This window comes from Micromonospora sp. CNZ296, from assembly GCF_007827635.1.
The window spans coordinates 113,660-170,116 of record NZ_VISW01000011.1 but is presented as its reverse complement, the minus strand read 5'-3'; the positions used below and the strand labels follow the sequence as shown (position 1 = coordinate 170,116).

Annotated in this window: 56 protein-coding genes, 1 tRNA gene and 1 pseudogene (2 of these 58 only partly in view); 34 read left to right on the top strand and 24 right to left on the bottom strand. The window is 72.1% G+C overall.

Annotated features, from left to right (window positions below; all coding sequences use genetic code 11):
- From FB455_RS19610 to FB455_RS19590, 5 genes are all read right to left on the bottom strand, one after another.
- Positions 1-480 carry the 5' portion of a proteasome protein gene (locus FB455_RS19610; protein WP_047890747.1) on the bottom strand. The gene continues 216 nt to the left of window position 1, outside the view, so 480 of the gene's 696 nt are visible here — the first part of the coding sequence; the start codon lies at positions 478-480; its stop codon lies beyond the left edge, outside the window.
- A 152-nt stretch (positions 481-632) separates the two neighbouring features.
- Complete coding sequence (locus tag FB455_RS19605; RefSeq protein ID WP_013283921.1) at positions 633-851, bottom strand: tautomerase family protein; 219 nt, start codon at positions 849-851, stop codon at positions 633-635.
- Positions 852-929: 78 nt separating this feature from the next.
- Positions 930-1,409: an SRPBCC family protein gene (locus tag FB455_RS19600; RefSeq protein ID WP_030274045.1), complete on the bottom strand. Its 480-nt coding sequence runs from the start codon at positions 1,407-1,409 to the stop codon at positions 930-932.
- Positions 1,406-1,753, bottom strand: a complete 348-nt coding sequence (locus FB455_RS19595; RefSeq protein WP_013473924.1) for an ArsR/SmtB family transcription factor — start codon at positions 1,751-1,753, stop codon at positions 1,406-1,408. Before FB455_RS19595 ends, FB455_RS19600 begins: the two co-directional genes overlap by 4 nt.
- Positions 1,754-1,780: 27 nt before the next feature.
- Positions 1,781-2,407, bottom strand: coding sequence for a DUF1963 domain-containing protein (locus FB455_RS19590; protein ID WP_145754481.1), 627 nt, complete (start codon positions 2,405-2,407; stop codon positions 1,781-1,783).
- 146 nt (positions 2,408-2,553) lie between these two features.
- Here FB455_RS19590 and FB455_RS19585 point away from each other — a divergent pair, with 146 nt between their 5' ends.
- Positions 2,554-3,312 carry a hypothetical protein gene (locus FB455_RS19585; protein ID WP_145754479.1) on the top strand — a complete coding sequence of 253 codons (759 nt, stop codon included), beginning with the start codon at positions 2,554-2,556 and terminating at the stop codon, positions 3,310-3,312.
- Between the two features lie 25 nt (positions 3,313-3,337).
- On the opposite strand, the gene rox is transcribed toward FB455_RS19585, so the two are convergent.
- The 3 genes from rox to FB455_RS19570 are packed head-to-tail and all read right to left on the bottom strand — an operon-like array spanning position 3,338 to position 5,956.
- Entirely contained in the window at positions 3,338-4,765 is a 1,428-nt protein-coding gene (gene rox / locus FB455_RS19580; protein WP_145754476.1) for a rifampin monooxygenase, read from the bottom strand.
- A gap of 20 nt (positions 4,766-4,785) precedes the next feature.
- On the bottom strand, positions 4,786-4,965 hold the full coding sequence (locus tag FB455_RS19575; protein WP_114919417.1) for a hypothetical protein: 180 nt from the start codon (positions 4,963-4,965) through the stop codon (positions 4,786-4,788).
- Between the two features lie 52 nt (positions 4,966-5,017).
- Complete coding sequence (locus tag FB455_RS19570; RefSeq protein ID WP_030274057.1) at positions 5,018-5,956, bottom strand: helix-turn-helix domain-containing protein; 939 nt, start codon at positions 5,954-5,956, stop codon at positions 5,018-5,020.
- 94 nt (positions 5,957-6,050) lie between these two features.
- On the opposite strand from FB455_RS19570, the gene FB455_RS19565 reads away from it, so the two are divergent.
- The 3 genes from FB455_RS19565 to FB455_RS19555 all read left to right on the top strand — a co-directional run bounded on the left by FB455_RS19565 (position 6,051) and on the right by FB455_RS19555 (position 10,272).
- The gene (locus FB455_RS19565; RefSeq protein WP_145754474.1) at positions 6,051-7,061 is read left to right on the top strand and encodes a saccharopine dehydrogenase NADP-binding domain-containing protein; all 1,011 of its coding nucleotides are present in this window, start codon (positions 6,051-6,053) and stop codon (positions 7,059-7,061) included.
- A gap of 131 nt (positions 7,062-7,192) precedes the next feature.
- On the top strand, positions 7,193-9,298 hold the full coding sequence (locus FB455_RS19560) for a cellulase family glycosylhydrolase (protein ID WP_145754470.1): 2,106 nt from the start codon (positions 7,193-7,195) through the stop codon (positions 9,296-9,298).
- Positions 9,299-9,408: 110 nt separating this feature from the next.
- The gene (locus tag FB455_RS19555; protein WP_030274063.1) at positions 9,409-10,272 is read left to right on the top strand and encodes an alpha/beta fold hydrolase; all 864 of its coding nucleotides are present in this window, start codon (positions 9,409-9,411) and stop codon (positions 10,270-10,272) included.
- A 35-nt stretch (positions 10,273-10,307) separates the two neighbouring features.
- On the opposite strand, the gene FB455_RS19550 is transcribed toward FB455_RS19555, so the two are convergent.
- The 5 genes from FB455_RS19550 to FB455_RS19530 form a co-directional block, all read right to left on the bottom strand.
- A complete protein-coding gene (locus FB455_RS19550) occupies positions 10,308-10,769 on the bottom strand; it encodes a hypothetical protein (protein WP_145754467.1) in 462 nt (153 codons plus the stop codon).
- 85 nt (positions 10,770-10,854) lie between these two features.
- Positions 10,855-11,046 (bottom strand): hypothetical protein, encoded by a 192-nt coding sequence (locus FB455_RS19545; RefSeq protein ID WP_047890737.1) that lies wholly within the window; start codon positions 11,044-11,046, stop codon positions 10,855-10,857.
- Positions 11,047-11,157: 111 nt separating this feature from the next.
- Positions 11,158-11,874: a VOC family protein gene (locus FB455_RS19540; protein ID WP_145754465.1), complete on the bottom strand. Its 717-nt coding sequence runs from the start codon at positions 11,872-11,874 to the stop codon at positions 11,158-11,160.
- 127 nt (positions 11,875-12,001) lie between these two features.
- On the bottom strand, positions 12,002-13,042 hold the full coding sequence (locus tag FB455_RS19535) for a hypothetical protein (protein ID WP_145754462.1): 1,041 nt from the start codon (positions 13,040-13,042) through the stop codon (positions 12,002-12,004).
- Positions 13,043-13,117: 75 nt separating this feature from the next.
- Positions 13,118-13,774 carry a 4'-phosphopantetheinyl transferase family protein gene (locus FB455_RS19530; protein WP_041798787.1) on the bottom strand — a complete coding sequence of 219 codons (657 nt, stop codon included), beginning with the start codon at positions 13,772-13,774 and terminating at the stop codon, positions 13,118-13,120.
- A 126-nt stretch (positions 13,775-13,900) separates the two neighbouring features.
- Here FB455_RS19530 and FB455_RS19525 point away from each other — a divergent pair, with 126 nt between their 5' ends.
- Positions 13,901-14,176, top strand: coding sequence for a hypothetical protein (locus FB455_RS19525; RefSeq protein ID WP_013283937.1), 276 nt, complete (start codon positions 13,901-13,903; stop codon positions 14,174-14,176).
- A 52-nt stretch (positions 14,177-14,228) separates the two neighbouring features.
- Here FB455_RS19525 and FB455_RS19520 read toward each other — a convergent pair whose 3' ends face one another.
- The 3 genes from FB455_RS19520 to FB455_RS19510 all read right to left on the bottom strand — a co-directional run bounded on the left by FB455_RS19520 (position 14,229) and on the right by FB455_RS19510 (position 18,278).
- Positions 14,229-15,002, bottom strand: coding sequence for a hypothetical protein (locus FB455_RS19520; protein ID WP_013283938.1), 774 nt, complete (start codon positions 15,000-15,002; stop codon positions 14,229-14,231).
- 2 nt (positions 15,003-15,004) lie between these two features.
- Positions 15,005-16,300 carry a VWA domain-containing protein gene (locus tag FB455_RS19515; RefSeq protein WP_145754459.1) on the bottom strand — a complete coding sequence of 432 codons (1,296 nt, stop codon included), beginning with the start codon at positions 16,298-16,300 and terminating at the stop codon, positions 15,005-15,007.
- 307 nt (positions 16,301-16,607) lie between these two features.
- Positions 16,608-18,278 (bottom strand): dolichyl-phosphate-mannose--protein mannosyltransferase, encoded by a 1,671-nt coding sequence (locus FB455_RS19510; RefSeq protein WP_091330240.1) that lies wholly within the window; start codon positions 18,276-18,278, stop codon positions 16,608-16,610.
- Positions 18,279-18,370: 92 nt separating this feature from the next.
- On the opposite strand from FB455_RS19510, the gene rsmI reads away from it, so the two are divergent.
- Positions 18,371-19,210 carry a 16S rRNA (cytidine(1402)-2'-O)-methyltransferase gene (rsmI, locus tag FB455_RS19505; protein WP_047890730.1) on the top strand — a complete coding sequence of 280 codons (840 nt, stop codon included), beginning with the start codon at positions 18,371-18,373 and terminating at the stop codon, positions 19,208-19,210.
- A 60-nt stretch (positions 19,211-19,270) separates the two neighbouring features.
- On the opposite strand, the gene FB455_RS19500 is transcribed toward rsmI, so the two are convergent.
- Positions 19,271-20,101, bottom strand: coding sequence for a hypothetical protein (locus tag FB455_RS19500; RefSeq protein WP_486481554.1), 831 nt, complete (start codon positions 20,099-20,101; stop codon positions 19,271-19,273).
- Between the two features lie 127 nt (positions 20,102-20,228).
- On the opposite strand from FB455_RS19500, the gene metG reads away from it, so the two are divergent.
- On the top strand, positions 20,229-22,031 hold the full coding sequence (metG, locus tag FB455_RS19495) for a methionine--tRNA ligase (RefSeq protein ID WP_071098894.1): 1,803 nt from the start codon (positions 20,229-20,231) through the stop codon (positions 22,029-22,031).
- A gap of 58 nt (positions 22,032-22,089) precedes the next feature.
- Here metG and FB455_RS19490 read toward each other — a convergent pair whose 3' ends face one another.
- Positions 22,090-22,941 carry an alpha/beta fold hydrolase gene (locus FB455_RS19490; protein WP_145754453.1) on the bottom strand — a complete coding sequence of 284 codons (852 nt, stop codon included), beginning with the start codon at positions 22,939-22,941 and terminating at the stop codon, positions 22,090-22,092.
- 61 nt (positions 22,942-23,002) lie between these two features.
- Positions 23,003-24,247 carry a hypothetical protein gene (locus FB455_RS19485; RefSeq protein WP_013473945.1) on the bottom strand — a complete coding sequence of 415 codons (1,245 nt, stop codon included), beginning with the start codon at positions 24,245-24,247 and terminating at the stop codon, positions 23,003-23,005.
- A gap of 81 nt (positions 24,248-24,328) precedes the next feature.
- On the opposite strand from FB455_RS19485, the gene FB455_RS19480 reads away from it, so the two are divergent.
- The 6 genes from FB455_RS19480 to FB455_RS19455 all read left to right on the top strand — a co-directional run bounded on the left by FB455_RS19480 (position 24,329) and on the right by FB455_RS19455 (position 30,247).
- Positions 24,329-25,234, top strand: coding sequence for a TatD family hydrolase (locus FB455_RS19480; RefSeq protein WP_091330237.1), 906 nt, complete (start codon positions 24,329-24,331; stop codon positions 25,232-25,234).
- Between the two features lie 102 nt (positions 25,235-25,336).
- On the top strand, positions 25,337-26,206 hold the full coding sequence (gene rsmA / locus FB455_RS19475; RefSeq protein WP_013283947.1) for a 16S rRNA (adenine(1518)-N(6)/adenine(1519)-N(6))-dimethyltransferase RsmA: 870 nt from the start codon (positions 25,337-25,339) through the stop codon (positions 26,204-26,206).
- Between the two features lie 86 nt (positions 26,207-26,292).
- Positions 26,293-27,246, top strand: a complete 954-nt coding sequence (locus FB455_RS19470; protein ID WP_013283948.1) for a 4-(cytidine 5'-diphospho)-2-C-methyl-D-erythritol kinase — start codon at positions 26,293-26,295, stop codon at positions 27,244-27,246.
- A gap of 65 nt (positions 27,247-27,311) precedes the next feature.
- Positions 27,312-29,111 (top strand): ABC-F family ATP-binding cassette domain-containing protein, encoded by a 1,800-nt coding sequence (locus tag FB455_RS19465; protein ID WP_145754451.1) that lies wholly within the window; start codon positions 27,312-27,314, stop codon positions 29,109-29,111.
- A gap of 97 nt (positions 29,112-29,208) precedes the next feature.
- Entirely contained in the window at positions 29,209-29,664 is a 456-nt protein-coding gene (locus FB455_RS19460) for a DUF4383 domain-containing protein (protein WP_013283950.1), read from the top strand.
- A 115-nt stretch (positions 29,665-29,779) separates the two neighbouring features.
- Complete coding sequence (locus tag FB455_RS19455) at positions 29,780-30,247, top strand: DUF4383 domain-containing protein (protein WP_013283951.1); 468 nt, start codon at positions 29,780-29,782, stop codon at positions 30,245-30,247.
- 24 nt (positions 30,248-30,271) lie between these two features.
- Here the strand turns inward: FB455_RS19455 and FB455_RS19450 are convergent, their stop codons facing one another.
- The gene (locus FB455_RS19450) at positions 30,272-30,940 is read right to left on the bottom strand and encodes a TetR family transcriptional regulator (protein WP_013283952.1); all 669 of its coding nucleotides are present in this window, start codon (positions 30,938-30,940) and stop codon (positions 30,272-30,274) included.
- Between the two features lie 192 nt (positions 30,941-31,132).
- Between FB455_RS19450 and FB455_RS19445 the strand changes: the two genes are divergently transcribed.
- The 9 genes and pseudogenes from FB455_RS19445 to FB455_RS19405 all read left to right on the top strand — a co-directional run bounded on the left by FB455_RS19445 (position 31,133) and on the right by FB455_RS19405 (position 39,367).
- A complete protein-coding gene (locus FB455_RS19445; RefSeq protein ID WP_145754449.1) occupies positions 31,133-31,753 on the top strand; it encodes a resolvase in 621 nt (206 codons plus the stop codon).
- A gap of 47 nt (positions 31,754-31,800) precedes the next feature.
- Positions 31,801-31,871: transfer RNA gene (locus FB455_RS19440), tRNA-Gln, on the top strand.
- Positions 31,872-31,944: 73 nt separating this feature from the next.
- Positions 31,945-33,468, top strand: a pseudogene (glmU, locus tag FB455_RS19435) (bifunctional UDP-N-acetylglucosamine diphosphorylase/glucosamine-1-phosphate N-acetyltransferase GlmU); the annotation flags it as partial.
- 56 nt (positions 33,469-33,524) lie between these two features.
- Positions 33,525-34,505: a ribose-phosphate diphosphokinase gene (locus FB455_RS19430; protein WP_013283956.1), complete on the top strand. Its 981-nt coding sequence runs from the start codon at positions 33,525-33,527 to the stop codon at positions 34,503-34,505.
- 284 nt (positions 34,506-34,789) lie between these two features.
- Positions 34,790-35,485 (top strand): 50S ribosomal protein L25/general stress protein Ctc, encoded by a 696-nt coding sequence (locus tag FB455_RS19425; protein WP_013283957.1) that lies wholly within the window; start codon positions 34,790-34,792, stop codon positions 35,483-35,485.
- A 100-nt stretch (positions 35,486-35,585) separates the two neighbouring features.
- Positions 35,586-36,176, top strand: a complete 591-nt coding sequence (gene pth, locus FB455_RS19420) for an aminoacyl-tRNA hydrolase (protein ID WP_145754446.1) — start codon at positions 35,586-35,588, stop codon at positions 36,174-36,176.
- 65 nt (positions 36,177-36,241) lie between these two features.
- Positions 36,242-37,075 carry an inositol monophosphatase family protein gene (locus FB455_RS19415; protein WP_030274093.1) on the top strand — a complete coding sequence of 278 codons (834 nt, stop codon included), beginning with the start codon at positions 36,242-36,244 and terminating at the stop codon, positions 37,073-37,075.
- A gap of 79 nt (positions 37,076-37,154) precedes the next feature.
- Complete coding sequence (gene cysD / locus FB455_RS19410) at positions 37,155-38,066, top strand: sulfate adenylyltransferase subunit CysD (RefSeq protein ID WP_013283960.1); 912 nt, start codon at positions 37,155-37,157, stop codon at positions 38,064-38,066.
- Positions 38,066-39,367 (top strand): sulfate adenylyltransferase subunit 1, encoded by a 1,302-nt coding sequence (locus FB455_RS19405; protein WP_013283961.1) that lies wholly within the window; start codon positions 38,066-38,068, stop codon positions 39,365-39,367. Before cysD ends, FB455_RS19405 begins: the two co-directional genes overlap by 1 nt.
- A 90-nt stretch (positions 39,368-39,457) precedes the next feature.
- On the opposite strand, the gene galK is transcribed toward FB455_RS19405, so the two are convergent.
- Positions 39,458-40,615 carry a galactokinase gene (gene galK, locus FB455_RS19400; RefSeq protein ID WP_145754444.1) on the bottom strand — a complete coding sequence of 386 codons (1,158 nt, stop codon included), beginning with the start codon at positions 40,613-40,615 and terminating at the stop codon, positions 39,458-39,460.
- Complete coding sequence (gene galE / locus FB455_RS19395) at positions 40,612-41,598, bottom strand: UDP-glucose 4-epimerase GalE (protein WP_013283963.1); 987 nt, start codon at positions 41,596-41,598, stop codon at positions 40,612-40,614. The genes galK and galE overlap by 4 nt, the downstream gene beginning before the upstream one ends.
- Positions 41,599-41,775: 177 nt before the next feature.
- On the opposite strand from galE, the gene FB455_RS19390 reads away from it, so the two are divergent.
- The 6 genes from FB455_RS19390 (at position 41,776) to FB455_RS19365 (ending at position 46,347) form a co-directional block, all read left to right on the top strand.
- Complete coding sequence (locus FB455_RS19390) at positions 41,776-42,792, top strand: hemolysin family protein (protein ID WP_176739734.1); 1,017 nt, start codon at positions 41,776-41,778, stop codon at positions 42,790-42,792.
- A gap of 33 nt (positions 42,793-42,825) precedes the next feature.
- On the top strand, positions 42,826-43,851 hold the full coding sequence (gene trpS / locus FB455_RS19385) for a tryptophan--tRNA ligase (RefSeq protein WP_145754441.1): 1,026 nt from the start codon (positions 42,826-42,828) through the stop codon (positions 43,849-43,851).
- A 22-nt stretch (positions 43,852-43,873) separates the two neighbouring features.
- Positions 43,874-44,461: a 2'-5' RNA ligase family protein gene (locus FB455_RS19380; RefSeq protein WP_013283966.1), complete on the top strand. Its 588-nt coding sequence runs from the start codon at positions 43,874-43,876 to the stop codon at positions 44,459-44,461.
- Positions 44,462-44,517: 56 nt separating this feature from the next.
- Positions 44,518-45,459 (top strand): YhjD/YihY/BrkB family envelope integrity protein, encoded by a 942-nt coding sequence (locus FB455_RS19375; RefSeq protein WP_013283967.1) that lies wholly within the window; start codon positions 44,518-44,520, stop codon positions 45,457-45,459.
- Positions 45,456-45,830: a GntR family transcriptional regulator gene (locus tag FB455_RS19370; RefSeq protein ID WP_030274100.1), complete on the top strand. Its 375-nt coding sequence runs from the start codon at positions 45,456-45,458 to the stop codon at positions 45,828-45,830. The genes FB455_RS19375 and FB455_RS19370 overlap by 4 nt, the downstream gene beginning before the upstream one ends.
- Positions 45,831-45,903: 73 nt before the next feature.
- On the top strand, positions 45,904-46,347 hold the full coding sequence (locus tag FB455_RS19365; RefSeq protein WP_030274101.1) for a hypothetical protein: 444 nt from the start codon (positions 45,904-45,906) through the stop codon (positions 46,345-46,347).
- 153 nt (positions 46,348-46,500) lie between these two features.
- On the opposite strand, the gene FB455_RS19360 is transcribed toward FB455_RS19365, so the two are convergent.
- Both FB455_RS19360 and FB455_RS19355 read right to left on the bottom strand, forming a co-directional pair.
- Positions 46,501-48,135: a glycoside hydrolase family 13 protein gene (locus FB455_RS19360; protein WP_013473958.1), complete on the bottom strand. Its 1,635-nt coding sequence runs from the start codon at positions 48,133-48,135 to the stop codon at positions 46,501-46,503.
- Between the two features lie 266 nt (positions 48,136-48,401).
- On the bottom strand, positions 48,402-49,478 hold the full coding sequence (locus tag FB455_RS19355) for a LacI family DNA-binding transcriptional regulator (RefSeq protein ID WP_013473959.1): 1,077 nt from the start codon (positions 49,476-49,478) through the stop codon (positions 48,402-48,404).
- Between the two features lie 199 nt (positions 49,479-49,677).
- Between FB455_RS19355 and FB455_RS19350 the strand changes: the two genes are divergently transcribed.
- From FB455_RS19350 to FB455_RS19325, 6 genes are all read left to right on the top strand, one after another.
- A complete protein-coding gene (locus FB455_RS19350) occupies positions 49,678-50,931 on the top strand; it encodes a sugar ABC transporter substrate-binding protein (protein WP_013283972.1) in 1,254 nt (417 codons plus the stop codon).
- On the top strand, positions 50,931-52,574 hold the full coding sequence (locus FB455_RS19345; protein ID WP_145754438.1) for an ABC transporter permease subunit: 1,644 nt from the start codon (positions 50,931-50,933) through the stop codon (positions 52,572-52,574). The genes FB455_RS19350 and FB455_RS19345 overlap by 1 nt, the downstream gene beginning before the upstream one ends.
- Complete coding sequence (locus FB455_RS19340; RefSeq protein WP_013283974.1) at positions 52,571-53,470, top strand: sugar ABC transporter permease; 900 nt, start codon at positions 52,571-52,573, stop codon at positions 53,468-53,470. The genes FB455_RS19345 and FB455_RS19340 overlap by 4 nt, the downstream gene beginning before the upstream one ends.
- A 142-nt stretch (positions 53,471-53,612) precedes the next feature.
- A complete protein-coding gene (locus FB455_RS19335; protein WP_145754435.1) occupies positions 53,613-55,424 on the top strand; it encodes a glycoside hydrolase family 13 protein in 1,812 nt (603 codons plus the stop codon).
- A gap of 197 nt (positions 55,425-55,621) precedes the next feature.
- Complete coding sequence (locus FB455_RS19330) at positions 55,622-55,963, top strand: hypothetical protein (RefSeq protein ID WP_013283976.1); 342 nt, start codon at positions 55,622-55,624, stop codon at positions 55,961-55,963.
- Between the two features lie 276 nt (positions 55,964-56,239).
- A protein-coding gene (locus FB455_RS19325) for a BMP family lipoprotein (protein ID WP_030270517.1) crosses the window boundary here: on the top strand, positions 56,240-56,457 show its 5' end (the start). The gene runs 853 nt beyond the window's last position; 218 of the gene's 1,071 nt are visible here — the first part of the coding sequence; its start codon is at positions 56,240-56,242; its stop codon lies beyond the right edge, outside the window.

The window sequence follows — 56,457 nt, the reverse complement described above, 5'->3', positions numbered from 1 at the left end:
CATCCGGAAGTGGGACAGCAGCGCGCCGGCCTGCTGGGCCATGGGCGCGCCGGAGCCGATGGCGTGGAAGCCCACGTCCTCGTAGCGGCCGATGAGTCCGTTGGGGTTGATCTCCACGATCCACGGGCCGCCCTGGCTGAAGCCGGCCGCGAGCAGGTACGCCGACACCCCGCCGCCGGCGCCCTCGCCCGGTACGTCCGGGATGTAGTTCTCGTAGTGCTTCTTGAAGACGGGCAGGACGCGCTCCTGCAACTCGTCGCCGATGTCGGGTGCTTCGAGGATGGCGGTGGCCGAGTCCTGGAGGAGGGGGCGCAGGTCGTTGAGTACCCCCCGCGCACCGCTGCCGCCCCAGGCGGCGCAGTCGCCCAGCGGGTGCAGCTTCTGGGCGGGGAAGCTCAGACCGCGGTCGCTCTCGGTGATCTGGGAGTCGGCGCCGATCACCACCCCGTCTTTGCAGACAACGGCGAGTACGACGGTCATAGCGTCCTCCTGAGCAGGGGTAAGGGGTAGGGCGCGACGTACCCGCCATCCCGCCTGCCTACACCCCGACGAGGGTTGGCCCACTCGTGGCCGGACTACGGGAAGGCTGCCGCCCGTCGGCGGCGACGCGGTCGAGCGGCCGGCCGGATGCGTTACGGCGACGGCTCGTGGAAGTAGACGGTGGCCGACCACCAGTCACCGTCGGCAGTGATCTCGCTTTGAATGACGACGTCCTGGACCTCGATACCAGGCCGTTGCTCGATGCTGTCGGCGATGCGGCGTAGCAAGGCCGGGACGCTGTCCTGACCCGGTCCCGCCGGGTTGGCCTGCGAGAAGTGCTTGATTGTCCACGACGGCGGTTCGGACGGCACGACGGCAGTCTGCCAGTGCCTCTCTCCGAGCCTTTCGAGGCTCGTGAATGATCGTGCCGGCGGTTGCCAGGGCACGTGCTATCCGGCCTCGGTGAACAGTCCGGCGTAGCGGTCCAGGTACAGCGGCCAGCCCTCGTCGTGGCCGACGCCGTCACGAACCGACTCCCAACCCGGACCGTGCCGGTCCAGGTTGCGGTGCTCCAACTCGACCCGGGTGCGCTGCGGTGTCTCGGCGACGAACCGGACCTCGACCTCGCTGGCGTTGTCCAGATCCTGTTCGAGCTGCCATGCCGGGCTGATGTCCCAGCTGAAGACGAGCCGGTCCGGCGGCTCGAAGACGAGGATTCGCGCCCAGGCGCACTCACTGCCGTCCTCGGCGCGGTCGAAGATGTGCCCACCGACCTTCGGCTCGAACACCGTCTCCGCGATCGGCGACGACAGCAGGTTGTGCTCCTTCGGCTTGAAGTCGCCGAACCGCTCCGTGAATACCGCGAAGGCGCGCTCCACCGGCGCGTCGACCACGATCTGCCGCTGTACCACCGCATCCGTGCCACTCATGATTCCTCCTCGTCAGGGCGCTCGGCGACGTCCTTGAAGCCGTCCAACGCGCGGCTCCAGTAGGTGTCGAGCTGATCTCGTAAGGCGGCCACGCCGGCGGGATTGAGCCGGTAGACACGCTTTGTGCCCGCCGTGCGGTCCGTCACGAGGCCGGCGTCCTTCAGCACCCGCAGATGCTGCGACACCGCCGGCCGGCTGACCGGCAGCACCGCGGCCAGCTCGCCGACCGCCCGCGGCTGCTCCGCGAGACACGCGATGATCGCCCGCCGAGTCGGGTCGCCCAGGGCGTCCCACCCGTCCTCGGTTCGGTAAGTTCCCACGAACGGTAAGCTACGGCTTACCATTGGCGTTCGTCAAGCCTGAAAAGCAGGTCACTGTTGCCACAGGAACGCCGCCGTCGAGCATGGCCGGCAGCGGAATCCGTACCCGCAGCCACCGCCACCGAAGTTGAAGCCGGTGCGGTGATCGTGGCCTTCCTCGAGCTGGACGACGAACGACATGGGCAGGGCGCAGGCGGGACAGGTGGGCGTCTGGTCGAACTGGAGCCACGCCGGCAGTCCGCCGAGTTGCCCGAGGACGTCTCGCAGCGGTCGGCCGGACTCACCGCGCCAGCGTTCGCGCGCCTCGTCGTAGCCGTCGGAGTCGTGCATCGGCACGTACGTGACGGCGGACGTCTCGGCCGCCAGGACGGTGTCGCCCGAGGGCACGGCAGACGGAGCCAGCGCCCCGGAAGGGAAGACGAACGCGCGGTTGCCGCCGGCTGTCGCATCCCACTCGTCGCACAGGCCCGGATCGTTCTGGCACATGAAGATCGACAAGAGCGCGGCGTCGTCCGCGTCGACGTCGTCGAGCCGGACCTGGGCCAGGAACTGCATCGGTCCGTCGCACTCGTCGCACACCGGCCAGTCGAAGCCCGCAGGCACGAGCGGAACACCGCCGGTACGCGTGCCGGGCGCATCTGGTGCCGTGTCACCGTTGTAGATCATCAGAATCGTCACGCGGCGCAGCGTAGGGGAGTTGACGATCTCTCGCAGCGCTCAGATGTGCCCGGGTCCGTCCGGCACCCGGCCCGCAGCCGGGCGGCCGATCGGAGTCACGTCCGTTGGTAGCCTGACGCGTCCGTACGACAGATGGAGTCTGCCCGGTGCTCAGGACGGTGCTGCGGAGGCTGGGCGCGGCGGGCGCGGTCTGCGTGGTGGCCGCGTGCGGACCCTCGACTGCTGATCCAGCGGATCGTTCGGCGGGCGAAGCTGTCCCCTCCACGGCCCAGGCGACCGGCACGCCCACCACCCGGAAGCCGTCCGCGATTCCGGCGACCGGCGGCACCGGCTACTCCGCGGCACTGTCGGCGCGGCTGGTGACCACGGACGGGCTGCCACCAGGCTTCAGTGTGGATATCGCAACGGTCATGGCTCCGGATGCGGGCCGGCAGCGCCCCGGCCCCGAGGTGCCCTGTACGGACATGATTCCGCTGTTGTCGGCCAACCGGCTGACCGGTGCTCCGTCGGCGATGACCGCCGCGACCGTCAGCTCTGGCGAGGGCTCCGACTACCCGTGGGTGGCGAGCGAAGTGCTCAGGACGTACGCCGACGACGGCGCCCGAGGGGCGATGGCGGACCTGCGGACGTTCATCGGACGGTGCCCTGCCGTCGCGTCACCGGGCCAGGACGGAGGCAGCTACCGTTTCGCGGTGGTACCGGGGCCGCGACTGGGCGACGAGAGCATGCGCGTCGACTCCAGCACGACTTCCGGATCGATCACGCTGGAATGGGACAGCATCCTCGTCCGGATCGGCGCCACCCTGGTGGTCGTTCATGAGCAGGGCAACGAGCCCGGCGGCGACGATCACCTCCCCCGGCTCGCCGAAGCCGCGCTCCGCAGCTACCAGACGACCGGACCCTGAACGCCCTCGGGCGGTCGGCGGCGGCTCACCTCGTCGCGCCACCGAACCATCTGGTCAGCGCATCCTCCAGCGTCTGCTGATCGTCACCCACCCAGGCCACGTGCCCGTCCGGCCGCAACAACACCGCCGGCACGTCCAGCTCGTCGCCGGTGCCGGCGACATGCCCGACCCGGTCGGCCCAGGCGTCCACCGACAGCTTTCCGGTCCCGTCGAGCAACAACCCGCCGCCGGTACGCATCAGCTCGTACAGGCGTCCCTCCCGCAGCGGTACGTCGCGCAGCCGCCGCCCGAGCAGCGCATGCCCCTCGCCGACGTCGTACCGCACGCTGATCGCTGTGACCTTCTCGATCAGGAAGCGGTTGACCTCGTCGAAGTCCATGAGCTGCGCCAGCATCTGACGCACGGCCTGCGGCCCGGGCTCGTTGGTGGTCAGCAGCATCTGCGCGCGGGTGTTCGTCAGCACGTCGGCGGCGACCGGGCGCCGCTCGGTCTCGTAGGTGTCCAGCAGGTCGTCCGGCGCCCAGCCGTTCACCGTCGCCGCCAGCTTCCAGCCCAGGTTGAACGCGTCCTGGATGCCCAGGTTGAGTCCCTGCCCGCCGAGCGGCGGGTGGACGTGCGCGGCGTCGCCGGCCAGGAAGACCCGCCCGACCCGGTAGTGCTCGGCCAGGCGGGTCGCGTCGCCGAACCTCGACAGCCAGCGGGGGGAGTGCACGCCGAAGTCGGTGCCCGCGTACGCGTGAAGTTGCCGCTTGACGTCGTCGAGCGTCGGCGGCGCCGAGGCCACGTCGGCCGCCGGTACGACCACCCGGAACACGCCGGGCCTGCCGGACGGCCCGAGTCCGAACCGCTTCTCGGTGCGGCGTACCTCGGTCATGATCGCGGTGATCTCGTCCGCGGGCGCGGTCAACTCCATCTCGCCGAGCAGCGTGTCGATCGTCGACGGCTCGCCGGGAAAGCCGACGCCGAGCAGCTTGCGGACGGTGCTGCGCCCGCCGTCGCAGCCGACGGCGAACCGCGCCCGCAGCGGTGACGCGCTCTCGTCGTCGAGGTGGACTGTCACGCCGTCGTCGTCCTGCTCCAGCCCGGTCACCGCACTGCCGCGCCGGATCTCGGCGCCGACCTCGGCGGCGTGGTCGGCGAGCAGCCGGTCGGTGAGCGTCTGCGGGATGCCGAGGACGTACGGGTGTGCGGTGTCCAGGTCGGCGGGCGCGGGTTTGTCGATGCCGGCGAAGAACCCCCGGATCGGATGCGTGCCGCCGTGTTCGAGGAACCGGTCCAGCAGCCCGCGCTGGTCCATCACCTCGATGCTGCGGACGTGCAGGCCGAGCGAGCGCACGTACGGCGGCGGCTCGGCGTCGCGTTCCAGGACGAGCACGCCGACGCCCTGAAGGCGCAACTCGCTCGCCAGCATCATGCCGGTCGGCCCACCGCCGACCACGATCACGTCGAACACATCTTCCCCCGTGCCGAGTGTCAGGCGACCGTCCCCTTCGGCGGCACGAAGCCGCCGGAGAGGGCGCGGATGCGTGCCACGAGCGCAGCGACGATCGGCTGGTGGTCGAATCGACCATAGCCGCCGTGCCGGAACGCGCGGGCCTCGAAGAACTCGCTGCCGCCGGCGCCGTCGTCGGGCACCCGTACCTGCTCAGCCATGGTTTGCTCCCGGTGGTCGGGTGGCCGACGCTACAACCGCCGGGCAACCCGGTCAGCCGCGGCGGAACGTCCGGCGGTAGGTGTCCGGGGGTACGCCGACGGTGCGCTGGAAGTGGCGGCGCAGCGTCGTCGCCGTACCCATGCCGGATGCCTCGGCGACGGCGTCGATGCCGTCGTCGGTGTTCTCCAGCAGCTCCTGCGCCCGCCGGATGCGCTGCGTGGCCAGCCACTGCGACGGCGTGGCGCCGGTCGCGGCGGTGAAGTGCCGGACCAGGTTGCGGGTGCTCATGGTGGCCTGGCGGGCGAGGTCGGCGACCGTCAGCGGGCGGTCCAGCCGCGCCATCGCCCAGGGGAGCAGCGCGGCGAGCGGGTGGTCCTCGCGGGCCGGGACCGGTGTGGTGACGTACTGGGCCTGGCCGCCCGCGCGGTGCGGCGGCACCACCAGGCGGCGGGCGACGGCGTTGGCGACTGTGGAGCCGTGGTCGCGGCGGATCAGGTGCAGGCACAGGTCGATCGCGGCGGCCTTGCCGGCGGAGGCGAGCACGTCACCGTTGTCCACGTAGAGCACGTCCGGGTCGACCTGGACGCGCGGGTAGCGGGCGGCGAGCGCGTCGGTGTGCGCCCAGTGGGTGGTGGCGCGCAGCCCGTCGAGGATGCCGGCGGCGGCGAGGACGAACGCGCCGGTGCAGAACGAGACCATCCGGGCGCCCGCCTCGTGCGCGGCGCGGACCGCGTCGACCAGGTCGGACGGCGGCTCGGCGTCGGTGTCCTCGATCGCCGGGACGATCACCGTGTGGGCGCGGGCCAGGTGGTCCAGCCCGTGGTCGGGCGTGACCGCGAACCGGCCGACGCCGACCGGGCCGGGACCGCAGACCACCAGGTCGTACCAGGGGTCGGCCAGGCCGGTCGGGTCGCGCACGAAGATCTCGCAGGCCGCCGCCAGCTCGAAGTGCAGCATCCCGTCGGTGGCGGCGAGCGCTATCAGGGTCATGTCCGAAACTGTACGGGCATTGGCGTTTGCGCCACTGTCCCGGCTCTCGAATTCCGGCGAGGATCATTCCAGTCGATCTTCGAGGGGGAATGTCATGCAGGTAGCGGTGTTCGGGGCGTACGGGCACACCGGACGGTTCGTGGTGGCGGAGCTGCGGGAGCGGGGATACGAGCCGCTGCCGGTGGGACGCGACGGCGGGAGGCTGTCAGCCGCGTTCCCGGGGGTGGAGCAGCGGGTGGCGTCGGTCGACGACCCGGCCTCGCTGGACCGGGCGCTGGCCGGGGCGGCGGCGGTGGTCAACTGCGCCGGGCCGTTCGCCTCGACCGCCGGCCCGCTGATCGAGGCCGCGTTGCGGGCCGGGATCCCCTACGTCGACGTGGCGGCCGAGATCGAGGCGAACCGGGACACGTTCGCGCACTACGCCGAGCGTGCCGAGGCCGCCGGAGTCGCGGTGGTGCCCGCCATGGCGTTCTTCGGCGGGCTCGGCGACCTGCTGGTCACCACCGCGATGGGGGACTGGACGACGGCCGACGAGGCGCACGTCGCGTACGGGCTGAGCAGCTGGCACCCGACGGCCGGGACGGTCGCCTCCGGCGTCGTCTCGCGCGAGCGCCGCGACGGCCGGCGGGTCCGCTTCACCGACGGGCGCCTGGTGTACGCCGACGGCGACCTGCCCCGGCGGGACTGGGAGTTCCCGGCGCCGCTCGGTGTCCGGCCGGTGCTCGGCGAGTTCACCATGGCCGACGTGGTGACGGTGCCGAGCCACCTGGACATCCCGGAGGTGTGCACGTACATGACCGCGAACGCGGCAGGGGATCTGGCCGCCGGGGAGGCGCCGGCCGCTGTGGACGAGCGTGGCCGGTCCGCGCAGACGTTCACCGTCGACGTGGTGGTGCGTTCGGGCGACGTCCGCCGGCGGGTGGTGGCCCACGGGCAGGACATCTACGCGATCAGCGCGCCGCTGGCGGTCGAGGCGGTCCACCGGATCCTGACCGGGCGGACCCGGGCGACCGGTGTCGCGTCGGCCGGCCGGATCTTCGACGCGCCGGACTTCCTGGGCGCGCTGTCGGCGCATCTCACCGTCGAGACGCCGTCGGCCGCCTGATGCCCCGTCGGCCTCCCGCATCCACGGCTACCGATTGACAATGTTTGGAATCCAAACTTACTCTCGCGCTGGGCGGGTGCGCGCCCCGCCTTCCCCGTCCACGCGCCCCACCCCACCACGAAGGAACCACCATGTTCCGCTCTCCCCGTACCGCCCGATTGCGGGTCGGCCTGGTCGCCGCGACCGCCGCGGCACTCGTGACAGGCACCGCCGTGATGGCGACGAACGCCCAGGCGGCGGCCGGCTGCCGCGTCACCTACACGACCGCCAGCCAGTGGCCCGGCGGCTTCACCGCGAACGTCGACGTGACCAACCTCGGTGACCCGATCAACGGCTGGAACCTGCGCTGGACGTTCCCGTCCGGCCAGCGGGTCACCCAGGCCTGGAGCGCCACAGTCACCTCCTCCGGCGCCGACGTCACCGCCACGAACGTCGGCTACAACGGCTCCATCGCCACCAACGGCAGCGTCTCGTTCGGCTTCAACGGCTCCTGGTCCGGCGCGAACACCGCGCCCACCGCGTTCTCGCTCAACGGTGTGGCCTGCACGGGCGGCGTCGGCGGGACCACCCCGCCGCCGCCGACCACTCCGCCCCCGACCACCCCGCCGCCCACCACGCCACCGCCCACGACCCCGCCGCCCGCAGGCAACGCCATGGCCGCCGTCGCCGCCATGCAGCCCGGCTGGAACCTCGGCAACTCCTTCGACGCGGTCGGCGCGGACGAGACCGCGTGGGGCAACCCGCGGGTCACCGAGGCGCTGCTCGACAACGTCCGGGCGCAGGGCTTCAACAGCATCCGCATCCCTGTGACCTGGAGCAACCACCACGGCGCCGCGCCGAACTACACGATCGACGCGGCCTGGCTGAACCGGGTACGCGAGGTGGTCGGCTGGGCGCTCGCCGACGGCTTCTACGTGGTGCTCAACATCCACCACGACTCGTGGCAGTGGATCAACACGATGCCCACCGACCGCGCAGGCGTGCTGAACCGCTACAACGCGCTCTGGACCCAGATCGCCGCCGCGTTCAAGGACTCCTCGCCGAAGCTGACCTTCGAGAGCGTCAACGAGCCGCAGTTCACCGGAAGCTCCGGCGACGCGCAGAACGCCACGCTCCTCAACGAGCTGAACACCTCGTTCCACCGCATCGTCCGTCAGTCCGGCGGGGGCAACGCCACCCGGCTGCTGGTCCTGCCGACCCTGCACACCTCCGCCGAGCAGGCCCGGGTGAACGAGCTGGTCAGCACGTTCAACACGCTCAACGACCCGAACCTGATCGCCACCGTGCACTTCTACGGGTACTGGCCGTTCAGCGTGAACGTCGCCGGCGGCACCCGGTTCGACGCGACGGTCCAGCAGGACCTGACCGACCAGTTCGACCGGGTCTACAACGCCTTCGTCACCCGCAACATCCCGGTGATCATCGGCGAGTACGGGCTGCTCGGCTTCGACCGCCACACCGGCACCATCGAGCAGGGCGAGAAGCTCAAGTTCTTCGAGTTCCTCGGCCACTACGCGCGTAGCCGCAAGCTGACCACCCAGCTCTGGGACAACGGCCAGCACTTCGACCGCACGTCGTTCGTGTGGAAGGACCCCGAGCTGTTCGCGCAGATCAAGTCGAGCTGGACGACCCGCTCCGGCACCGCGTCCAGCGACCAGGTGTACGTGCCGCGTACCGGCACGATCACCGCCAAGAGCCTGACGCTCAACCTGAACGGCACCACGTTCCAGGGGCTGCGCCAGGGCACCACCGACCTGGTGAACGGCACCGACTACACGGTCTCCGGCAGCACTCTGACGCTCACCGCGTCGGCGCTGACCCGGCTGGTCGGCTCCCGCGCGTACGGGGTGAACGCCAACCTCCAGGCCCGCTTCTCCGCGGGCGTGCCGTGGCGGATCAGCATCATCACGTACGACCCGCCGGTGCTGTCGAACGCCACGGGCACCACGGCGGCGTTCACGCTCCCGGCGCAGTTCCGCGGTGACCAGCTGGCCACGATGGAGGCGAAGTACGCCGACGGCAGCAACGCCGGGCCGCACAACTGGACCTCGTACAAGGAGTTCGACGTGACGTTCGCGCCGAACTACACCGGCAACACGATCGCGTTGAAGCCGGAGTTCTTCGCCGAGGTCAACGACGGCCAGCGGGTCACGCTGACGTTCCACTTCTGGAGCGGCACGAAGCTGACCTACTACGTGACCAAGTCCGGCAGCACCGTCACCGGCACGGTGAGCTGACCGCGACGGCACGGCTCGCGGCGGTGGGCGTCGACACCGCCGCGAGCCGTGCCCGGCACGAGTTTCCGCCGGACCGATGATTTCCGAGGTCGGCGCCGGTCGACAGAGGCATGAAGACGCTCACTCTCCAGACGCCCGAGGTCGACCTGGTCTACGACGTCCACGCCCCCGAGGCGGCCGAGGCCGGGCACCGCCCCTTGTTCATGATCGGCCAGCCGATGTGCGCCGACGGCTTCACCACGCTCGCGTCGTACTTCCCGGACCGCACAGTCATCACGTACGACCCGCGCGGGCTCGGCCGGAGCGTCCGCAAGGACGGCCGGAACGACTCACTGCCCGAGGTGCAGGCCCGGGACGTCCGCGACATCGTCGACGCCCTCGGCGTGGGCCCGGTCGACATGTTCGCCAGCAGCGGCGGCGCGGTGACCGCGCTCGCCCTGGTGGCCGCCTACCCGGACGTGGTGACCACGCTCGTGGCGCACGAGCCGCCGCTGGTCACGCTGCTCCCCGACGCCGAGGCGGCCGGACGGGCCATGGCCGCCTGCCAGGAGGCGTACCGGAAGAACGGCTGGGGTGCCGGCATGGCGGCGTTCATCGTCATGACGTCGTGGCGCGGCGAGTTCACCGACGACTACTTCGCCCAGCCCGCGCCCGATCCCGCCGCGTTCGGAATGCCGGCCGAGGACGACGGCAGCCGCGACGACCCGCTGCTCTCCGACCGGTCCGCGGCGGTCACCGTCTTCCGGCCGGACGCCGACGCGCTGCGCGCCGCGCCTACCCGGGTCGTGGTGGCGGTGGGCGAGGAGTCGGCGGACACCCTCACCGCGCGGACGTCGGTGGCCACCGCCGAGCTGCTCGGCGGACAGGCCGCGGTCTTCCCGAGCCACCACGGCGGGTTCCTCGGCGAGGGGATGGGCCACGCCGGGCAGCCGGAGGCGTTCGCGCGCCGGCTGCGGGAGATCCTCGACGCCTGACCGCGGCGTCGCCGCGTCGCGGATGCCCGCGACGGTCAGGCCCGGCGCACGTCGGTGACCATCGCCGGGTAGGGCCCGGCCGGTGTGCCGGGCCCGGCCTGGTCCGCGGGGACGACGTTCTCCATCCGCAGCCGCAGCGTGACCGGGTCGGCGGTGTCGAGGACGATCCGCCACCCCCAGCCGCCGCCGTACTCGGCGGTCAGCTCGACCGCCGCCCCGCCCGCCGCGCCGGTCAGCGTCATCGGGGTCGGCTGCTGGTGCCACGAGTCGCCCCACCAGGCGACGAGCGAGCCCGGCCGGTCGCCGGCGCCGACCACCAGCAGGCCGTCCTGCGGGCCGTCGTCGGGATGTTCCCACGAGTACGACGCGGTGGTCAGGTGCCCGCCGGCCGCGGTGGCGACTGTGAGCGCGGCCGGCGACTCGGCGAGCGGATCGGCGGGCATCAGCCGGAAGCCGTTGGTGCCTGCCCAGGACCCGGTGACGTCGGTGAGAACCATCGTCCCAGGATAGGAGCCAACCCCGACAGCGCACGCCCGCCGCGCGTGCGGCGCGGCCCGACCTCGGATCTCCGGCAGGACGGGGTCAGGCGGAGAAGTCGTCGTCGGCGTCGCGGGCGTCCGCCTGGATGTGCTCGCCGGGGCGCTTGCCCCGGATCTCATCCCGTTCGCGTACCCGGTCCGCTTCGGCGTGTTCGTCCTGGTTCAGGTCACCGAGCCGCGCCCGGGCCGGACCGGCCAGGTCCTCCAGGTCGTTCTTCGCGCGCTCGACGCTCATTGCCGCCTCCCCGGATCGTCGCGTGGCGGCCCTCGCCGCCTGCCGAGGCGCGTCCCCGCTGACCCGGCCGGCAAACCGCCGCCACCGGCCGGGCGCCCGCTCGCCGTGCGGTCATGCGGGCGGCAGGGCGGTGATCAGGTCCTCGGCGTGCCGCAGCGTGTCGGCCAGCGCGTCGCGCGATCCGTCGTCCAGCGGGATCGAGCGGGCCCGCCGCACCAGCTCCCGCGCGGACTCCGGCTCGTCGAGTTGCAGCGCCAGTTCCGCCCGGTAGACCAGCGCCTCCACCTGGACGGCCGGGTCGTCGGCGGCATCCGGGCGGGCAAGCGCGCCGTCGAGGATCCGCGCGGCCTGCTGGGGATTGCCGCGAGAGTCCGCCTGCACCACCGCGTTCTGCAGCGTACGGGCCAGCCCGCCCCTGTCGTCGGTCTCCGCGGTATCGCTCCGGCCGACGAACCGGATCCAGTTGCCGCCGGGGTCGACGATGCTGAACCCGAAGTGGCCCTCCTGGTTGCGGCGGGGCCGGGGCCGGGTCATCCGGGGCACGCCGGAGACGAGCACCTTGCCGTACGTGGCACGCAGGCCGTCGGTGAAGGCCCGGTGGATGTCGACCAGGTCGTCCACCACCACCAGGCAGGAGCCGTACGAGTCGGCGGGATCGAACTGCGGCATCCCGAAGAAGTGCAGATGGAGATCCTCCCGCCGCAGCGTCAGGTACGGGTTCGGGCGCTCCTGCCGGTACGTGATCTCGAAGCCGAGGGCCTGGTAGAAGGGCGCCACATCGTCCAGGGAGCGGCACGGCAGCAGCGGGATCGTCGTCTCGTTAGCCATGCTCCGAGCCTGGCGACCGAGGGCCGGCTCGTGCACATGGAAATGTCCGTTCGGCTTCTGGCGCCGTCCGAACGGACACGGGGGCCGGTCCGTAGTGGACCGGCCCCCGTGCGGGGTTTCGTTCGGGTCAGGGCTTCCAGGACCCGGCGGAACGGAAGCGGTGCTTGTATTCCACGACGCCGTTCTGGTCCTTGACGTCGAAGATGAGCTGGCCGCTGCGCTTGGAACCCTCGGGCAGGTTGTTGCCCGAGGTCATCAGCTTGCCGCAACCCGAGAAGGCGCCGCCGATGCCGCTCTCCTCGGTGCCGTCCGCAGCGACCCAGGTGAAGTAGAACGGGTTGATCGAGCCGGTGCCCTTGGTGATCTCGGCGGTCACGTCGGCGATCAGGAACATGCCGTTCTTCGGGCCGGGCATGACCTCGCTGCAGGCGGCGTTCCTGGTCCGGAAGTTGCCGACGGTGATCTCGATGGTGCCCCGGTCGTCGTTGACGACCAGCTTGTCGCCGGCCGGCATGTTGAACGTCTTGTCGTCGGTGTTGCCCGGCTGCGGCGTGCCGGTGGGAGCGCCCGTCGGGGTGTCACCTGTGGGCTGGCCGTAGGTGACGCCCGGGGTGGGCAGCGAGTCGATCGCCTCCTGGGTCTTCTTCGCGCCGCTGTAGATGGCGAAGATGCCGCCACCGCAGCACAGCAGCAGCAGGATCACCGCGATGATGCCGACAGTGATCCAGACGTTCTTGTTCGACTTCTTCGCCGGCGGTCCGAAGGGCGCTCCGGGCGGCGGCGGGTACGCGCCACCACCCGGCGGCGGGTAACCACCCGGGGGCGGGTAGCCACCCGGTTGCTGGTACTCGCCGCCCGGGGGCTGGTACGCCGCACCCGGCGGCTGGTACTCGGACCCCGGCGGCGGGTACGCACCGCCCGGCGGCTGGTACGCGGCACCCGGCGGCTGGTACTCGCTGCCCGGCGGCGGGTACGGCGCGCCCGAGACGGGCGGCTGCGGCGCGTCCGAGGGCGGCGGGTAGGGCGAGCCCGACGTCGGAGCGGGCGGTGGCGCGTACGGGTTGCCCGGCACCGGCGGCATCGGGGCGGTGGGGAACGCCTGCGTCGGCGGTTCCTGCGGCTGCTGGTTCGGGTCCGGTGACCCGGACGGAGGCTGAGGGTGGCTCACCGTACTCCTTGGGCGCCTTCGGGATTTTCAGTCGGAACGACGGTACAAGCCGGGCACAACCCGCCCGGCAGTGCCTCATCGACGAAGCAGGACGGCCGCGGTGCGGACCAGGTCGTCGTCCACGGCGAACCGTCCGGTCACCGCTGACGGTGGATCGGGCACCGGTGCGGCGGCGAGCCGGGCCGGGGCGATGGCGGCGTGGAAGGTGCCCGCCTCCGGGTCGAGCACGACGCGCGCGTCGGCGAAGCCCAGCCACGTGCCGACGAGCGGGTGCCAGACCTTGTAGACGGTCTCCTTCGCGCTGAACAACACGGTCGGCCAGGGCGTGCCGGGCGGCAGCCGGGCCAGGTCCGCCTCCTCGTCGGGGCGGCACACCTTCCGGCGTACCCCCGGGGAGAGCGGCCGGTAGCGCTCGGCGTCGATACCGACGGCGCGCACGTCGGCGGCGCGGGCGGCGGCCGCGGCGCAGTAGTCGCGGGTGTGGGTGATGGCGCCGACCACGCCGGGCGGCCAGATCGGGGCCCGGTCGGCGCCGGCCGGTACCGGCGTGGCGGGCAGGCCGAGCGCGCCGAGTGCCCGCCGGGCGCAGACCCGCCCGGCGGTGAAGTCTCGGCGCCGGCCGGGTACCGCGCGCTCACCCAGGGCGGCCAGCTCGGCCGGGAGCAGCTCACCGGCCCAGTCGGCCGCGTCGGCCACCGCCACGGCGACCTCGGCCGGGAGCAGATCACGCACGAGAGGTGGATGACGGGGACACGCGGTGAACGTACCGTAACGCTTGGGCGTGCCGCTGCGCTGAAGGAATGTTGCGGGGAGGCAACCGGTCCATCACCACCATTCCTGACTCGGAAGGAGCGGCCGATGACGCCTGGCGCGGAGGTTTCGGGAAGTACCGGCGGCGAGCACGTGCCGGTGACCCCCGACTGGACCTGCGGCTCGTGCGGTGACGACTGGCCCTGCGCCACGAAACGTCATCACCTGCTGCGCGAGTACCAGGTGGACCGGGCGTCGTTGAGCGTCTATCTCGGGTCCTGCCTCGCCGCGGCGACGCAGGATCTGCGCTCCGTGCCGGTCACCGCGCTCCAGGACCGGTTCATCGGCTGGGTGCCGCGCGGCCCGCGTATCGCCGAGGCGTGAGCGCGTCCGGTGGCCGCCGCGTCGGGTTCGCGGCGGCCACCGGCTGCGGTCCTCAGGGGCGGCGCGGCCGCCGGGTGAGCCCGAAGCCGACCACGCCGGCCACGGCGGCGAGCACGCCGCCCACAGTGGTCCACACCCAGCGCGATCCGGCCTCGGGGAGCCACCCGGTCAGGTCGGTCTCCTCGTCGGCCACCGGCTCGGGCGTCGGCTCGGCGCTGAGCACGGTGCCGGCCCTGGTGTTCGGCACCAGCGGCGCGGCCAGTTCGCCGTCGTCGCCGGACGCGCCGCCCTCGTCGGTCGCGCCGACGAGCATCTCCACGTCGATCGGCAGGCCGAGGTCGGGTTCCGGCAGATCGGTGACGGAGAGCCGGATGTAGTAGGTGCCGGGCAGCGGGTCGCCCGACCAGGGTTCGGCCCACGGCCGTACCCGGCGCAGCGTGCAGCCCAGCGCGACGCTCGTCGCCGACGCGCCGGCGGTCGGGGTCTGCGCGCCGGCGGTGCACGCCTGCCGGCGGCGCAGCCCGTCGAAGACGTCGACGGTCCAGGTGGACGCGCCGCTGCGTGGCTTCGGGAACGTGACGGTGGCGGTGACCTCGTGCACCTGCCCGGCGTCGGCGCGGAACGACCAGTACAGGTGGTCGCCGGTCGACGCGCCCACCTGCACCGGCTGGCCGGCGGTGACTGTGGTGGCGGTGAGGAACGAGGTGCCGGCCTTGGTCACCGTGGTCGCGCCCGGTGACGGGCTGGGCGCGGCCAGGGCCGCCGCCGGGGTGAGGGCGAGTCCGGCGGCGGTGATCGCCGCCGCGGAGCGGATCAGCGTACGCATGCTCAGTTCACCCTCCACGTGTGCACCCACCAGCGGGTGAGCAGTCCGGCGACCAGCCCGGTGAGCAGTCCGGCGAGCGCGAGCAGGAGCAGCAGCACCCAGCCGCGGCCCAGATCCGGCCCGTCCGGCGCGGGGGAGGCGGCCACCACGTCGACTGTCAGCTCCACCGGCATGCCGGGCCGGGCCTGGGTGCCGGGCTTGGCCGCGAACGAGTTGCTGACCACCAGGCAGACGGTCCGTACGGGCTGCTCCGCGCCGGCGCTCGGCTCCGGGCTCGGCCCGTCCTCCTCCTCCTCTTCGGCGGCCGACCAGCGCAGCCCGGCGGAGACCACGTCGGTGCGCCCGCTGCCGGCGTCGACGCCCCGGACCAGTTCCCGCCCGTCCGGCGCGGTGGCGCGCAGCAGCACGCCGTAGTCCGGGTTGACCGGCCGGTCCAGCGCGACGCTCACCGAGGCGCGCAGTTCCTGCCCGGGACGCACCGGCACCCGGTACCAGCGGTGCTCGGAGAACGCCTCCCGGTCGCTGTAGACGCCGGGGGCGAGCAGCGGCGCGCCCTCGCACGCCGTGCCGCCGCCGACCACAGCCGGAGCGGCGGTGTACGTGTCCCGGGCGCGGTCGACGAGCTGCTTGATCCGGCCGGTCAGCTCGTCGGCGCTCTGCGCGGCGGTGTAGGTGCCCCCGGTCGCGCCGGCGATGCAGAGCAGCTGCTTGCGTACCTTCTCGTCCGGCGCCAGGCCGAGCGTGTCGACCACCAGGCGGGTGCCCTGGGCGGCCAGCTCGCGGGCCACCTCGCACGGGTCGGGCGGCGCGCAGGTGTCCTCACCGTCGGTGATCAGCACGATCCGGCGGGCGGTGCTGCCGGTTCCCAGGTCCTGCGCGGCGGAGCGCAGGGCCAGCCCGACCGGTGTGAAACCGGTCGGCCGCAGCCCGGCCACGGCGGCCTTGGCCTGGGTACGGTCCACCGGGCCGACGGGCACGATCTGCTGGGTGTCCAGGCAGCCCTGCTTCTTGTCCTTGCCCCGGTAGGTGGCGCCGAGCACCCGGATGCCGAGCTGTGTCTCGTCCGGCAGGGCGTCGACCACCTCGTTGAACGCCTGCTGGGCGACGGAGATCCGGCTGCGGCCGTCGATGTCGCGGGCCCGCATCGATCCGCTGACGTCGAGGACCAGCTCGACCTTGGGTGGTTCGGCGACGGGCTCGGTGGTCTCGTCGTCGGCCCCGGCGGGGCTCGGCCCGATCAGCGCGGCCGCCGCCAGCAGTCCGATGAGGACGGCCGTCGATCGTCTCTTGTTGATCACCGGGCGAAGTGTAGTGAGATCCACATTGGAAGATCATCCGGGTCGGAGGTGCCCGCGGGAGGTCCGTCTCCGGCGTCCGCCGGGGCCGTCACGGTCGCGCTCGGCCACCCACCGTTAGCTGCACCATGTAAACCTTTCGGCCGGTGGTGCACTCGTCGGAAATCTGACCGGCCCGCACCCGTTGTGCCGTTGCCGGAGTGTGGTTAAGCTCTTTCTTGCGCGCCCCAATCGCCCGCTTCCCCCGTGGCAGGCGATCGGGGCGCGCTTTTTTGGCGCCCCGGCGCCGCGCAGTGCCCGGCGCCCCGCGTCAGATCCAGCGGCCGTCCAGCCACATCCGCGCCGACCAGTCCGCGTACGGCAGCACCCGGCCCACGAAGATCGGGTAGAAGTACGCGAAACAGAGCGCCACGAGCAACACGTACGCGCCCGCGATGATCCCGCCCACCAGCCGGCGGTCGTGGACCTGTTGCGGGTCCGGTGGCGCGGCCGTGTTCGTCACCGGCGCGGGGGTGGCGATCGCGCCGAGCACGTAGACCACCGCGAGCACCAGGAACGGCACCGCCGGCGCGGCGTAGAAGGAGAACATCGTCCGGCCGTCGAGGGCGAACCAGAACCAGGGCAGCAGGCCGGCGGCGGCGCTGAGCAGGATCGCGCCCGCCCGCCAGTCACGCCGGGCCAGCCCGAGCCAGGCGGTCGCGGCCAGCGCCGGCAGGAACGACCACCACAGCAGCGGCGTACCCAGCAGCAGCACCTCCGAGGCGCAGCTCGGTGCGCCGCAACTGCCGTCCCCGGACCAGTGGAACGCCACCGGGCGGCCGAGCAGCAGCCACTGCCAGGGCCAGGACTGGTACTTGTGCGGGTCGTCGAGCTGCGTGTGGAAGCCGTACGCCGCCTTGTGGTACTCCCACAGGTTGATCAGCGCGCCGATGATCGGGGTGTCGCTCAGCTCCGGGTTGTTCGGGTAGCGCTCCGCCAGGCGGTAGTAGCCGTCCTGGCCGAGCAGCCAGCCCGACCAGGTCGCCACGTAGGTCACGAGCATCAGCACACCCGCGGCGAGCAGCCACGGCAGTTCGTCGAGCACGGCGTCGCGCCACGGCCGGCGTACCCCGGACGAGCGGCGGACGCCCACCTCCCAGAGCAGCACCAGCAACGCGAACGCCGGTACGAAGTAGAGCGCGCTCCACTTCACCGAGCAGGCGCAGCCGAGCAGCACACCTGCTGCCAGCCGCCACCACGGCCAGTCCCGCCAGCCCGACGACGGACGGCCGGCCCGGCCCGGCTGTGTCGGGTCGAGCCCGCCCTCCAGCGCCCGCGCCCAGCGCCGCCGCCGGGCGTCCCGGTCGAGCACCAGCGCGCCGAACGCGGCGAGCACGAACAGCAGCAGGAAGATGTCGAGGATGGCCGTGCGGGACAGCACCAGGTGGTAGCCGTCGAGCGCGAGCAGCAGGCCGGCCGCGCAGCCGAGCACCGTGGAGCGGAACATCCGCCGCCCGATACGGACCAGCAGCAGCACCGACAGCGTGCCCGCCACCGCCGCTCCGAACCGCCAGCCGAACTCCGGCGAGGTGGTGATCAGGTGGCCCGGCACCGAGACGCCGCTGTCCGCGTCCTGGTAGCCGAAGGCCCACTCGCCGATGCCGATCATCCACTTGCCCAGCGGTGGATGCACCACGTACGAGGGGCCGTTGTCCTTGTAGTTCCACTCGAAGCCGCGGTCGATCAGCCCGTACGCGTCCTTGGCGTAGTAGGTCTCGTCGAAGATCTTCCCGGGCGGGAAGCTGAGCCCCACGAAGCGCAGGATCGCCGCGACGGCCACCACCACCGCTGTCGCCAGCCACGCCTGACCTCGACCGATGCGATCATCGACGGTGGCGAGCCGGCGCCGCACGGCGGCGGGAAGCCCGCGCCCGGCGCCGTCGCCCCGGTCGGTGGTGGAAGGGTCCGGGTTCGCGCTCTGTGCTGTCGACGCACTCGTCACCCGGCGATCGTAGGCTGCGAGGGTGCCCGGTGGCGTCTCTCGTCTCCGAAATTGGTACGACCGTCGATGAGGGAGCGCACGCCGTGGGGGAAATGTCCGAGGTAGGGCGGCTCGTGTTGCTCGGCGCGCCGCTCGGCAACCCGGCCGACGCGTCCGCCCGGTTCCGCGAGGTGCTGGCCGCCGCCGACGTGGTCGCCGCCGAGGACACCCGGCGGCTCACCCGGCTGGCCCGCGACCTGGACGTGACTGTGCCCGGCCGGATCGTCTCGTACTTCGAGGGCAACGAGGAGCGGCGTACCCCCGAGCTGGCCGAGGTGCTCGCCGCCGGCTACACGGTCGCGCTGGTCACCGACGGCGGCATGCCGAGCGTCTCCGACCCCGGCTACCGGCTGGTCCGGGCCGCACTGGACGCCGGTGTGCCGGTCACCGCCGCGCCCGGGCCGAGCGCGGTCACCACCGCGCTGGCACTGTCCGGGCTGCCCTGCGACAGGTTCTGCTTCGAGGGCTTCCTGCCGCGTACCCCCGGCGCCCGCCGCTCCCGGCTGCGCGCGCTCGCCGCCGAGGACCGCACGCTGGTGTTCTTCGAGGCGCCGCACCGCATCGCCGGTGCGCTCGCCGACCTGGCCGAGGCGTTCGGCAGGGACCGGCCCGCCGCGCTCTGCCGCGAGTTGACCAAGACCTACGAGGAGGTCGTCCGCCGGCCGCTCGGCGAACTGGCCGAGTGGGCCGCCGAGGGCGATCCGCGGGGCGAGATCACGCTCGTCGTTGCGGGCGCACCGGCCACGCCCGCGGTCCGGCCGGACGACGAGACGCTGCGCGCGGCGGTGGCCGAGCGCGAGGCGGCCGGGCTGTCCCGCCGGGACGCGATCACCGAGGTCGCCACCGCGTACGGGCTGCGGCGGCGCGAGGTGTACGCCGTCGTGCACAGCTGAAAGGAAGGGCCCCTTCTTAACGCCTGCGGTAGAGGAAGGGCCCCCTCTTAACGCCTCACCTCACCAGGCGGCGGCCAGGAAGCCGACGGTGATCAGCAGCGGGCCGGCCAGCGCCAGGCCGACCGCCCAGCGCCGCTGCCGTTCGTCCGCGAGCCGGGTCGCCCCGGTCCACCTGGCGATCCCGGCGGCGCAGCCGGCCACCAGGGCCAGCCCCAGCAGCCAGCGCAGGTGCCGTCCCACCCCGGTGTCCGCGTAGGCGGTTGACCCGTCCGGCCCGGTCATCCGCGCCCGCAGCGAACTGCCGGTGTCGGTGCGCCCGGCCGGTACGCCGCTGACCCGTACCCCGTGGGCCTGGAACCGGTCGCCGTCGGCGGAGAAGATGCCCCGGCAGCGCTGGGTGAGCCCGCCGCCCGCGCACTGCGTGATCATCACGGTGCCGCCGGTCGAGTGCCCCACCGCCAGCCAGAACGGCCCGGCGCTCACCCAGGCGAAGAACGCGGCGAGCAGGCTCAGCGTCAGCAGCACGGCCAGCCCGGCGGGCGGGCTCGGCGGCGCGGCCGGGCGGGCGCGTTCCCGTCGCGCCGAGGGGCGGCCCGGACGTGGGCGCGGCTCGTCGCGCAGCGGCGTGCCGTCCCAGTGCACCTCCTCGATCGGTGCCCAGCCGCCGGACGGGGCGGCCTCGCGCTGCCAGCGCGGCTGGCGTACCGGCACCCGGCTCGGCACCGCGTCCACCGGCGCTCCGGTGGTCGGCTCCACCTCCACCGGCGGGTCCGCCGGGTCGAGCCGTGGCTGGGGAGCGACGGGCCCGCCGGGCGGCGTGGGCCGCGCCGCCCGCCGCGTGGCGGCCGCCGACGGCTCGGGCGCCGCTGGTCTGCTGGTCACGATGTTCATTTCACACCGGTACGTCTGGCTTGTCGGGCAGCTCACGCCGCGTGTCGGCGACAAATCGGACGTACGGTCGGAGCGCGCACCCCATTGGTTCGCGGCACGCCCACGGCAATCACTAGGCTTGCTGCTCATGAGTCACGTTCTCGCCGCGGTCGCCTGGCCCTACGCCAACGGCCCGCGCCACATCGGCCACGTATCCGGATTCGGCGTTCCCTCCGACGTCTTCTCCCGGTACATGCGGATGGCCGGTCACGACGTGCTCATGGTCTCCGGCACCGACGAACACGGCACCCCGATCCAGGTGCAGGCCGACGCCGAGGGGGTCACCCCGCGCGAGCTGGCCGACCGCTACAACCGGGTGATCGCCGAGGACCTGCGGGCGCTGGGCCTGTCGTACGACCTGTTCACCCGCACCACCACGCGCAACCACTACGCGGTGGTGCAGGAGCTGTTCACCGGGCTGCACCGCAACGGCTACATCGTCCCGAAGGTCACCACCGGGGCGATCTCCCCGTCCACCGGCCGGACGCTGCCCGACCGCTACATCGAGGGCACCTGCCCGATCTGCGGCTACGACAGCGCGCGCGGCGACCAGTGCGACAACTGCGGTAACCAGCTCGACCCGATCGACCTGATCGACCCCAAGTCGAAGATCAACGGGGAGACCCCGGAGTTCGTCGAGACCGAGCACTTCTTCCTCGACCTGCCCGCCCTGGCCGACGCGCTGCGGCAGTGGCTGGACACCCGCGACGGCTGGCGCCCGAACGTGCTGCGGTTCTCCCGCAACCTGCTCGACGACCTCCAGCCCCGGGCCATCACCCGCGACCTGGAGTGGGGCGTGCCGATCCCGCTCGACGACTGGCGCGACCGCCCGGACAAGCGGATCTACGTCTGGTTCGACGCGGTCATCGGCTACCTGTCCGCGTCCATCGAGTGGGCCCGGCGCACCGGCGACCCGGAGGCCTGGCGCAAGTGGTGGTCGGCGGACGGGGAGGGGAAGGACGCCCGCTCCTACTACTTCATGGGCAAGGACAACATCGTCTTCCACTCGGTGATCTGGCCGGCGCTGCTCGGCGGCTACTCCGGTGAGGGCGCCCGCGACGGCGAACCGGGCGAGCTGGGCCGGCTCAACCTGCCCACCGAGGTCGTCTCCAGCGAGTACCTGACCATGGAGGGACGGAAGTTCTCCTCCTCCCGCAAGGTGGTCATCTACGTCCGCGACTTCCTGGAGCGCTACGACGCCGACGCGCTGCGCTATTTCATCGCGGTGGCCGGCCCGGAGAGCAACGACACCGACTTCACCTGGGCCGAGTTCCTGCGCCGCAACAACGACGAGCTGGTCGCCGGCTGGGGCAACCTGGTCAACCGGTCCGTGTCCATGGCGGCGAAGAACTTCGGCGCGATCCCGCCGGTCGACCCGGCCGGGCTCACCGAGGCCGACCAGGCGCTGCTGGACATCGCGAAGGCCGGCTTCGCCACCGTCGGCGACCTGATCGCCCGGCACCGGCAGAAGCAGGCCATCGGCGAGGCCATGAAGGTCGTCGCCGAGGCCAACAAGTACCTCTCCGAGCAGGCGCCCTGGAAGCTCAAGGGCGAGGACGAGAAGCCCCGCATGGGCACCGTCCTGCACGTCGCGCTCCAGGTGGTCAGCGACGCCAACACGCTGCTCACCCCGTTCCTGCCGCACTCCGCCCAGAAGATCCACGAGCTGCTCGGCGGCACCGGCGTGCACGCGCCGATGCCCGTCATCGAGGAGGTCGACGACCTCGACGGCGGGCCGTCGTACCCGGTGCTGACCGGTGACTACACGGTCGGTGCGCGCTGGGAGTCCGTACCCCTGGAAGTGGGCCGGCCGCTCGCGGCGCCGAAGCCGGTGTTCCGCAAGCTCGACCCGTCCATCGTCGAGGAGGAGCTGGCCCGCCTGGCCGGCTGAGCACACGCGCGCACCGCGGCCCGGGGATCTCTCCCCGGGCCGCGGTCGTGCGCGCCGGTCAGGCGCGGGCCATGCTCGGCTTGCCGATGAACTCCATCACCGCCTTGTTGACCTCGCCCGCGTGGGTCCACGGGAGGCCGTGCGGTGCGTCCGGCAGCGTGACCAGCCGGGCGTCGGGCAGCATGCTCACCAGCCGCTGACCGGTGGCCGGGTACGGCAGCACCGCGTCCTTGTCGCCCTGGATGATCAGCACCGGCACGTCGATGTTCGGCAGGTCGGGCCGGAAGTCGCTCAGCCAGGCGTCCACCGAGTCGTGGGTGCCCTTCGCCGACGCCTGCGTGCCGATCTGCCAGTGGGCGTGGTACGCCTCGTTGCTGACCGCCCGGTCCCGCTTTCCGCCGGAGTCGAAGAACGCGTCGCAGAACGCGGTCAGGTAGGCGAACCGGTCCGCCAGGATGGCCTGCTGGAAGCCCTCGAACACGCTCTTCTCCACGCCCTGCGGGTCGTCGGCGGTCTTCAGCAGGTACGGCGCCAACGGCGAGATCAGCACCGCCCGGTCCACCCGGTCCGACCCGTACGCGCCCAGATAGCGGGTCACCTCACCGGTGCCCATGGAGTGCCCGACCAGGATCGCGTTCCGCAGGTCCAGTTCGGTCATCAGCACGTCGAGGTCGGCGGAGAACGTGTCGTAGTCGTAGCCCATGGCCGGCTGCGCGGAGTTGCCGAATCCACGCCTGTCGTACGTGATCACCCGGTATCCGGCGTCCAGCAGCGGACCGCTCACCTTCTCCCAGGTCGCCCCGTTGAACGGGAAACCGTGGATCAGCACGATCGGCTGACCGGAACCGTGATCCTCGTAGTACAGGTCGATGGGTGCGGAGTTCTCCGTACCGACGGTGACGAAAGGCATGTCGGGATTCCCCCTCGCGCGGGTTTCTCGGACACCCCACGCCTTCCCGACCTGCCCTCGTCTATTCGTGCCGGGCCGGATAGGGCAGGTCCACCACCCGGTCGTCGGCCAGCTCGGCGCCGGGCGCCCAGACCTCGTACACGCCGCGTTCCAGACACTGCGCGCCGGTCGCGGCCACCGCGTCCGGATCCGGGCGGCGCAGCCGCAACCGCAGCCAGCCGCCCTCCTCCCGCAGCACCAGGCAGGGCACCCCGCGCCAGGCCGCCGTGCGCACCCGCCGGGCCGCCGCGTCCACCGGGTACCGGGCCGCCCGGGTCATCGCCAGCACCCGGAACCCGCCCGGCTGGTCGGCCACCGCCTCGTACTCCGAACCGGCGTACGTGCCGACGAGCCGGGTGGAGCGGGGCGCCTCACCGGTCGGCACGTACTCCTGGTCGGCGGAGAGACCCGGCACCGCGGCGAGCAGGTGCCGCCACTGCGGGCCGGCCAGGCGCAGCCAGCCCCGCTGCTCCGCCTGGTAGGTGTAGAGGACCACCTCCACCCCGTCGGCCGGGTAGGCGAGCAGGGTGGCGTTCGCCGGCATCGGCAGGTCGGCGAACTCCCGGGTGACGAACTCCGGTACGAGCTGCGCGCTGCTCGGCACGAACCCGGTACCCAGCACCGGCGGCCCGAGCCGGTCCCGGGGCGGCAACGCCATGAGTCCCCGGTGCGCCGGGCCCACGGGCACGTCGTAGTCGGCCGGGTCGGCGGCCCGCCAGCGCACCGCGTACGCCACGTCGCCGCCCTCGGAGTCGCCCCGCAGCACCGCCATCCCGGCCGGTGTCCGCAGGTGCGCGACGTCGTGCTCCCGGTAGCAGAAGCCGTGCGGCAGCACGCCCCGCACGTACCCGGCGAGCTGCCGGGCGGAGAGCACCTTCACCATGCGGGTACCCGGCCGGATCACCGCCGACGCTCGCACGGCGGCGAGCGTCGGATCCGCCGCCGCGCCCGGCTGCTGGCTGAGCTGGTGTACGTACGCCCAGCCCCGGTCCCGGTGCACCGGCATCAGCAGCGGCGCGTCCGTGTCGTCGGCCGAACCGGCGCCCCCGTGCACCGCGTCGACCTCGGTCGCGTGCACGAACCGGCGCCACGGATAGCCGTTGCCGGGCCGGGGACACCACTCGAAACCGGGCGCCTCGTCGGCGCTGAACAACTCGTACGCCGCGCCCCGGGCGATCTCCTCCGCCGGATGCACCCGGCCGCCGTACGTCACGCGCAACCCGGCCCGGTCGGAGGCGGGCCCGCCGGCCTGGTCGGTGACTGTCACTCCAGGACGCTAAGCCCGCCAGATGTGAGGCATGTGAACAGCCGGTGGCGGTCCGGGAACGCAGCCCCGGGCGGGTGTGTGATGCTGGCCGCGATGACCGAGCAGACCGAGACCCGCAAGCAGCGCGCCGCCCGCCGGGCCGGGGAGTTCCCGCCCGCCCCCGAGCCGCTGCCCGTACCCGTGCCGGACAGCCACACCCACCTCGACATCACCGTCGGCGAGTTCGGCACGCCTCCCGGCGGCACCACCGGCGACGACCCGGTGGCCGCCGCGATCGACGTCGCCGCCCGGGCCGGCGTGGACCGGCTCGTCCAGGTCGGGGTGGACGTCGACTCGTCCCGGTGGAGCGCCGACGTCGCCGACCGGTACGCCCCGGTGCTCGCCACCGTCGCGCTGCACCCGAACGAGGCGCCCCGGCTGGCCGACCTGGACGAGGCGCTGCGCGAGATCGAGACCCTCGCCGGCCGGGACCGGGTCCGGGGCGTCGGCGAGACCGGGATGGACTTCTTCCGTACCGGCGACGACGGGCGGGCCGCGCAGGAGGAGAGCTTCCGGGCGCACATCGCCATCGCCAAGCGGCACGGCAAGGCGCTCGTCATCCACGACCGGGACGCGCACGCCGACGTGCTGCGCATCGTCGACGACGAGGGCGCCCCGGAAACCGTGGTCATGCACTGCTTCTCCGGCGACGCCGACTTCGCCCGCGAGTGCGTCCGGCGCGGCTTCCTGCTCAGCTTCGCCGGCACCGTCACGTTCGGCAGCGCCGCCGCGCTGCGCGAGGCCGCAGCCGTCACCCCGCCCGCGCAGATGCTCGTGGAGACCGACGCGCCCTACCTGACCCCGATGCCGTACCGGGGACGGCCCAACGCGTCGTACCTGATCCCGCTCACGGTCCGTTTCCTCGCCGAAACCACCGGCACCGACGTGGACGCCCTCTGCGCCGCCCTCTCCTCGAACGGTGAGCGAGCGTTCGGCCCGTGGCGTTGAGCGCGTTCGGTCCGTGGCGTTAAGAAGGGGCCCCTCCATATCGCGAGGCGTTAAGAAGGGGCCCTTCCTTCCCCGCGGGCGGGGGCGCTTACGCTACGGGGCGTGACCGGACTCCTCGGCCCGGCGGAGATCCGGGAACTCGCCGCGCGCCTCGGCGTCACGCCGACCAAGAAACTCGGCCAGAACTTCGTGCACGACCCCAACACCGTGCGCCGGATCGTCACCACCGCCGGGCTGACCCCCGACGACGTGGCGCTGGAGGTCGGCCCCGGGCTCGGCTCGCTCACGCTCGCCCTGCTCCCGGTCGCCGCGCACGTGCACGCTGTGGAACTCGACCCGGCGCTCGCCGCCGCGCTGCCGGAGACCGCCGCCCGCTTCGCCGGGACGGCCGCCGAGCGGCTCACCGTCCATCCGGCCGACGCGCTGCGGGTCACCGCCGACGACCTGGCCGGCCCGGCGCCCACAGCGCTGGTGGCGAACCTGCCCTACAACGTCGCCGTGCCGGTCGTGCTGCACCTGCTCGCCGAGCTGCCCACACTGCGCCACGGCCTGGTGATGGTGCAGAAGGAGGTCGCCGACCGGCTCGTCGCCGGTCCCGGCTCCAAGGTGTACGGCATCCCGTCGGTCAAACTCGCCTGGTACGCCCGCTCCCGCGCAGCCGGCAAGGTCCCGCCGAACGTGTTCTGGCCGGTGCCGAACGTCGACTCCGGCCTGGTCGCGTTCACCCGGCGCGAGCCGCCCCGGCCGGACGTACCCCGGAAGGCCGTCTTCGCCGTCGTCGACGCCGCGTTCGCCCAGCGCCGCAAGACGCTGCGCGCCGCCCTGGCCGGCTGGGCCGGCGGCGCGGACCGGGCCGCCGCCGCTCTCACCGCCGCCGGCGTGGACCCGTCCGCGCGGGGCGAATCGCTCACCGTCGAGCAGTTCGCCGCCATCGCCGCGTCGGCCCCGGACGCCCCCGGCGGCGAGCAGTAGGCTGGCGCCGTTGCCCGACCCCTCGCCGAGGAGCTGACAGTGCCGAAGCCGTTCGACATCCGCCCACGTCCGGTGGAGTCCACCCGGTGACCGAGGCATGGCGACCGGGGGACGAGGACGGGCAGCGGCGCGGGGCCAGCGGCCCGGTCAAGGTGCGGGTGCCCGCCAAGGTCAACCTGCATCTCGGGGTCGGACCGCTGCGGCGTGACGGCTACCACGAGCTGAACACCGTCTACCACGCGATCTCGATCTACGACGAGCTGACCGCCCGTCGCGGCGACACGCTCACCCTCACCATGGAGGGCGAGGGCGCCGGCGAGCTGGCGCTGGACGACACCAACCTGGCGCTGCGCGCCGCGCACGCGCTGGCCGGTTACGCGGGCGTCGCCCCGCACGCCCGGCTGCACCTGCGCAAGCAGATCCCGCTCGCCGGCGGGCTGGCCGGTGGCAGCGCCGACGCCGCCGCCGCGCTCGTCGCCTGCGACACGCTCTGGGGCACCGGGCTGTCCCGCGACGAGCTCGCCGGCATCGCCGCCGACCTCGGCTCGGACGTCCCGTTCCTCATCCACGGCGGCACCGCGCTCGGCACCGGCCGCGGCGAGGCGGTCAGCCCGGTGCTGGCCCGCCCCACCTCCTGGCACTGGGTGGTGGCGATCGCCGACGCCGGCCTGTCCACCCCGGCCGCGTACCGGGAACTGGACCGGCTGCGTGACGCCGGAGCCGCCGGCACGCCGCTGGGCAGCACCGACGCGCTGCTCGCCGCGCTGCGCCAGCGCGACCCGCGGGTGCTCGCCGCCACGCTCGGCAACGACCTCCAGGACGCCGCGCTGACCATGCGCCCCTCGCTGGCCGAGACGCTCAAGGCCGGCGAGGCCGCGGGGGCGCTCGCCGGCATCGTCTCCGGCTCCGGACCCACCTGCGTCTTCCTCGCCACCGGCGAGGCCGACGCCGTCCGGATCGCCGCCGAGATCACCGCCGCCGGGGTGTGCCGGGAGGCCCGCGTCGCGCACGGTCCGGTCGCCGGCGCCCGCGTGGTCTGACGCCCCGTACCCTTGACTCAGGCGTCCCGGGCCCCCGGGACGCCTGAGTCGTGAAGGGTGGGTCAGTGGCCAACATCGTCAACCTGGACCGGGTGTCCAAGGGGTACGGCGCCGCGGGGCCGCTGCTCACCGACGTCTCGCTCGGCCTCGACGACGCCGACCGGGTCGGTGTGGTCGGTCTCAACGGCGCCGGCAAGTCGACGCTGCTGCGCCTGCTCACCCGCACCGAGGAACCCGACGACGGCCGCGTCACCCACCGCCGCGACCTGCGGGTGGCCTGGCTGCCGCAGCGCCTGGACCTCGCCCCCGAACTGACCGTGCGGGACGTCGTGCTCGGCACCGCCTGGCTAGGCGAGAGCATGGGCGCCGAGCACGAGTGGGCCGGCGACGCGGGTGTCCGCGCCATCCTCGACGGCCTCGGCATGCCCCACCTCGGCCTGGACACGCCGGTCGGCCCGATGTCCGGCGGGGAACGCCGCCGGGTCGCGCTCGCCGCGCTGCTGGTCCGCGACGCCGACCTGCTCGTCCTCGACGAGCCCACCAACCACCTCGACGTCGGCGGCGTCGACTGGCTGGCCCGGCACCTCGTCACCCGCAAGGGCGCGCTCGTCGTGGTCACCCACGACCGCTGGTTCCTCGACGCCGTCTGCACCACCACCTGGGAGGTCGCCGACCAGACCGTCCGGGCGTACGAGGGCGGCTTCGCCGCGTGGACGCTCGCCCGCGTCGAACGGCAACGCGTCGCCGCCGCCACCGAGGCCCGCCGGCAGAACCTGCTCCGCAAGGAGATCGCCTGGCTGCGCCGGGGCGCCCCCGCACGCACCTCGAAGCCCAAGTTCCGCATCGACGCGGCGAACGCGCTGATCGCCGACGTGCCGGAACCCCGCGACACCATGTCGCTGCAGCGGCTCGCCACCGCCCGGCTCGGCAAGCAGGTGTACGACCTCGAACACGTCCGGCTGCACGCCGGCCCGAAGGAGATCCTGCACGACACCACCTGGCAGGTCGGGCCCGGCGACCGGGTCGCGATCCTCGGCCGCAACGGCGCCGGCAAGACCACCCTGCTGCGGATGCTCGCCGGGGTGACCGGCCCCGACGGCGGGCGCTTCGCCGCCGGGCAGACCGTCCGGCCCGCGTTCCTGTCCCAGGAACTCGCCGAACTCCCCGGCCACCTGCGCGTGCTGGAAGCCGTCGAGGAGGTGGCCCGGCGTGTGCAGTTCGGCGACCGGGAGATCAGCGCCGCCCAGCTCGCCGAGATCTTCGGCTTCGACGACAAGCGGCTCTGGACCCCGGTGAGCGACCTGTCCGGCGGCGAGCGCCGCCGCCTGCAGATGCTGCGGCTGCTCGCCGGGGAGCCGAACGTGCTCCTGCTCGACGAGCCCACGAACGACCTGGACACCGACACGCTCGCCGCGCTGGAGGACCTGCTCGACTCCTGGCCCGGCAGCATCGTGGTGGCCAGCCACGACCGCTACCTGATCGAGCGGGTCACCGACGTCGCGTACGGCATGTTCGGCGACGGCCGGCTGGTGCACCTGCCCGGCGGCGTCGACGAGTACCTCGCGCGCGCCGCCGCGGCCGGCGGCCCGGCACCCGCCGATCTCACCCCGGCCACGGCGGCGCCGGCGCGCGAGGGCATGTCAGCGGCCGAGGTACGCGTCGCGAAGAAGGAACTCAACCGGCTGGAACGGCAGATCGCCAAGCTCGAACAGAAGGAGGCGGGCCTGCACGAGCAGCTCGCCGCGAACGCCACCGACTACGCCCGGGTCGCCGAGCTGGACGCCCAGCTCAAGGAGGTACGTGCCGAGCGGGACCGCACCGAGGAGACCTGGCTGTCCCTCGCCGAGGAGCTCCCGGGCGGCTGACCTGCCGCCGGGGTGGGGGGTGTGCGGCGTCACTGACCGGCGTACGGGACAATCACCTGTGGAACCCTCGTCCGAACGGTCTTTTGGAGACGCAGAGATGGCCCACACCCCCGTCAACCACCCCGCGCGGCCGATCTACCGGGCGATCGGCGGGCTCGTTGGTCTGTACTTCGTCGTCTTCGGCGGCCTCGGCATCATCGCCAGCGCCGGCAACGACTTCCTCGCCCAGGACGACACCAAGGTCCTCGGCCAGGGCACCAACATGGCGTTCTCGCTGCTGTCGGTGCTGGTCGGCGTCGTGATCCTGGTCGGCACCGCGATCGGCCGCAACCTCGACGTGGCGATCAACCAGTGGCTGGCCTACACGCTGATGGTGATCGGCCTGGCCGCGCTGGCGTTCCTGCAGACCGACGCCAACATCTTCAACTTCTCGATCATGACCGACGTCGTGGTCCTGACCCTGGCGCTGGTGCTCCTGATGGTCGGCATGTACGGCAAGGTCGGCTCCGACGACGAGCACGAGGCATGGCAGAAGGCCCGCCTGGTGCTTTGATCCCGTCTCTCACCGAAGGCCCGGCGCGCTGCGCCGGGCCTTCGGTGTTTTCCGGACGCGACCGGACAACGCAGGTGACAATTGCCCCGAATCAGTCACACGGCTGGAGGGCACCATGGCGCACTTCCCGGTGAACCACCCCGCGCGGCCGCTCTACCGGGTGCTGTCCGGGCTCATCGGCCTCTACATCCTGGTCTTCGGCGTCTTCGGCGTCTTCCAGACCTGGGGCGAAGGACTGTTCGGCCGGGACAGCGACTGGGCGCTCGGCCTGCGTACCAACCTGGCCTTCTCGCTGGTTTCCGTGGTCTTCGGTGCGGTCCTGCTGATCGGGGCGTCCCGCCGCGACAACCTCGGCCACTACATGAACCTCACCGCCGGCGTGGTCTTCCTGGTCACCGGCATCCTGATGATGTCGGTGCTCCAGACCCCGGCGAACTTCCTGAACTTCTCGATGTCGACAGTCATCGTGTCGCTGCTGTTCGGGCTGGTCCTGCTCGCCACCGGCCTCTACGACAAGGTCGGCACCGCCGAGCACGCCGAGGAGGAGCGGCAGCGCCGCTACCACCCCATCGGTGAGCGCTGACGCGGCTGTTGCGCTGACGCGGCGTCAGCCCCGGGGGATCGGCCCGGGTTTCGACTCCAGGTGCGACAACCCGTTCCAGGCCAGGTTCACCAGGTGCGCCGCCACCGTCTCCTTGCGCGGCTTACGCACCTCCAGCCACCAGCGGCCGGTCAGCGCCACCATGCCCACCAGCGCCTGGGAGTAGAGCTCCGCCAGCTTCGGGTCGTACCCCCGGATGGAGAACTCGCCCGCCAGGATGTGCTCCACCTGGTGCGCCACGTCGTTCATCACGCTGCTGAAGTTGCCCGTCGCCGACATCAGCGGCGACTCCCGGACCAGCACCCGGAACCCGCTGGTCTCCTCCTCGATGTAGGTCAGCAGCGTCAGCGCGGCCTGCTCCAGCAGCTCCCGCGGGTTGCCCGCGGTCAGCGCCGTGGTGATCCGGTCGAGCAGGGCGCGGACCTCCCGGTCCACCACCACCGCGTAGAGCCCCTCCTTGCCGCCGAAGTGCTCGTAGACCACCGGCTTGGAGACCTTGGCACGCGCCGCCACCTCCTCGATCGAGGTCGCGTCGAAGCCGCGCTCGGCGAAGATCTGCCGGGCGATCGAGATCAACTGCTCGCGCCGCTGCGTCGCGGACATCCGCACCCGGGAGGGCTTCGCCGCCGGCACGGGCCGCCGACGGGTGCGGTCGCTGCCGGATACGTCGGTCACCCGTCCATCCTGCCAGGCGCGACGCTCTTGGTCAGACCGGCTGCTGTCGTACGTACGTCCTAATCTGCGCCGGTGGCCGTCGATGATGAGTCCGGTAGTCGTCCGCCCTCTTACCGGGGGTGGAAGCCGGAGCTGCATGCGCGGGCGCTGGCTCTGCGGCGAGCCGGCTCACCGGTGGGGGAGATCGCGAGGGTGCTCGACGTCTCGAAGTCCACGGCATACCTGTGGACCCGGCATGTGCCGCTGGATCCGGAGCTGGTGCGCCGGCGCCGGCGGGTCGCCCAGCAGGCGCGTGCCGACGCGCAGTGGAGCGCGCACCGGGCGGCGCGGGACGCGGCCCGGGCCGAGGTGGTGGCCGCGTCGGCGGACTGGGTGCGGCGCCTCGACCGGCGCGAGTTGTTGCTGATCGGCGCGGCGATCTACTGGTGTGAGGGTGGCAAGGCGAAGCCCTGGCGTCCGAACGACTGCCGGATCAAATTCGTCAACAGCGATCCGTTGCTGGTGATGCTCTTCCTTCGCTTCCTGAACGCCGTCGAGGTGCCGGTCGAGGACCGGAGGTTCCGGGTGAGCATCCACGAGACGGCGGACGACGCGGCTGCGGTGCGGTGGTGGGCGGCTCGGGTAGGCGTGCCGGCGGAGAGCTTCCAGCCCACCACGATCAAGAGGCACCGGCCGCTGACCAGGCGCAAGAACGTCGGAGCCGACTACCACGGCTGCCTGACCGTGCACGTCGTGGGTGGAACCCGTCTCTATTGGAGGATCGAAGGGATCATGAAAGGAATGAGCAATGAAGATCCACCTCGTGACCGGTAAGGTGTAGGCAGCCGACGGGCGTAATACTATTTGCCCGTTTTCGACCATCCCGGGTCGTCTAATGGCAGGACGTCAGGTTTTGGTCCTGATTATAGGGGTTCGAATCCTCTCCCGGGAGCTTCTGCTGTTTGCCCTCCGTCGCGTGGTTAGCATGACCGCGAGACTGTCGCCGTCCCGACGGGAGCCACGTCGTGTCCCAGCCCCACCTCCGCACCGTTGTCGTGCTCGCCGCCGGTGAGGGCAAGCGGATGAAGTCGTCCCTGCCCAAGGTGCTGCACCCGCTGCTCGGCCGTACCCTGCTCGGTCACGTCCTGGCCGCGGCCGGTCCGCTGGGCGCGGACCGCTCGGTGGTCGTGGTCGGCCACGGCGCCGACCAGGTCCGGGAGCACCTGACCGAGGTCGCCCCGGGTGCCACGCCGGTGCTCCAGGAGCGCCAGCTCGGCACCGGGCACGCGGTCCGCATCGCGCTGGACGCGGTGCCGGACGCGACCGGCACCGTCGTGGTGATCAACGGGGACGTGCCGCTGCTGCGGCCGGAGACGGTCCAGGCGCTCGTCGAGGCGCACGAGGAGGCCGCCGCGGCGGCGACAGTGCTGGCCGCCGAGGTGCCGGACCCGACCGGTCTGGGCCGGATCGTGCGGGACGCGCAGGGGCACCTGGAGCAGATCGTCGAGGAGCGCGACGCCACCCCCCAGCAGCGCGCGCTGCGGGAGATCAACGCGGGCATCTACGCGTTCGACGCGGCTCGCCTGCGGGAGGCGCTGGGCAAGCTCTCCACGGACAACGACCAGGGCGAGGAGTACCTGACCGACGTCTTCGCGCTGCTGCGCGACGCCGGTGAGCCGGTGGCCGTGCACTGCGCCGCCGACCACGTGGAGACGCTCGGCTGCAACGACCGGGTCGAGCTGGCCGCGCTGCGCCGCCTGCTGCGCGACCGGATCAACGAGGGCTGGATGCGTACCGGGGTCAGCATCCTCGACCCGCACACCACCTGGATCGACGTGACCGTGACCGTCGAGCGGGACGCGGTGATCGACCAGAACACGCAGCTCCAGGGCGCGACAGTGGTCGGCGAGGGCGCGCTCGTCGGCCCGGACACCACGCTCGTGGACACGGTTGTGGGCGCGGGCGCGAGCATCGTGCGCAGCCACGCGCTCGGCGCCGAGGTGGGCCCGCAGGCGAGCGTCGGCCCGTACGCGTACCTGCGGCCGGAGTCGCGGCTGGGCCGCAAGGCGAAGGTCGGCACGTTCGTGGAGACCAAGAAGGCGTCGATCGGTGACGGGTCGAAGGTGCCGCACCTGTCGTACGTGGGCGACGCGACGATCGGCGACCACAGCAACATCGGCGCGGCCACCGTCTTCGTCAACTACGACGGGGTACGCAAGCACCACACCACCATCGGCAGTCACGCCCGTACCGGAGCGGACAACATGTTCGTGGCGCCGGTGCGGGTGGGCGACGGCGCGTACACCGCTGCGGGTTCGGTGATCACCGGAGACGTGCCGCCGGGCGCGATGGCGGTGGCGCGTGGTCAGCAGCGCAACGTGGAGGGCTGGGTACTGCGCAAGCGGGCCGGTACTGACGCCGCGGAGGCGGCGCGGCGGGCCGGTGAGGGTGCGCCGGACACGGGCGGCGCCGCAAGCGAAGGTGACTGAATCCACGGGGATCGGCGGGCCGTGGGTGGATCGCTGAACCGGGGGCATACTGCAACCGAACAGTCCCCGGCCCCACCGCCGCCGGGCACCACCGACATACGGGAGCAGACGGGCCCATGGGCAGCATCGTCGCCGAAAACCGCAAGAGCCTGATGCTCTTCTCCGGGAGGGGTTTTCCGGAGCTGGCCAAGGAGATCGGTGAGGTGCTCGGCGTCGCGCCGACGCCGGCCGACGCGTACGACTTCGCCAACGGCGAGATCTTCGTACGGTACAAGGACTCGGTCCGTGGTTCGGACGCCTTCGTGGTGCAGTCCGTGACGCACGGCGTGAACACCTGGGTCATGGAGACCCTGATCATGGTCGACGCGCTGAAGCGCGGCTCGGCCAAGCGGATCACCGTGGTACTGCCGTTCTACCCGTACTCGCGGCAGGACAAGAAGCACCGCGGCCGGGAGCCGATCTCGGCGCGGCTGATCGCGGACCTGCTGAAGACGGCGGGCGCGAACCGGATCCTGACCGTGGACCTGCACACCGCGCAGATCCAGGGCTTCTTCGACGGCCCGGTGGACCACCTGTTCGCGATGGACGTGCTGGCCGAGTACGTGGAGCACAAGTACGCGGGCCGGCCGATGACGGTGGTCGCGCCGGACTCGGGCCGGGTACGCGTGGCCGAGCGCTGGACCGACCGGCTGGGCGGCTGCCCGCTGGCGTTCATCCACAAGACCCGCGATCCGCTCAAGCCGAACCAGGTGGTGGCGAACCGGGTGGTCGGTGAGGTCGAGGGCCGGGTGTGCCTGATCGTGGACGACATGATCGACACTGGTGGCACGATCACCAAGGCGGCGGACATCCTCAAGGAGCAGGGCGCGGCGGAGATCGTGGTCGCCTCGACCCACGCGCTGCTGTCCGACCCGGCGACGGAGCGGCTGAAGAACAGCCCGATCAGCGAGGTCGTGGTGACGAACACGCTGCCGCTGCCGTCGGAGAAGCAGCTGGACAAGCTGACCGTACTGTCGATCGCCCCGCTGCTGGCGCGGGCGATCCGGGAGGTCTTCGACGACGGCTCGGTGACCACCCTGTTCGGTGGCCTGAGCTGAGCGTGCGGTCCGGTCGCCGGGAGTTCCCGGCGGCCGGGCCGATGCCCTGCGGAACCGGCGGGGCGGTGATATGGGGGACTGCCGGAGAGCCGGGAATTCCCTCGGGTAGACTGGTGCGGTTGCCACGGCGAGGGTGCCCGGCGGGCTGCTGACAAGCACCGCACGGAGGCGCCGTCATCGACGCGGTGCTCCGGGCGGTCGTTCATGACCCTAGCCCCAGCGAGCCCCTCGCCCCAGCACCGCCAGACGACAAGCCGCCGCAGCGAAGCATCAGGAGTTTCCCCGTGTCCGAGGTAAAGATCAGCGCCGAGCCCCGTACCGAGTTCGGCAAGGGTGGTGCCCGTCGTACCCGCCGGGCCGGCAAGGTGCCCGCCGTGCTGTACGGCCACGGCGAGAAGCCCAAGCACATCGCGCTTCCGGCGCGGGAGTTCGCCGCCGCGATCCGTAAGGGCGGCGCGAACCAGCTCTTCGCGATCGAGGTCAGCGACGGCACCCAGGTGCTGGCGCTGCCGAAGGCGATCCAGCGTGACCCGATCAAGGACACCTTCGAGCACGTGGACCTGCTGCTGGTCCGCCGTGGCGAGAAGGTCACCGTCGAGGTCCCGGTCCAGCTGACCGGTGAGGCCGCGAAGGACACCCTGATCGTGCACGACCACGACACGCTGTCGGTGACCGCCGACGCGACCAAGGTGCCGGACCACCTGGAGGCGTCGATCGAGGGCGCCGAGCCGGGCACCACGATCACCGCCGCCGACGTCGAGCTGCCGGCCGGCGTCGAGCTGGCCACCGACGAGGAGACCGCTGTCGCCTCGGTGACCGCCGCTCCGACCGCCGAGCAGCTCGAGGCCACCCTCCCCGAGGTCGAGGAGGCCACCGAGGAGGCCGAGGCCGAGGTCGGCGAGGAGACCGCCGAGGGTGCCGAGGGCGCTCCGGCCGCCGAGGGCGAGGAGGCCCCGGCCGAGGCGAAGACCGAGGCCTGACCGGTCCGCAAGGCTGTGCGACAGGCGTCCCCGGTTCCCGGGGGCGCCTGTCGGCGTATCGGGACGGCTGGTCGGGCGAGCGAGCGGGAAGGGGCGTCGGGTGACGGACGAGGCGGGACCGTGGCTGGTGGTCGGCCTGGGCAACCCCGGCCGGGAGTACGCGGGCAACCGGCACAACGTCGGGTTCATGGTGGCCGACCTGCTGGCGGCCCGGGTGGGCGCGAAGTTCGGGCGGCACAAGCGTGCGATGGCCGAGGCCGCGGAGGGGCGGCTGGGGTTCGGCGGCCCGAAGCTGGTGCTGCTGAAGCCGTTGACGTACATGAACCTCTCCGGCGGTCCGGTGGCCGGGCTGGCGCAGTTCCACAAGATCCCGCCGGCGCACGTGATCGCGGTGCACGACGAGCTGGACATCCCGTACGGGCAGGTGCGGGTGAAGTGCGGCGGCGGCGAGGGCGGGCACAACGGCCTGCGCTCGATGTCGAAGTCGCTCGGCACCAAGGACTACGTGCGGGTGCGGTTCGGCATCGGCCGGCCGCCGGGCCGGCAGGACCCGGCTGACTACGTACTCTCGGATTTCTCTTCGTCGGAGCGCAAGGAGCTGGAGTTCCTGGTGGACCGCGCGGCGGACGTGGTGGAGTCCGTGGTTCTGAAGGGCGTGGAGCCGACGCAGAACCTGTACCACGGGAGTTGAGCGGCGGGGCGGAGCCCGGCCGGTAGCCTCGGGCGACGGGAGCGAAGGCGGGTGACGGGAGCAGCATGGGCAGTCCTCCGATGATCGACGGCGGGTTCGCCCGGTGGCTGGCGTCCCGGGCCGGTCAGGCGCTGACGGCCCTGCGCGCGGAGATGGGCTTCGCCGACGCGGGCGCGCTCCGGTCGGCCGGCGACAAGGTCTCGCACGATCTGATCCGCACCGAGCTGGCGAAGTGGCGGCCGGCGGACGCGGTGCTGTCGGAGGAGGACGAGGGCTCGCGGCTGGCCTGGACGGCGGAGGTGACAGACGCGGCGCTGTCGCGCCTGACCGCGGACCGGGTCTGGATCATCGACCCGCTGGACGGCACCCGGGAGTACGCGGAGGAGGGGCGCGCGGACTGGGCGGTGCACGTGGCGCTCTGGTCGCGTAACGCGTCGCGGCCGCACGGTCTGGTGGCGGGCGCGGTGGCGCTGCCGGCCCAGCACCGGGTGCTCGGCACGGACCACCCGCCGGCGTACCCGCCGATGACAGTGGAGGCGGCCACCGGGGGCGGCGCGCGGGTCATCCGCTTGGCGGCCAGCCGTAGCCGTCCGCCGGTTTTCCTGACCGACCTGGCAGAGGACGTCGGCGCTCATCTGGTTCCGATGGGCTCGGCGGGCGCGAAGATCGCCGCCGTGGTCACGGGTGAGGTCGACGCGTACATCCACGCGGGCGGTCAGTACGAGTGGGATTCGGCCGCTCCGGTCGCTGTGGCGACGGCCACCGGTCTGCATGCTTCCCGGATCGACGGTTCTGCGCTGAAATACAACGGGGCCGACCCACGCCTACCGGATCTGCTGGTCTGCCGCAAGGATCTCGCGAGTCGGTTGCTTGCAGCGTTGCAGCGGCATTCCGGGTAACCTGAGCGTTCTTCTTCACGAGTCCGACCTGAAAGGTCTGGAATCCGATGTACGGATCCGTGCGAATCGAGTTCGTGTCATGACGTCCCCCGCCGCGTACCAGGTGTCGCACCTCGACGCGCTCGAGGCGGAGAGCATCTTCGTGATGCGCGAGGTCGTCGCCGAGATGGAACGGCCGGTGCTGCTGTTCTCCGGCGGCAAGGACTCGATCGTGATGCTCCGGTTGGCCCAGAAGGCGTTCGCGCCGGCCAACATCCCCTTCCCGGTGATGCACGTGGACACCGGGCACAACTTCCCCGAGGTGCTCGACTACCGCGATCAGCGGGTGGCCGAGCTGGGCCTGCAGCTCATCGTGGCGAGCGTGCCGGAGGCGCTGAACAAGGGCCTGGTCCGCGAGTCGGCCGACGGCATGCGCAACCGGATCCAGACGCCGGTGCTGCTGGAGGCGGTGGAGAAGCACCGCTTCGACGCGCTGTTCGGCGGCGCCCGGCGCGACGAGGAGAAGGCGCGGGCCAAGGAGCGGGTGTTCAGCTTCCGCGACGAGTTCGGCCAGTGGGATCCGAAGAACCAGCGTCCGGAGCTGTGGGCGCTCTACAACGGCCGGCACCACCCGGGCGAGTCGATCCGGGTGTTCCCGCTGTCGAACTGGACCGAGCTGGACGTCTGGCACTACATCGAGCGGGAGCGGATCCCGCTGCCGTCGATCTACTACGCGCACGAGCGCGAGGTGATCGAGCGCGACGGCATGCTCTACGCGGTGAACGAGTTCTTCCGGGCCCGCGCCGGTGAGCAGCCGTTCAAGGCGCAGGTGCGGTACCGGACCGTGGGTGACGCCTCCTGCACCGCGGCGGTCCGCTCGGACGCCGACACGGTGGAGAAGGTGATCGAGGAGGTGGCCGCCACGCGGATCACCGAGCGCGGCGCGACCCGCGGCGACGACCGGGTCAGCGAGGCCGCCATGGAGGACCGCAAGCGAGAGGGCTACTTCTGATGAGCGTCGAGACCCTGGCCCCGGCCGAGAGTGAGACCGCGCGGCCGATGGACCTGCTGCGGTTCGCCACCGCGGGCAGCGTCGACGACGGCAAGTCGACGCTGATCGGCCGTCTGCTCTACGACACCAAGTCGCTGTTCAGTGACCAGCTCGCCGCCGTCGAGGCGGTCAGCGCGGCCCGGGGCGACGAGTACACGAACCTGGCGCTGCTCACCGACGGCCTGCGCGCCGAGCGGGAGCAGGGCATCACCATCGACGTGGCGTACCGCTACTTCGCCACGCCGCGGCGGAAGTTCATCATCGCCGACACCCCGGGGCACATCCAGTACACCCGGAACATGGTCACCGGCGCCTCCACCGCCGACCTGGCGCTGATCCTGGTGGACGCGCGTAAGGGCCTGGTGGAGCAGTCCCGCCGGCACGCGTTCCTCTGCTCGCTGCTGCGGGTGCCGCACCTGGTCCTGTGCGTGAACAAGATGGACCTGGTGGACTGGTCGCAGGAGGTCTACGAGCGGATCGCGGACGAGTTCACCGCGTTCGCCGCGAAGCTCGACGTGCCGGACCTGACTGTGGTGCCGGTGTCCGCGCTGCAGGGCGACAACATCGTCACCCGCTCGGAGAACATGCCCTGGTACGAGGGCCCGTCGCTGCTGCACCACCTGGAGCGGGTGCACATCGCGTCGGACCGCAACCTGGTCGACGTGCGGTTCCCGGTGCAGTACGTGATCCGGCCGCAGTCCACCACCGTCACCGACTACCGGGGTTACGCCGGTCAGGTGGCCTCCGGCGTGCTCAAGCCGGGCGACGAGGTGATGGTGCTGCCGTCGGGCTTCACCAGCCGGATCGCCGCGGTGGAGACCGCGGACGGCCCGGTGGACGAGGCGTTCCCGCCGATGTCGGTGACGGTCCGGCTGACCGACGAGCTGGACATCTCCCGCGGCGACATGATCTGCCGGCCGAACAACGCCCCGATGGCCGTGCAGGACATCGAGGCGATGATCTGCTGGATGGACGAGACGCGGCCGTTGCAGGTCGGCGGCAAGTACGCGATCAAGCACACGACCCGTTCGGCGCGGGCGATCGTGCGCGGGCTGCACTACCGGCTGGACATCAACTCGCTGCACCGCGACGAGACGGCCGGTGAGCTGAAGCTCAACGAGATCGGCCGGGTCCGGCTGCGCACCACGGTTCCGCTGCTGGCCGACGAGTACCGCCGTAACCGCACCACCGGCGGCTTCGTGATCATCGACGAGTCGACGAACCGTACGGTCGGCGCCGGCATGATCGTCGAGGCCGGCTGACCCTGGTTTGTAAGGAAGGGCCCCTTGTTAACAGTGCGCTGTTAACAAGGGGCCCTTCCTCTACCGCAGGCGTTAATAAGGGGCCCTTCCTTACAGGCGGGTGACGCCACCGGCGGGCAGGACGGTGAGCGTGCCGGGGGCGGTGAAGCCGCGCTCGGCGTACGCCTCGGTCACGGCGGCCGCCACCGCGTCGGCGGCGTCGGCGTCGGCGTCGACCAGGGCGAGCACGCAGCCGCCGAAGCCGCCGCCGGTCATCCGCGCGCCGTACGCGCCGGCGGCCAGCGCCGCCTCGACCGCGGTGTCGATCTCCGGCACGGTGATCTCGAAGTCGTCGCGCATGGAGGCGTGCGAGGCGGTCAGCAGCGGACCGGTGTCGCGGACCCGGCCGGCGCGCAGCAGCGCGACGGTGTCGAGCACCCGCTGGTTCTCGGTCACCACGTGCCGGACCCGGCGGCGGGTCTCGTCGTCGTCGAGGCGCGCCAGCGCGGCGTCGAGGTCGGTCACGTCGACGTCGCGCAGCGCTGTCACCCCGAGCGTCGCGGCGGCCTGCTCGCAGCTCTTGCGCCGAGCGGCGTACTCGCCGTCCGCGTGCCGGTGCGGCGCCCGGCTGTCGATCACCAGCACGGCCAGCCCGGCGCCGTCCAGGTCGAACGGGATCTGCTCGACCTCCTCGGTGCGGCAGTCGAGGAACAGCGCGTGCCCGGCCCGGCCGCGGATCACCGCGGACTGGTCCATGATCCCGGTGGGCGCGCCGACGTAGTCGTTCTCGGCCCGCTGGGCGAGCCGCGGCCACCGGCCGGCGGGCAGGTCGAGCCCGCCGAGGTCGACCAGGGCGGCCAGCACCGCCGACTCGATCGCCGCCGACGAGGAGAGCCCGGAGCCGACCGGCACGTCGGAGGCGACGGCGAGCCGCGCGCCCGGGACGTCGTGGCCGTCGGCGCGCAGCGCCCACACCACCCCGGCCACGTAGGCGGCCCAGCCGTCGACCCGGCCGGGCTCGTCGGCCTCCGCCGCGCCGAACTCGACCGGTTCGTCGTCCAGCTCCGACCAGACGGTCCAGCGGCCGTCGGGGGCGGGCGCGGCGGCGACCACGGTACGCAGCGGCAGCGCGAAGGGCAGCACGAAGCCGTCGTTGTAGTCGGTGTGCTCGCCGATCAGGTTGACCCGGCCGGGAGCTGCCCAGCGGCCCGCCGGCTCGGTGCCGTACCGCTGCCGGAAGCCGGCGGTGGCGCGGTCGGCGACGGTCATGAGGGCTGTCCCGCGACGTGTGCCCGGTAGAACGCCCAGGCGTCGCCGACCATGTCGTGCAGGGTGGGCTTGGCCGGCGTCCAGCCCAGCTCGTCGCGGGCCAGCGCGGAGGATGCGACCAGCTCGGCCGGGTCGCCCTCGCGGCGGGGGGCCACCTCGACCGGCACCGGGTGCCCGGTGACCTCGCGGACCACGTCGACCACCTGCCGGTTGGTGAAGCCGTTGCCGTTGCCGAGGTTGTAGATGCGGTGCCGGCCCGGGGTGGCCGCGTCCAGCGCGAGCAGGTGGGCGCGGGCCAGGTCTTCGACGTGGATGTAGTCGCGGACGCAGGTGCCGTCGACTGTGGGGTAGTCGTCGCCGAAGAGCTGGAGCTTCTCCCGCCGTCCGGCGGCCACGTCGAGCGCGATCGGGATGAGGTGCGTCTCCGGGTCGTGCCGCTCGCCGATGGCCAGCCCGTCGCGCAGGTACGCCCCGGCGACGTTGAAGTAGCGCAGCGAGACGGCGGCCAGGTCGTGCGCGATCGCCTCGGAGGTGAGCGCCATGTCGACGGCCAGCTTGGTGGCGCCGTAGGTGCTGGTGGGCGCCTTGACGGCGGTCTCCGGGATGGGCAGCTCGGTGGGGTTGCCGTAGACGGCGGCGGTGGAGGAGAAGACCATCCGGGGCACCCGGGCGGCACGGACCGCGTCGATGAGCGCGATCGAGCCGACCGTGTTGGTGTGCCAGTACAGCTCGGGGCGGATCATCGACTCGCCGGCGGCGATCAGGGCGGCGAAGTGCAGCACGCCGTCGAACCCGGCGTCGGGGGTGAGCACCCGGGCGGCCTCGTGCACCGGCAGCTCGACGTGGGTGGCGTCGGGGGCGAGGGCCTCCCGGTGACCGGTGCGCAGGTCGTCCAGCACGGTCACCTGGTGGCCGTGGTCGAGCAGCATCCGGGTCACCACGCTGCCGATGTAGCCGGCGCCGCCGGTGACGAGCAGTTTCACGTCGGTCCTCCTGCCTGGGCCGCGTCCCGCGGCGGCCGTCCCGCGATCACCCTACGGCCGAGGGCTGTGTCGCGGCTGTCGAGTTGAGTCCGCCTCCATTCCATCATAATCCTTCATGATTGAACAGATCCGAACATCGGGCCGAGCGTAGGGTAGCCGCTGTCTACCATCCTTCTCATGCGGGAGGGTGGTGGTCCCGGGCCCCGGCGGCGACCGTCGGGGCGGCCCCGACGCGAACCCGGCCCGCTGGCCCGCACCGTGGCCCGTCTCGTGGTGCGCGGCGCCGACGGCGCCACCCGCCTGGTGACCGCCCTGCTCGGGGCCAGCCCCACCGCCGGGCGGGAACGGATCAGCGAGGCCGAACTACGGGACCTGGTCGCGGCGAACACGCTGCTCGACCCGGACGAGCGGCGGATCATCGACGAGGTGCTGGTGGCCGGCGCCCGGCTCGTCCGCGAGGTGATGGTGCCCCGCACCGAGGTGGTCTTCCTCAGCGCGGCGCTCCCGCTGACACAGGCCCAGCGGCTGGTCCGGGCCGACCCGCACACCCGCTACCCGGTGGTCGACGGCACCCACGACGACGTGGTCGGCCTGGTGCACCTGCGGGACGTGCTGCTGCGCCCGGACGCGGACCGGCTGCTCCTGGTCGGCGACCTGATCCGGGAGGTGAAGCGCCTGCCGGACAGCAAACGCGTGCTGGCGGCGCTCACCGAGATGCGCCGGGAGGGCCACCACCTGGCCGTCGTCGTCGACGAGTACGGCGGCACCGCCGGCATCGTCACCTGCGAGGACCTGGTCGAGGAACTGGTCGGGGAGATCCGCGACGACGAGCACGGCCCGCTCGAACCGGAACCCGCCGGCCTGCCCGCGGTCGTCGACGGCCGGCTCAACCTGACCGACTTCGCCGAGCGCACCGGGGTGCCGCTGCCCGCCGGGCCGTACGAGACGGTGGGCGGGTACGTGATGGCCGCCCTGGGCCGGCTGCCCGTGGCGGGCGACGAGGTGCCGGTGGCTGTCGACCCGGCCACCGGATCGGTCCCCGCCGATCCGGCGGGCTGGCTGCTGCGGGTGCTTACGCTCGACGGCCGGCGGGTGTCCCGCCTGGCGGTCTCCGCCGCGCGGCTGCCCGAGCCCCGGCGTGAGGTGAACGGTCCGCTTCCGCCCGTACCCGCCCGATCCACCGGCCCGTCATGACGGACGCCGGGGCTTGCTGACAGAATTGCCGCCATGTCCGACGTACCCGCCCGCCCGCGCGTCTTCTCCGGCATCCAGCCGACGGCCGACTCGTTCCACCTCGGCAACTACCTGGGCGCGCTGCGGCACTGGGTGGCGTTGCAGGACAGCCACGACGCCTACTACTGCGTCGTCGATCTGCACGCGATCACCGCGGGGCACGACCCGAAGGTGCTCAAGCGCCGCAGCCGGCTCGCCGCCGCGCAGCTGTTCGCGCTCGGCCTGGACCCGGAGCGCAGCACGCTGTTCGTGCAGTCGCAGGTGCCCGAGCACTCGCAGCTGGCCTGGGTGCTCGGCTGCATCACCGGCTTCGGCGAGGCCGGCCGGATGACCCAGTTCAAGGACAAGTCGCAGAAGCAGGGCAGCGAGCGGGCCAGCGTCGGCCTGTTCACGTACCCGATCCTCCAGGCCGCGGACATCCTGCTCTACCAGGCGAACGCGGTGCCGGTCGGCGAGGACCAGCGGCAGCACCTGGAGCTCTCCCGCGACCTGGCGCAGCGGTTCAACTCGCTGTTCGGACGCACCTTCACAGTGCCCTCCCCGCACATCGTGAAGGACACCGCGAAGATCACCGACCTCCAGGACCCGACGGCCAAGATGTCGAAGTCGTCGTCCTCGCCGGCCGGCATCATCGACCTGCTGGAGGACCCGGCCCGGTCGGCCAAGAAGATCCGCTCGGCGGTCACCGACACCGGCCGCGAGATCGTCTTCGACGCCGAGGGCAAGCCGGGCATCACCAACCTGCTGACGATCTACTCCGCGCTGTCCGGCCGGTCCGTCGACGACCTGGTCGCCGCGTACGACGGCAAGGGCTACGGCGACCTGAAGAAGGACCTCGCCGAGGTGGTGCGGGAGTTCGTCACGCCGATCCAGGAACGCACGAACGCCTACCTGAACGACCCGGCCCAGCTCGACAAGCTGCTGGCGCGGGGCGCGGAGAAGGCCCGGTCGGTGGCCGCCGGGACGCTGCGGGACGCGTACGAGCGGGTCGGCTTCTTCCCGCCGGTGCGGTTCGAGTAACGGCCCGGACGGGCGGGAACGGGTGACGCAGCCGGTGGCCGGAGGGGTGGCGCGCGACGTGGCGGGCAGTGACACGGCGCCGGGCGGCGCGGACACGATCCAGATCGGGATCGCGGTCGACGTCCCCGAGCCCTGGGGCGGGCTGCTCACCCGCCGCCGGGTCGAGGCCGGCGACCCGCTCGCCGTCCCCGCGCACGTCACCCTCCTCGGGCCCACCGAGATCCCGGTACGCGCGCTGCCCGCCGTCGAGGAGCACCTGGACCGGGTCGCCGCCGCGCACCTGCCGTTCACGCTGCACCTGCGCGGCACCGGCACGTTCCGCCCGGTCACCCAGGTGGTGTTCGTGGCGGTGGCGGCCGGGATCAGCGAGTGCGAACTGCTGGCCGCCGCGATCAACTCGGCCCCCGAGCTGCGGCGCGAGCTGCGCTTCCCGTACCACCCGCACGTCACTGTGGCGCAGGACGTGCCGCCCGAGGTGCTCGACAGGGCGTACGAGGACCTGGCCGACTTCTCCGCGTTGTTCCAGGTGGACGCGTTCACGCTGTTCTCGCACAGCGGGGCGACCCGGTGGCAGCCCCGCCGCGACTTCCGGCTCGGCGGCCGGAGCTGAACATCCGACCGGCCGGGGCCCCTCCGCCACGGGCGGAGATCGGCGAGGATGACGGGGTGAACGTCTTCGGCCGGATCGAGGCGGCGGTGGGGCGCCGCATCGACGCGGCCCGGGGCCGCTCGTCGGTCTTCGACCACGTCTGGCGGGCCGGGACGCTCTACGCCGACCTGCTCGCCGGGCGGCTCGCCGCCGCCATCGCGTACTACGGCTTCTTCGCCGTGTTCGCGCTCGCGCTCGTCGCGTACTGGATCTTCGGCGCGGTGCTGCGCGACAACGAGGAGGTCAGCCGCGGCGCGGCCCACTTCCTGGAGGAGAACCTGCCCTTCCTCGACCCGGTGCAGATCGCCGAGAGCAGCAGCACCGTCGGCGTGGTCGGCCTGGTCATCCTGGTCTTCACCGGCATCGGCTGGGTGGAGGCGATCCGCTCCTCGCAGCGGCTGATGTACGGCTTCAACCAGCAGCCCGGCAACCTCGTGGTGCGGCGGCTTGTCGACCTGGGCGTGCTGGTGGCGGTCTTCGTGCTGCTGTTCGTCTCGGTCGCCGCCGTGGACGCGTTGGAGTCGCTGCTGCGCTTCCTGCTGCGCAGCACCGGCTCGGTGGGCCTGACCACGATCAGCGCGCTGCTGAGCGTGCTCGTCAACGCCGTGCTCGCCGCCGCGCTGCTGCTCGCAGTGCCGCGGCTGCGGATGAGCCGGCGCCGGCTGCGCCCGGCGATCCTGACCATCGCCGTCGGTATCACCCTGCTGAACACCGTGGGGCGTTACTACGTGGTACGCACCGAGCGGAACCCCGCGTACACAGTGGTCGCCACCGCCGTGGGCCTGCTGCTCTACCTCTACCTGCTCAACCAGCTGGTGCTCTTCGGCGCCGCGCTCGCCGCCACCAGCCGGTACGGCCGGGTGGTGGACCTGGCCGAGGGCGGTGCCCGGGAGGTGGACGTGGAGGCGGACGTGCTCGACGAGGAGACGGAACCGGGGACACCGGGGGGAGCGGGATGAGCGCGCGGATCCGGATCGACGCCGAGTCGGCGGTGCCGCCGTACGAGCAGGTGCGGGCGCAGTTCGCCGCGCGCATCGGCGACGGGCGGCTGCCGGTGGGCACCCGGCTCCCGGCCGTGCGGCAGCTCGCCGCCGACCTGGGGCTGGCGGTGAACACCGTGGCGCGGGCGTACCGGGAACTGGAGGGCGCCGGCCTGGTGGAGACGCGCGGCCGGCACGGCACGGTGGTGGCCCCCGGCCGGGACGACGCCACCGACCGGCTGCAGCGGGCCGCCGCCGAGTACGCCGCCGAGGCGCGTCGCCTGGGTGTCGCGCCGGAGCGGGCGGTCGCGCTGGTCCGTGCGGCGCTGGACGCCGGTACCCGTGGCTGAGCGTGGTCCCCGAAGCGGGGAGAGTCGGATGAATGCGTTCCCCGGGCCGATGTGCGGCGACCATGATGGGCCGGTGGGCGCACTCGTGACACTGGACCTGCCGGACGACTCCCCGATCCGGAGTCTGCCGTGGATCATCACGTTCGGCCCGCTCGGTGCCGAGGACGACTGGGAGCCGGTGGTCTGCGGCCCGTACGAGCGACCGCACGCGCTGGCGCTGGCCGAGGCGGTGGTGGCCGACGAGCAGTTGATGGCGGTGGTGGAGCCGCTGCTGCCGGCGCTCACACCGGAGGAGATCCGCGGCGAGATCGCGGCCGCGCAGATCGCCGCCGAGGACGAGGCGGCCGAGATCGACCAGGCGGACCTCTACGGCGACTTCGAGGACGTCATCGACGAGGAACTGGAACGGGCCGCCGAACGCGAGCCGGAGCCCGAGCCGGTGGAGGCGCCCGACCGGGAGGAGATCCGGGCCGGGTTCGCCCGGATCGCCGCGCTGCTCACCGCCAAGGGCGGCTGAGGACGCGCGCGCTCCCCGATGGACGCCGGCCCCCCGGGAGCGGACTCCCGAGGGGCCGGGGCCACCTCACCCCCCACCACAAGGGGTCGGCAGCCCAGCCGCCCGTCGGCGCGGGGCACAACGGACGGCCAGGTCGTTGGCGGGTTACCCGGCTCAGCGCCGTTCGAACCACGCAGCCGCGTCCACCGGCAGGACGTGTCCGTCGCCCCGCTCGGTGAGTTCGGCGCTGGCGACGAGCGGGCGGCCGTAGCCGCTCACAGTCACCTCGGCGCCGCTGATGTTCACCACGCAGGTCACCTCGGCGTCCCCGGCGGTGCGGCGGAACGCCAGGACGCCGGGCTCGGTCTCCAGCCAGGTGATGGCGTCCAGGCCGGCCAGCGCCGGGTGCTCGTGCCGGGTGCGCAGCGCGGTCCGGTACAGCTCCAGCGTCGAGCCGGGCACCCCGGTCTGGGCGGTCACCGACAGCGACCGCCAGGTCGCCGGCGCCGGCAGCCAGCTCAGCTCGCTGCCGTCCGGCCCGAAGCCGTACGGGGGCAGCTCGCCGCCCCACGGGATCGGCACGCGGCAGCCGTCCCGGCTCTCCCCGGTACGCCGGAACGCCGGGTCCTGACGCAGCTCGTCGGGAAGGTCGAGCACCTCCGGCAGGCCCAGTTCCTCGCCCTGGTAGACGTACGCGCAGCCGGGCAGCGCGAACATCAGCAGCGCGGCGGCACGGGCACGGCGCAGGCCGACCTCGCCGTCGCCGTACCGGGTGACGTGCCGCTGCCGGTCGTGGTTGGAGAGCACCCAGGTGGTCGGCGCGCCCACGATCGTGGACTCGGCCAGCGCCGTGTCGATCACCTTGCGGAACGAGTCGGCCGACCAGGTGGCGTCGAGGAAGTCGAAGCTGAACGCCTGGTGCAGCTCGTCCGGGCCGATGTAGCGGGCCAGCCGCTGCGGCGTCTCGGCCCACGCCTCGGCGACCGCCATCCGGCCGCCCGGGTAGCTGTCCAGGATCGGCCGCCAGGCGCGGTAGATGTCGTGCACCTCGTCCTGGTCGAAGTACGGCAGCCGGCCCTTGCCCAGCAGCTCGGACTGGCGCTGGCCGGTGGTCATCGAGTTGAAGCCCACGTCCGGCAGGCCCTCGGCCTTGATCATCCCGTGCGCCACGTCGATCCGGAAGCCGTCCACGCCACGGTCCAGCCAGAAGCGCAGCACGTCCTCGAACTCGGCCCGCACCTCCGGGTGGCGCCAGTTCAGGTCGGGCTGGGCCGGGTCGAACAGGTGCAGGTACCACTGGCCGTCGACCACGCGCGTCCACGCCGGACCGCCGAAGATGCTCTCCCAGTCGTTCGGCGGCAGTTCGCCCTGCTCGCCCTTGCCGTCGGCGAACAGGTAGCGCTCACGCTCCGGCGAACCCGGTCCGGCGGCCAGCGCGGCGGCGAACCACGGGTGCGCGCTGGAGGTGTGGTTCGGCACCATGTCCACGATGATCCGCAGGCCGAGCGCGTGCGCGTCGGTGATCATCTCGTCGAAGTCGGTCAGGTTGCCGAACAGCGGGTCGACGTCGCGGTAGTCGGCCACGTCGTAGCCGGCGTCGACCTGCGGCGAGGTGTAGAACGGCGTCAGCCAGAGCGCGTCCACGCCGAGGTCGCGCAGGTACGGCAGGCGCTGCCGGATGCCCTGGAGGTCACCCACACCGTCGGCGTTCGCATCAGCGAAGCTGCGGACGTACACCTGGTAGACGACCGCGGACCGCCACCAGTCGTCGTCGGCGGTGCGTGGGGTGGTGCTGGGGACGGAGGTCATCGGTGTCGATCCCGTTCTGTGGCGGCTTCTGGTGCGGCGCAGGGTGTCTGAGCAGAATGCCGCCATCGCACTGCAAGAGTCAAGCATTCCTTGCGCAAGAAATGACGGCCATCACCCGCCGCTGCTCCGGCACCCTCTCCCGAATCCCGGGACGCCGACCCACCCTCACCGCCCGCCGACTCCCGTCGATCATGAGGTTGGCGGCCTTCGTCGCCCGATTTGTCCCCGCCAACCTCATGATCGCCCCCGCTCAGGGGCGGGTGGGGTCAGGCGGGGATGGGGAGGGACGGGGTGGGGGTGGCGGAGCGCTGGCGCTTCGGGGGGTCGGCGGGGCGGGCCACCGCTGTGGAGCCGCGTACCACCAGCTCGGGCCGGAACAGGTACTCGGAGTTCGGGGAGGGGTGGCCGTTGATCTCGTCGACCAGGGCCCGCACCGCGGCCACGGCCATGGCGGCGACCGGCTGGCGCACGGTGGTCAGCGGCGGGTCGGTGAACGCCATCAGCGGGGAGTCGTCGTACCCGACCACGGAGATGTCGCCCGGCACCGACAGCCCGCGCTGGCGGGCGGCCCGGATCGCGCCGAGCGCCATCAGGTCCGAGCCGCAGACCAGCCCGGTCGCGCCGCGCTCGATGAGCCGGCCCGCGGCCGCCTCGCCGCCCTCCACGCCGAACAGCGACAGCTCCGTCAGCTCGGCCAGCTCGTCCTCGCTGATGTCGGTCAGGCGCCCCATCGCGGCCTTGTAGCCGGCGACCTTGCGCTGCACCGGCACGAACCGGTCCGGGCCGGTGATCAGGCCGATCCGGCGGTGCCCGAGCGCGACCAGGTGGGCGACGGCGAGTTCCGCCGACTCGCGGTCGTCGCAGGAGACGAACGGCGCGGGGATGCCGGGGGCGTACCCGTTGATCATGACGATCGGCAGCGGCCGGGCCAGCAGCGTGCGGTAGCGGTCGTGGTCCGCGGCGGTGTCGGCGTGCAGGCCGGAGACGAAGACGATGCCGGAGACCTGCCGGTCGAGCAGCATCTCCACGTACTCGTCCTCGCGGACGCCACCAGGCGTCTGCGTGCAGAGCACCGGCGTGTAGCCGGTGGGGGCGAGCGCGGACTCGATGATCTGGGCGAACGCCGGGAAGATCGGGTTGTCCAGCTCCGGCACGACCAGGCCGACCAGCCCGGCGCTGCGCTTGCGCAGCCGGGCCGGTCGTTCGTAGCCGAGCACATCGAGGGCGGTGAGGACGGCCTGCCGGGTCTCGGGGGCCACACCGGGGCGGTCGTTGAGCACCCGCGACACCGTGGCCTCGCTGACTTCAGCCTGTTGGGCGATGTCGGACAGTCGAGCGCGCATGTGCGGCACTTTAGCCCAACGGCAAAGTCTTGCGTACACTTCTGCAAGCCCTTCCATTCTCTGCAACCTCTTGCTAACGTCCCCGCAACATGCGAGAGCAGCGGCGCAGCATCTCGGCGCCGGTCAGCAAGAACTTTCAGAGGTTTCCACTGGCGGGCCGCCCTTCCCCCGGCGGGCCGCCATGACGACAGGAGTACCGATGCGCATCCGTACCGCGGGTGTGGTCGCCGTCCTCGGCCTGGCGCTCGCCGCCTCCGGCTGTGGTGACAGCGGCAGCGACGACAAGCCGGCCGCCGGCGAGTCCGCCAAGGCGACCGGCGGCAAGCTGGTCATCTGGGCCGACGACAAGCGCACGGCCGCCCTCAAGCCGTTCGCCGAGGAGTTCGGCAAGGAGAACGGCGTGACCGTCGAGGTCCAGGCCGTCTCCAAGGACCTGCAGACCAACTTCGTCACCGCCTCGCAGCAGGGCAGCGGCCCGGACGTCGTGGTCGGCGCGCACGACTGGATCGGCAACCTGGTCCAGAACGGCGCCATCGACCCGGTGCAGCTCCCGGCCGAGCAGAAGTCCGGCTTCAACGAGACCGCCATCAAGGCCGTCACGTTCAACGGCCAGCTCTACGGCGTGCCCTACGCCACCGAGAACGTCGCGCTGATCCGCAACACCGAGCTGGCCCCCGAGGCGCCGAAGACGATCGAGGACCTGGTCGCCGCCGGCAAGAAGCTCAAGGCGGAGAAGAAGGCCAGCGAGATCCTGTGCCTGCAGTCCGGCCAGAACGGCGACGCCTACCACATCTACCCGCTCTACACCTCGGGCGGCGGCTACCTGTTCGGCACCGCGGCGAACGGCGACTACGACCCGAAGGACCTGGGCGTGGGCAAGCCGGAGTCGATCGCTGCCTTCCAGAAGATCGCCAAGCTGGGTGAGAAGGGCGAGGGTGCGCTGAAGCGCTCCATCACCGGCGAGAACTCCATCGCCACCTTCACCGGCAAGAAGTGCGCGTTCCTGGTCTCCGGCCCGTGGGCCGTGGCCGACGCCAAGAAGGCCAACATCTCCTACGACATCTCCCCGGTCCCCGGCTTCGCCGGTGGCAAGGAGGCCCAGCCGTTCGTGGGCGTCCAGGCGTTCTACGTGGCCGCCAAGGGCAAGAACAAGGCCCTGGCCCAGGAGTTCGTCACCAACTACGTGACCAAGCCCGAGCTGGCCGTCGCGCTGTACAAGGCCGAGCCGCGCCCGCCGGCGCTGACCGCCGCCTTCGACCAGGTCAAGGGCGAGGACCCGGACCTGGCCAAGTTCTCCGAGGCCGGCAAGAACGGCCAGGTGCTCCCGGCGATCCCGGCCATGGCCGCGATCTGGGACCCGTTCGGCAAGGCGGAGGCCGCCATCATCGGCGGCGCCGACCCGGCCAAGACGATCACGGCCGCCGGCAAGACCATCCAGGGTCAGATCAAGTAATGAGCGCGCCGCTGTCCGGCCCGGGGTCTGCACCGCAGGCCCCGGGCCGGGAGCCCGTACGCCGTGGGCTCCCGCGCACGTCCCGTACCGCGCGGCAACACGCGCCGATCACCGCGACCGGCCTCGTCGTCAAGGTGGTCCTGCTCGGCCTGGTGGCCGGGATCGCGATCTGGGCGGCCTTCCCGCTCATCGAGGCCGAGCACTGGCTCGCGCTGGGCGTCCTGGCGGTCACCACCGCCAGCCTGTTCTACCTCTATCTGAGCCGCCGGCACATCCCGGCCAAGTACCTGGTCCCCGGCACGCTCTTCCTGATCGCGTTCCAGGTCTTCCCGGTGCTCTACACCGCGAGCACCGCGTTCACGAACTTCGGCGACGGCCACCGCGGCAGCAAGGACGACGCGATCGTCGCCGTGCAGACCGCCTCGGTGAAGCAGGTGCCCGGCTCGACCGAGTACAACCTCACCATCGCCACCAAGGGCGACCCGGCGACCGGCGCCCTGACCTTCCTGCTCAGCGACCCGAAGACCAAGGACGTCTTCGCCGGCGACGCGGACGGGCTGCGCAAGCTCGACGCCGCCGACGTCGAGGTGAGCAGCCTCAGCGGCAAGATCACCGCGGCGGACGGCTACACCCTGCTGAACATCGGGCAGGCCAGCAACCGCAGCGACGCCGTCACCGCGCTCATCGTGCCCACCGACGAGGGCGCCATCCGCTCCAACGGCCTGACCCGGGCGTACGAGGGCAAGGCCATCCGGGCGTACGACGCCGGATGCGACTGCGTCAAGGACAGCGAGACCGGCAGGACGTGGACCGCCGACGAGAAGTCCGGCTCCTTCGTCGCCGCCGACGGCGAGCGCCTCGCCCAGGGCTGGAAGGTCGACGTCGGGCTGAAGAACTTCAGCACCGTGCTCACCAACCCGAACATCTCCGGCCCGTTCTTCGGCACGCTCGCCTGGAACTTCGCGTTCGCGATCGGCTCCACCGGGCTGACGTTCCTGCTCGGCATGGCCATCGCGCTCGCGCTGCACTCACCCCGGATGCGCGGCACCAACCTGTACCGGATGGTGCTGATCCTGCCGTACGCCATGCCGTCGTTCGCCATGCTGCTGATCTGGCGGGACATGTTCAACACCGACTTCGGCCTGCTCAACAACCTGTTCGGGCTGGACGTCGACTGGTTCGGCGGCAACTGGTCGGCCCGGATCGCGGTGCTGCTGGTGCAGCTCTGGCTCGGCTACCCGTACATGTTCCTGGTCGCCACCGGCGCCTTGCAGGCCATTCCGCGGGAGCTGACCGAGGCGACCTCGGTCGACGGCGCGTCGCCCTGGCAGTCGTTCCGGGCGGTCACCCTGCCGCTGCTGCTGGTGGCGCTGTCGCCGCTGCTGATCGCGTCGTTCGCGTACAACTTCAACAACGTCAACGCGATCCTGTTCACCACCGAGGGCGGCCCGTTCGCGCCGGACAACCCGACCAACGGCGCCACCGACCTGCTGATCACCTACACGTACCGGCTCGCGTTCGGCGCACAGGGCGCCGAGTTCGGCCTGGCCGCCACCGTCTCGATCTTCATCTTCGCGATCGTGGCGACGGTGTCGGCGATCAGCTTCCGGCGGACCCGCAAGCAGGAGGAGGTGTACTCGTGACCACCATCGCGGAGACGCCCACGACCACCCGCCGGCCGGCCCGCCGCTCGCGCGGCCGCTGGTTCGCACAGGTGGGCTGGCGGCACCTGGTCGGAGTGCTGGCGGTGGCGTTCAGCCTCTTCCCGATCCTGTTCGTGATCTCGGCGGCGTTCAACCCGCTCGGCACGCTCTCCTCCACCGAGCTGCTGCCGACCGGGGCGTCGCTGGAGAACTTCACGAACCTGTTCGACAAGACCGCGTTCGGCCACTGGTTCCTCAACTCGCTGCTGCTCGCGGGCGTGGCCAGCTTCGCGTCGATCTTCCTGTCGTCGCTAGCGGCGTACGCGTTCTCCCGGATGCGTTTCGCCGGACGCCGGGTCGGCCTGCTCGCGCTGCTGCTGATCCAGATGTTCCCGCAGTTCCTGGCGATCGTGGCGATCTTCCTGATCTTCACCACGCTCACCGACCTCTACCCGGTGATCGGGTTCAACACCCCGTGGGGCCTGTTCCTGCTCTACATGGGTGGGGCGCTCGGCGCGAACACCTGGCTGATGAAGGGCTTTTTCGACACGCTGCCGAAGGAGCTGGACGAGTCGGCGACCATGGACGGCGCGTCGCACGTGCAGGTCTTCTTCCGGATCATGCTGCCGCTGGTGGCGCCGATCCTGGCGGTGACCGGCCTGCTCGCGTTCATCGGGTCGATCAACGAGTTCATCATCGCCAACGTGTTCCTCACCGAACCCGAGTCGAAGACCCTCGCGGTCGGCATGTTCGGCCTGGTCGCGGGCGAGCGCAACAACAACTTCGGGATGTTCGCGGCGGGCACGCTGCTCACCGCGATCCCGACGGTGCTGGTGTTCCAACTGCTCCAGCGCTACATCGTCTCCGGACTCACCTCCGGAGCGGTCAAGGGCTGAGCCTCCTCGGCTCACGCTGCGGCAAGGGCGTCGTGTCGGCGTACACCGGAGCGGTTCTCGGGCGGACCGCCGCGGTCGGGTGAACCGACCGCGGCGGGTGCCCGCCCCCTCTCCCTGTCGGTACGACGCGAAAGGCAGCACCATGTCCCTTCAGCCGCACCACGACGGCTCCGCAACATACGTCCCGGAGCAGGAGCCCGCGCTCGGGCAGACCGTGCCGGTCTTCGTCCGGGTGCCGGCCGGAACCGGCGTCTCCCAGGTGCACGTGCGCACCACCGGCGACGGCGAGCCGCGCTTCGCCGAGGCGCGGATCGACCGCACCGAGAACGGCGACGTGTGGTGGCGGGCCGACGTCGAGGTCCGCAACCCGGTCAGCAACTACCGCTTCCTGCTCGACGGCGAACGCGGCACCCGCTGGCTCAACGCGGCCGGGCTGGCCGGCCACGACGTGCCGGACAACGGCGACTTCAAGCTGGTCAGCTACGCCCCGCCGCCGGCCTGGGCCCGGGACGCGGTGATCTACCAGATCTTCCCGGACCGGTTCGCCCGCTCGGCCGCCGCCGACGGCCGGACCGCGCCGGACTGGGCGATTCCGTGCGACTGGGACACCCCGGTCGTCGGCCGCGGCCCGGAGACGCCCCGCCAGTTCTACGGCGGCGACCTCGACGGCGTCACCGAGCACCTGGACCACCTGGACCGGCTCGGCGTCAACACCGTCTACCTCACGCCGGTCTTTCCGGCGCGGTCCAACCACAGGTACGACGCGTCGAGCTTCGACACCGTCGACCCGCTGCTCGGCGGCGACGCGGCGCTGGCCCGGCTCGCCGACGCGGTGCATGCCCGGGGCTGGCGGCTGCTCGGCGACATCACCAGCAACCACACCGGCGACGCCCACCACTGGTTCACCGCCGCCGTCTCCGACGTCAACGCGCCCGAACGGGAGCTGTACTACTTCGACCTGCCCGGCTCGGACTACGAGTCGTGGAACGGGGTGAAGTCGCTGCCGAAGCTGAACTGGGGCAGCGCCGAACTGCGCCGCCGGTTCGCCACCGCCGAGGACTCGCTGCTGCGCCGCTGGCTGCGCCCGCCGTACGGGCTGGACGGCTGGCGGGTGGACGTGGCGAACATGACCGGGCGGCGCGGTGCGGACGCGTACACCCACGAGGTGGCGCGGCTGCTGCGCGAGGTGGTCGCCGACACCCGGCCGGACGGGCTGCTGCTCGCCGAGCACGGCCACGACCACACCGGTGACCTGGACCGCGACGGCTGGCACGGGACGATGAACTACGTCGGCTTCACCGACCCGGTCTGGTCCTGGCTGCGCCACGGCGACGAGCCGGTGCCGAACTTCCTCGGCACCCCGGGCGGGGTACGGCGGCGCGACGCGGGCGCGGTGCTCGCCACCATGAACACCTACCGGTCGCTGGTGTCCTGGCGGTCGTACACGCACTCGTGGCAGCTGCTCGGCTCGCACGACTCGGCCCGGATCCGCACCGTGGTCGGCGACGCGGCCCGGCAGGAGGTGGCGGCCGGACTGCTCGCCACCATGCCCGGCACGCCTGTGGTCTTCGCCGGGGACGAGCTGGGCCTGACCGGTACGAACGGGGAGGGCTCGCGTACCCCGATGCCGTGGCACCGGCGCCAGAGCTGGGACCGGCGCACGTTCGACGCGTACCGGTCGTTGCTGACGCTGCGCCGCGACGAGCCGGCGCTGCGGCACGGCGGCCTGCGGTGGGTGCACGCGGACGCGGACACGCTGGTCTTCCTGCGCGAGGCGCCCTCGTCGACGGTGCTGGTGCTGGCCCGCCGCGCCCCCGGCACCCCGGTCCGCCTGACCGGCGTGGGAGCCGGAGACAACGTCTACGGCGACGCCCCCGCCCTCCACCCCGACGCCGACGGCACGGTGACCCTCCCCGCGGACGGCCCCACGTTCCAGGTCTGGCGCCTGCGCTAGCCCTCGCCCCACCCACCCACCACTCTCCCGCCCCCGCGATCTTGCGGTTCCGGCCCGTGGCGCGCGGCATTCGTCCCGGATGCCGGGCGGTAACTGCAAGATCGCGGGGGAGGGGGGCGGGAGGGCGGGTCACGGTATGACGGCAGGTCGGCGGGGTGACTACTACGAAGCGTCGTTGATGAGGGAGGATGGGCCGCGTGGAAGCTCTTCGACTGATTCTTCTCTACGTCCATCTGATCGGCTTCGCGCTGCTGCTCGGTGGTGCGATCGCCCAGTACGTCACCGGCCGGCTGCGGATCAACGCCGCCATGCTCTGGGGCGCGATCATCCAGATCCTCACCGGCATCGGGCTGTCCGCTCCGCTGCGGGACGGGGACGAGCCGGCCCCGGCGAAACTTGTTACCAAGTTGGTGCTCGCGCTGCTCATCTTCGTCATGGTCTTCTTCTCCCGTAAGCGGGAGACCGTCAACCGTGGCCACTTCCTCGCGATCGTCGGGTTGACGCTGGTCAACGCTGCCGTCGCGGTGTTCTGGCGTTAGTTCGCCAGGAGTCGGGGAAGCTCGGGAAAACGGACGTTCGCGACACCACCGCGCGCGCCTACCGGCATGAGAAGTGACGTGCCCCACCCAAGGGTTACACCGGGGTAACAGACGCTCAACAGTCGTGCACGATTGTCGGCCGGTGGGTGGGCGCGGGCGTACGCTCCCGTCCGTAACGTGGGACGCCGGCGGCACACCGCAGGCCGGCGAAGGGCTGTGCACCGCGCACGACGCGGTGTGCAAGGGGAAGGAGACGTCTTGCGCTCTGTGCGTGGGATGCGGATCGCCTCCGCCATCGTGGCGGGTGGACTCGTGCTGGGCGCTGCCGCGTGTGGTGAGGCTCCGGACGACGACAAGAACGCCGGCGGCGACGGTGGCAAGAAGTTCAGCGCCTGCATGGTGACCGACGTCGGCGGCATCGACGACAAGTCCTTCAACGCCTCGGCCTGGAAGGGCCTCCAGGAGGCGCAGAAGGAGAACGACAAGATCGAGAT

Coding starts and splice junctions, on each gene's coding strand:
- FB455_RS19480 (WP_091330237.1), top strand. CDS start 24,329: ATGCTGGCCGCGATGACCGAGCAGACCGAGACCCGCAAGCAGCGCGCC.
- trpS (WP_145754441.1), top strand. CDS start 42,826: ATGTCCGACGTACCCGCCCGCCCGCGCGTCTTCTCCGGCATCCAGCCG.
- FB455_RS19460 (WP_013283950.1), top strand. CDS start 29,209: ATGGCCCACACCCCCGTCAACCACCCCGCGCGGCCGATCTACCGGGCG.
- FB455_RS19545 (WP_047890737.1), bottom strand. CDS start 11,046: ATGAGCGTCGAGCGCGCGAAGAACGACCTGGAGGACCTGGCCGGTCCG.
- FB455_RS19455 (WP_013283951.1), top strand. CDS start 29,780: ATGGCGCACTTCCCGGTGAACCACCCCGCGCGGCCGCTCTACCGGGTG.
- FB455_RS19360 (WP_013473958.1), bottom strand. CDS start 48,135: ATGACCTCCGTCCCCAGCACCACCCCACGCACCGCCGACGACGACTGG.
- FB455_RS19355 (WP_013473959.1), bottom strand. CDS start 49,478: ATGCGCGCTCGACTGTCCGACATCGCCCAACAGGCTGAAGTCAGCGAG.
- FB455_RS19520 (WP_013283938.1), bottom strand. CDS start 15,002: ATGCGTACGCTGATCCGCTCCGCGGCGGCGATCACCGCCGCCGGACTC.
- metG (WP_071098894.1), top strand. CDS start 20,229: ATGAGTCACGTTCTCGCCGCGGTCGCCTGGCCCTACGCCAACGGCCCG.
- FB455_RS19390 (WP_176739734.1), top strand. CDS start 41,776: ATGCGGGAGGGTGGTGGTCCCGGGCCCCGGCGGCGACCGTCGGGGCGG.
- FB455_RS19570 (WP_030274057.1), bottom strand. CDS start 5,956: ATGACCCTGATAGCGCTCGCCGCCACCGACGGGATGCTGCACTTCGAG.
- FB455_RS19525 (WP_013283937.1), top strand. CDS start 13,901: ATGACGCCTGGCGCGGAGGTTTCGGGAAGTACCGGCGGCGAGCACGTG.
- FB455_RS19575 (WP_114919417.1), bottom strand. CDS start 4,965: ATGGCTGAGCAGGTACGGGTGCCCGACGACGGCGCCGGCGGCAGCGAG.
- FB455_RS19540 (WP_145754465.1), bottom strand. CDS start 11,874: ATGGCTAACGAGACGACGATCCCGCTGCTGCCGTGCCGCTCCCTGGAC.
- galK (WP_145754444.1), bottom strand. CDS start 40,615: ATGACCGTCGCCGACCGCGCCACCGCCGGCTTCCGGCAGCGGTACGGC.
- FB455_RS19555 (WP_030274063.1), top strand. CDS start 9,409: ATGAAGACGCTCACTCTCCAGACGCCCGAGGTCGACCTGGTCTACGAC.
- FB455_RS19500 (WP_486481554.1), bottom strand. CDS start 20,101: ATGAACATCGTGACCAGCAGACCAGCGGCGCCCGAGCCGTCGGCGGCC.
- FB455_RS19600 (WP_030274045.1), bottom strand. CDS start 1,409: ATGAGTGGCACGGATGCGGTGGTACAGCGGCAGATCGTGGTCGACGCG.
- FB455_RS19595 (WP_013473924.1), bottom strand. CDS start 1,753: ATGGTAAGCCGTAGCTTACCGTTCGTGGGAACTTACCGAACCGAGGAC.
- FB455_RS19550 (WP_145754467.1), bottom strand. CDS start 10,769: ATGGTTCTCACCGACGTCACCGGGTCCTGGGCAGGCACCAACGGCTTC.
- FB455_RS19430 (WP_013283956.1), top strand. CDS start 33,525: ATGGGCAGCATCGTCGCCGAAAACCGCAAGAGCCTGATGCTCTTCTCC.
- FB455_RS19560 (WP_145754470.1), top strand. CDS start 7,193: ATGTTCCGCTCTCCCCGTACCGCCCGATTGCGGGTCGGCCTGGTCGCC.
- FB455_RS19335 (WP_145754435.1), top strand. CDS start 53,613: ATGTCCCTTCAGCCGCACCACGACGGCTCCGCAACATACGTCCCGGAG.
- FB455_RS19405 (WP_013283961.1), top strand. CDS start 38,066: ATGAGCGTCGAGACCCTGGCCCCGGCCGAGAGTGAGACCGCGCGGCCG.
- rsmI (WP_047890730.1), top strand. CDS start 18,371: ATGTCCGAGGTAGGGCGGCTCGTGTTGCTCGGCGCGCCGCTCGGCAAC.
- cysD (WP_013283960.1), top strand. CDS start 37,155: ATGACGTCCCCCGCCGCGTACCAGGTGTCGCACCTCGACGCGCTCGAG.
- FB455_RS19345 (WP_145754438.1), top strand. CDS start 50,931: ATGAGCGCGCCGCTGTCCGGCCCGGGGTCTGCACCGCAGGCCCCGGGC.
- FB455_RS19370 (WP_030274100.1), top strand. CDS start 45,456: ATGAGCGCGCGGATCCGGATCGACGCCGAGTCGGCGGTGCCGCCGTAC.
- FB455_RS19350 (WP_013283972.1), top strand. CDS start 49,678: ATGCGCATCCGTACCGCGGGTGTGGTCGCCGTCCTCGGCCTGGCGCTC.
- FB455_RS19490 (WP_145754453.1), bottom strand. CDS start 22,941: ATGCCTTTCGTCACCGTCGGTACGGAGAACTCCGCACCCATCGACCTG.
- FB455_RS19565 (WP_145754474.1), top strand. CDS start 6,051: ATGCAGGTAGCGGTGTTCGGGGCGTACGGGCACACCGGACGGTTCGTG.
- FB455_RS19415 (WP_030274093.1), top strand. CDS start 36,242: ATGGGCAGTCCTCCGATGATCGACGGCGGGTTCGCCCGGTGGCTGGCG.